Origin of the sequence: Polyangium sp. y55x31, from assembly GCF_029946505.1 — a bacterium.
GTDB lineage: Bacteria > Myxococcota_A > Polyangia > Polyangiales > Polyangiaceae > Polyangium.
The window spans coordinates 288,358-345,648 of record NZ_JARZHG010000006.1 but is presented as its reverse complement, the minus strand read 5'-3'; the positions used below and the strand labels follow the sequence as shown (position 1 = coordinate 345,648).

The following is a 57,291-nucleotide window of genomic DNA, read 5'->3' as shown; positions in this document are numbered from 1 at the left end:
CGGCGGAGACGGCGCTCTTTTATGGTGCATTGCTCGCGGCCGCGATCGGCTCGGGCCTCGGCGAGCCCTGCCAGGCGAGCTTCGTGGAGAACTCGAAGCCCCACGAGGTGCCGTGGATCCTCGACGTTTGTCCGGCCCCACCTGTCGAGCGTCGAAGTGAGCTCACGTCGAGCCCTTCCTGACAATGCTCGATGAATCCGGTGGAAGTTACAGCTTTCGCCGTGATTGACACGCTGGACGCGCCGCTGCGCGTACGCGATCGGCGGCGATACCGCCCCGAAGGGCGGCAACGGGCGCGTTTACTGCTTCGCCGCGGATTGATCGAACGCGACGACGCTCATCGGCTGCGTGTCGTCCCACGCGAGATCCATCTCTCCGCCGGAAGGCGATGGGACGGATTCGAGCGTGGGATCGGCGCGCGCCGGTCGCGGTATCGGCATGTCGGCCGCGGGGGCCGAGGGGAGCGTTCGTGCTGAATCAGGGAAGGGGAACAACGAGGGCATGAGGGGACCTCCAGGGAGAGCGAGGGGTATCCTCGCCCTTGCTTCATCGACCGGAGGTCCCCGGCAGTTGCTTACTTTTTCTGCCCGGCGTCCTTCGCCCGCTTGTCCACGTCGGCGAGCAGCGCCGCAAGCGCGTCCGCGTGCCGCTTCTGCGCGGCCGTGATGCGCTCCTCCATCTTCGGCTCCATCTCGCGGGCCTGCGTGAGCGAGCCGTCGATCTGCGCCTTGCTCTCGGTGGCGCGCGCGATGCGAGCCTCGCTGGCCTTCTGGTCGGCGTCCTTGCCCTTGCCCTGCGAGGCGCGTTCGCGGGCGATGTAATCGTCGAGCGTCTTCTTCACCTGCTCGGCTTCTTCGATGAGCGTGCGCAGGCGGACCTTCTCCTCGACCATCGCAATGTGCACGAGGTAACTCGCGCGGCTCAACTGGTCGGCCTGCTCTTCGAGCGTGGCCGCGTCTTCCTTGCTGAGCTCGGTCCGGTGACGGTCGATGATGGAGTGGGCCTCGTTTCGCTCGCGCAGCCGCTTTTCGAGCTGCTTGCCCACGGAATCGGTGAGCGCCTTGCCGACGGTGCCCGAGAGGTCGACCTCGCAGCCCTTTTGCTTGGCCACGTACGTGGCCGAGCCGGCGACCTTCTTGACGATCTCGTCCTGCTCGGCGAGGAAAAACGCCGCCGCCCCCGCGACCTCGCGGTTGCGCTCGACGTACGCGTGGCTCCGGCCGGCGTCGTTCGCGGTGCGGTAAATGTCGCCGACCACGCTCCAGTCGGGGGCCTTGAGGCCCTTCGAGTACTCGGAAAAACCGGAGGTGAGCGTCCGCGCGTCGTCGTCGTCGCGGCCGAAATCCTTGACGATCTGCTGGACGACGACCGGATAGTCCTGGGCGTATCCGGGCTGCGTCGCCGAGGAGGCGATTTCGGGCTCGGGCTTCGGGGCAGAGCAAGCGACGGCGCTCGCGGCGAGCAAGAAGGCGAGGGAAAACGCTCGAAGTCCGTTCATGGGGCGCAGTAAAGCCCTCGGCCCCGAGGAAGGTCAAGTCAAGAGCAGCTTATTCCGCGTTTCAGGTGGTCAGGGCGACGACCAGATCGAGCATGTAGAAACGATTGCAGCCGTGGTGTCCCGTGCAGCCGAGCTGCCGATCGAGGCGGCGAAAGCCGAGGCGCTCGTAAAGGCGCATCGCCGAATCCATGCCCGTGAGCGTCTCCAGGTAGACGCGGGCGTACCCGCGCTCCCGCGCGGCCCCGAGGACATGCCGGAGCAGGCGTTCGCCCATTCCCTTGCCACGCGCCTCGCGCAAAAAGTACATCTTGCGGAGCTCCGCCGTGTCCGCGTCGCCGCCTTCGAGCGGCCCGATCCCCGCGCCGCCCACGACGCGGCCGTCCATTTCGACGACGAAATACGCCGAGCGAGGCCCGGAATACGCCGCGCTCATGGCCGAGACCTCGGGATCGTGAATGGCAAAGCCGGGCCCGTCCGCGCCAAACTCGGGCATCACGGCGCGGATGATCGCGGCGATCGCAGGATCGTCCTCGGGGCGAATGGGGCGGAAGGAGAGAGCGTCGGTCATGGGCTAGGTTTGGCGGGCCAACCGCGTTTTCAGACGGGCGCGCCGAGGTCGCGGAGGAAGCCGCGCACGACGGCCTTCGCGGCGTGCTTGCGGTACTCGCGGGTCGAGCGGACGTCGTCGATCGGCGCGATGTCCGAGAGGACGGCGGCATCCAGAGCATCGGCCGTGATGGCGGAGAGGGGGCGCGAGAGGACGAGGGCGCGGGTCTGGAGGAGGGTCGCGGTGATCGGCGCGACGGAGGCCATGCCGAGGCCGAGTCGAACGACCCGATCCTCGGAGCGCACGGCGATGCCCGCGAGCGCGACCTTGGAGATGGCCTGCGCCCGACGCGTGCCGACCTTGCGCCAGAGCCAGGGCGAACCCTCGGGCGGGAGCGCGATCTCGACGGCGACGATGACCTCGTCCGGCGCGCGCGTGCTCTGCTTGTAGCCGGTTTGCAGCGCGGAGAAGGGGATCCGGCGCTCGCCGCGGACGCTCTTCACGACGATCGACGCGTCGTAGGCCGCGAGCGCCGCGACGCCGTCCGCCGCGGGCGAGGCCGTGGCGAGGTTGCCGCCGAGCGTGCCGCGGGCCTGGATCTGGATCGCGCCGAGCTCCCGGGCCATCGCCGCGAGCATCGGGGCGCGCTCGATCACCGTGGGATGGCGGCGGATCTCGAGGTACGTCGCGGCCGCGCCGATGCGCAAAAGGCCACGCGTCGCCGTGATGCCGCGGAGCTCGGCCATGCAGGAGACGTCGACGACGAGGGGCCGCGGATCGGCGTCGCCGCGCGGGGGCTTGAGCTCCTGCTCGACGACCCAGTCGGTCCCGCCCGCGAGCAGGACCGTGGCCTCGCCGCGCGCGTGGCGCTCCGCGACGATCCCGCAGAGCGCGTCGAGCGAGGCAGCTCGTTGCATGTCGTGGAGGGGAAGATCCGCGAGGCTCACGCCGCCCCTCCGGCTTCCCGGCGCTCACGCGCCGCCTCGCGAATGCTGTCGACGATGCGCTGATACCCGGTACAGCGGCAGAGGTTGCCCGCGATGGCCTCGCGGATCTCCTCGTCGCTCGGATCGGGCCTTCGCGCGAGGAGCGCCTCGGCCGAGATGAGCATGCCGGGGGTGCAGATGCCGCACTGCGCGCCGCCGTGATCGACGAAGCAACGCGCGAGCGGGCCGAGGTGCGGGGCGGAGAGGCCCTCGACGGTGGTGACGGCGCGGCCTTCACACTGGCCGATCGAGACGAGGCAGGCGTTCACGGGTTCGCCGTCGAGCAGCACCGTGCACGAGCCACACTCGCCCTCGCCGCAGCCCTCCTTGGTCCCCGGCAGACCGAGCGGACCGCGGAGCGCGTCGAGCAGCCGCACGAGCGGCGGCAGGTCGACCTCGCGCGAAAGGCCGTTGAGGGTGAGCGTGATCTTCAAGGGTTATTCCTCCACCTTGCGCTGGATGAACTCGATCTTGTAGCCGTCCGGATCCTCGACGAACGCGATCACGGTGGTGCCGTGCTTCATCGGACCCGCCTCGCGCGTGACCTTGCCGCCGCGCTTCTTGACCTCTTCGCAGGCCTTGTACGCGTCGTCGACCTGGATCGCGATGTGGCCGTAGCCCGTGCCGATCTCGTAGCTCTTCGTGTCCCAGTTGTGCGTGAGCTCGAGGACCGCCGTCTCCGACTCGTCGCCGTAGCCGATGAACGCGAGCGTGAACCGGCCCTCGGGATAGTCGCGCCGGCGGATGAGCTTCATGCCGAGGACGTCGGTGTAAAACGCGAGCGATCGGTCGAGGTCGCCGACGCGGAGCATGGTGTGGAGGATTCGCATGGTCGTGGGTTCTCCGTCGGTTCGCGGGGCCTTGGGTCAGCCCTTGCGGTTGGTCTGGAGCTCGAGCAGCCGCTCCGGCAAGAGGGGAAGATCGCGGGCGAAGAGCCCCGTCGCGTGCTCGACCGCCGCGGCGATCGCCGGCGCGCCGCCGTCCATGGGCAGCTCGCCGACGCCCTTGGCGCCGCCGCCGGGTCCGTACGCGTACGGAGCTTCGACGAGGTCGACGTGCATGGGAGGCGCGTCGAGCGCGGTCGGGATGATGTAGTTCGTCATGCGCGGGTTCTGGATGAGGCCGTTCTTCCAGACGACGTCCTCCCAGAGCGCCCAGCCGATCGCCTGGAGGCTGCCGCCCTCGATCTGGCCCTTGCACATGACGGGGTGGATGGCCTTGCCGACGTCCGTCGCGGACCAGAAGCCCGTGACCGTGACCTCGAGCGTGTCGAGATCGACCTCGACCTCGGCCACGTCGCACGCGTAGCCGTACACCGGGTACGCGTCGCCCTTGTACGTGCTGTCGTCCCAGGTGACCCAGCCGGGATGCTCGTACTGCACGAGCGCGGTGACCTCGCGTTCCTTGGTGAGCAAACGATCGGCGGCCGCGGCGAAGTCGCCGCCGGAGGTCTCCTGCTCGGCGCGGACGCGCGCGGCCACTTCACGCGCGGCGCGCTCGACGATGCCGCCGACGACCATGACGGTGCGCGAGGCGACCGTGGGGCCGGAGTCGGGAACGTACGAGGTCGAAGGAACGGCGAAGTCGATGTCCGCGAGGTGAAGGCCCGTCGCGTCAGCCGCGATCTGGCGGAAGACAGTCTCGGTGCCCTGGCCGATGTCGGTCGAGGCGGTGCGGATGCGAAGGCGGCCGCCGGGCAGGAGATCCACGGCGACGCGGCCCTTCAGGTGCTTCTCGCCCGAGCCGGTGAAGCCCGCGCCGTGCATGAAGACGCTCGCGCCGATGCCACGCGCGACGCGGCCGCGGACGGCCGGGGGTGCTTTGCGTTTGTCGTGGTACCCGCTCGCCGTGAGGGCTTTTTCCAGGCACTCGGCGACGCCGACGGAGCCGCGCAGGGTCTGGCCCGTGGCCGTGGTGTCGCCCTCGCGCAGCATGTTCTGCGCCTTGAGGTCCATCGGGTCGCGGCCGAGCTCCTGCGCGACGCGGTCGAGGTGGCGCTCGATCGCCCAGATGGTCTGGGGCGCGCCGAAGCCGCGGAAGGCGCCGTTCGGCGGGGTGTTCGTGGCGACGGCGACGGCGTCGATGCGCACGTCGTCCCAGCGGTAGACGCCGGCCGCGTGCAAGGCGCCGCGCGAGAGGACGACGGGCGTGAGCGTCATGTACGCGCCGCCGTCCATGAGGATGCGGATGGAGAGCGCGCGGAGCGTGCCGTCGCGATCGCAGCCGGAGACGATCTCGCAGATGGCCGGGTGACGCTTGGTCGTCGCCTCGATGTCCTCCTTGCGGTCGTAGATCATGCGCACGGGCTTGCCGCTCTTCTGCGCGAGGAGCGCGGCGTGGAGGGCGATCACCGAGGGATACTCCTCCTTGCCGCCGAACCCGCCGCCCGTGACGGCCTGCGTGACGTGCACGCGATCGGCCGCGAGGTCGAAGCCGTGGACGAGCGCTTTGTGCACGTAATAAGGGCACTGGAGGGAGCCCGTGACGTGGACGCCTTTCTCGTCCCAGCGGGCGATCACGCCCTGCGGCTCGATGTAGAGCTGCTCCTGGTGGTGCGTCGTGTAGCGGCCGCGGACGACGACCTCCGAGCTCGCGATCGCCGCTTCGATGGCGGCGGCGCTCGCGGCCGGATCGGGGAGATCGGCGCGGCCTTTCGTGATGGAGAAGCGCTTGTGGACGTTGTCCTCGCCCCAGATGACGTCGACCTTGGCGAGCGACTGCTCGGGGTCGAGGATGGGCGTGAGCGGTTCGAGGTCGAGCTTCACGGCGCGCACGGCCTGCGCGAGCTTGCGTTTGTCCGCGCACGCGAGGAGGACGACGGGCTCGTACGCGTGGCGGATCTGATCGGCCGCGAGGATCGGCTGCTCGGCCGTGATGCACTGGACCTCGTTCACCGCGAGGTCCGAGGCGCGCACGACGGTGACGTCGCTCCAGTCGAACGCGGGATCGAGGGTGATGCCGCGGAGGCGCGCGCGCGGGACGGGGCTGCGCACGGTGGCGCCGAAGAGCTCACCGGGCTCGCGGGGCAAGTCGTCGACGTACGCGGCGCGGCCCGTCACCTTGGACGCGCCATCGGTGCGCGGCACGTTGGTGCCGATGAAGGGAGGGCGGGCAGACGAAGCGTTTTGCGCGGCGGTCGTCATCGCGGGCGACACGATACCGCGGATCGTCTCGATGGAGAACGCTCTCAGATCGTATCGGCGAGCTCGACCAGGCGGCGCGGATGGTAGAGGTCACGCAGCGCGCTGGGAGGGCCCTCGTCGAGCGCACCGAGGACACGCGCGCGCCACGCGGCCGGGATCGCATCCTCGCCGAAACGCGCGCCGAGGAGCGCGCCCGTGATCGCGCCGTTCGTGTCGGCGTCGCCGCCTCGGTTGACGACGTCGATCAGCGCGGCCTCGTAGGACGGCGCGTGCAGGAGCTCCCAGAGCGCGAGCCGGAACGCCACGCGGACGAACCCTTGCTGGCGATGCAGGTGAATTTCGGGGCCGTAGAGCTCGGGATCGTCCCGAACGGCGAGCTCGAGATCCCAGCGCAGCTCGTCGCGCGCAGCCTCGACGTCACGTCCGTCGCTCGGGACGATGTCGATGAGCGTGGCGGCGGCCGCCTCGACCTCGGCCCGCACGACCTCGAACAGGTCCGTGGCCGAGGTTCGTCCCGCGCCGGCCGCGGCGATCGCGGCGCAGAGCGCGGCGCAGGTGATGCGGCATCGCGGGTCGTAGTGCGTGATCGCGCTGTCGGCGAGCGCGGCCATGCGGCACGCTTCGGGGGCGTTCGCGAGCGCGACGCCGATGGGCGCGATCCGCATGAGCGAGCCGTTGCCGGCGGTCCTGCGCTCGGAGTGGATCCAGGCGCGGCGCGCGGCTTCGCCGAGGGAGACGCCGCGGGCGATCATGGAGAGCGAAGCGTGCGTGAGGTTGCCGATGTCGAAGGCGTGCTCGATCCACGCGACGTACCGCGCCGCCACGTCGGTCGCGTGAAACCGGCCGTGCTCCTTCAAGCTGAGCGCGAGGCACGTGGCCATCTGCGTGTCGTCGGTGACCTGCCCGGGGGCGACGCGGAACGGTCCGCCGCCCGTGACGTCGGTGTGCGGGCCTTTCGCGAGCTCGGGGAAGGGCGGCGCCTCGCGCGCCTGGAACTCGAGCGTGGTGCCGAGAGCGTCGCCCACCGCGAGCCCGAGCAAGGCGCCGCGCGCCCACGCGCGCCGGGAGGCAGATGCAAGCGGTGTCTCGTCCACGAGGCGTCCTTTCCGAGCTAGTCGCCGAGGAACGTGGGCGGCGCGCGCAGGTACCGCATCGCCTCGGCCGGCGTGTTGATGTCCACGAGCACGTCGGCGTCGTCGACGTCGACGTCACGAAGATCGGCGCCGAGCGCGTGAAGATGATCCCGCAGCGGAGGCGGGTTCGGCTGGCGATACCGATCGAGCGCGCGGCCCTGGAGCGCGACGGGGTGCCCCGCGCGTCCGCCGTGCCGCGGGCGCGTCGCGAGCGGAGGCGCGCCGTCCGCGCCGAGGGCCGCGAGCAAGGCCGCCGTCGTCGTCCCGCGCGCGGGCAAGGTGTCGACGGGGCAAACGAGCACGCGATCGTTCGCGGCGACGCGCTGGACCGCGGTGGCGATGGAGCCCGCGGGCCCGAGCTCGTCGGCCGCATCGGAGACGAGGAGATCGAGGCCCGGACGAACGAACGGGATGAGCGCCTGCACGATGGGCTTGCGCGCGACGACGACGACCCGCGAGGACTCGGAGGAGAGCCGGGCCTCGGCGTGCGCGATCGCGAGCGGCCGCGGCTTCTGCCCGGGCGGACCGGGCCAGAGGAGCAGCGCCTTCGGCCCGCCGAGGCGCATGCCTTTCCCAGCCGCGAGCACGATCGACACGGTGTTCGTCATGCGTCTTCTTCCTTCTCGAGCTCGCCGTGCCCATGGCTCCGCGCGCCGCGGCGGCTGCCGGAGAGGCCCGCGCGCCACGACACGAGCTCGGCCGCGATCGCGACGCCGATCTCCGCCGGAAGGCGCGCGCCCACGTCCACGCCGAGCGGCATGCGAACGCGCGTGATGTCCGCCGCCGAGACGCCCTTCGCCTCGAGCCGCGCGCGGGTCCTCGCCGCCTTCGCGCGGCTGCCGACGCCCCCGACGAACCCGAACCCCGCGCCGATGGCCCACTCGATCGCGGCCTGATCGAGCTGGTGATCGTGCGTCATGACGAGCGCCGCGGCGCGGCCGAGATCCGCGGGGAGCGAGGCGCGGACTTCGGGATCGTCGTGATCGGCCTGGAGGAGGCGCAAGCGAGGCGCGCTCGCGCCGTCCGGGCCGGCGGACGGCCCTGGCAAACGCGCGGGATCGGCCGCGACCTCGCGCGCATCGCAGAGCGTCACGCCGAACCCGAGCGAGGCGAGCAGCGGCGCGAGGTAGACGCCGACGTGCCCGGCGCCGACGACGAGCACCGAGAGGTCGGGGGAGAGGGGCTCGATCAGGATCTCGGCCGAGCCGCCGCAACACATGCCGAGCGAGGGCCCGAGGCGGAAGGTGTCGACGCGCGGGGCAGGCGCGTCCGCGGCGAGCAACGCGGCCATCGCGGCGAGGACCGCGCGCTCGACGGCGCCGCCCCCGACGGTCCCGATCGCCGCGCCGGAGGGGAAGAGCGCGAGCTTCTGCCCGGGCGTGCAAGGCGCGGAGCCCTGCCGGGCGATCACCGTGGCGACGATGACACGCTCGCCTCGCTCGAGCGCATCGAGCGCGGTCCGCAGCACCTCGGGCGGAGGCGCAGTGCGAGGGATGACCGTGGATACGTCGAGCACCGGATGCGCGAGTGTAGCGGCGGAACCGGCCTCGGGAAAGGCATCCCGCGTCCGAGGCAGTGGCGAAAGAGCGCGCGCGCCGTATCCTCGCGCCGTGGACGAACGGCGAGTCGAGGCAGCAGAGAGCGGGCGCAGGGCGAGCGAGGCCAGGACATGACGGCGCGCAGAGCCCCGGATTTCCGGCTGGAAGAGGCGATCCGCGACCCCGGCTTCTCGCCGCGCCGGAGCGACGCGGCCGCGCTGGTCGAGCTCGTCGCGGAGGAAGGGGAGCACACGGACGACGCGGAACGATCGCTTTTGCGCCTCGGCGTGGAGGCGGCTCGCGTCGCCATCGGAGGCGCGCGCACGGCCGAGACGAAACCACGCGCGCGGCTCGTCGCGTTCGTCGGGAAGGTCGCGGCCGAGCATGCCGAGCCCGAGCTTTCGGCGTTCCTGATCGGCGCGCTCGACGACGCGGATCCGCGGGCGCGACGGTTCGCTGCGAACGCGCTCGGCAAGCTGCGTGGCCCCGACGTAGCCGCCGCCCTCGCTGCTGCGCTCGCCAAGGAGAACGACGCTTCCGCGCGGCGCGCGATGGCTGCCGCGCTCGGCAAGACGGGCGGCGACGAAGCTGCCCGCGCGCTCCGCGAGCTCGACACGGGCGGCGACGAGCTGCTCGCGCGCGCCACGGCGAAGGCCTCGCTCATGGCGCAGAGGACCGCCGGCCGCGAGGTCCCCTCGATCTTCGAGGTGCACAAGCCCGCGCCTTCTCCCGTGCCCGTCGCGCTCCACTGCCGCGCGGGCCTCGCGCCGATCCTGCGCGACGAGATCGACGTCCGGCTCAAGCCTCGCCTCGCGCCGGACGGCCGCGAGGACCGTGTCCTCGTCACGCTCGTCGGTCCTCCCGAGCGCCTGTTCGAGGCGAGGACCATGCTCTTCTTCGGCTTCCCGCTCCCACCCGTGCAGCTCGATCCTTCGGGCGACATCGCCGAGGCCCTCGCGCGCTCGCTCACCTCGCCCGAGGCGCTTCGCTTGCTCGAACATTTCACGACCGGCCCGATCCGCTTCCGGATCGCCTGGGCCGGCGGCGGCAAGCGCCGCGCGAGCACGTGGCGCGCGGCCGAGGCGATCGCCGCGGCGAACCCGAAGCTCGTCAACGACCCGACCGAGAGCACCTGGGAGGCGCTCGTGTACGAGCTGTCCGATCGCCATGCGATCGAGGTCGAGCTCTGCCCTCGCGTCGACGATCCGCGCTTCACCTACCGCGAGCGCGACGTGCCCGCGGCCTCGCACCCGACGATCGCCGCCGCGCTCGTGCGGGTCGCGGGCGTCCACGCCGACGACGTCGTCTGGGATCCCTTCGTCGGCTCGGGCACCGAGCTCTGCGAGCGTGTGCTCGCTGGCCCGTATGCGCGCCTGCTCGGCACGGACATGTCCCTCGCCGCGCTCGAAGCGGCCCGCCAGAACCTCGCCGCCGTCGGCATCGAGGACGCCGTGCTCGCGCGTGGAGACGCGCTCTCGTTCGTGCCACGCGGCGCGCCGCCGACGGTCGTCCTGACGAACCCGCCGATGGGACGGCGCGTGCTGCGTGGGATCGATCTGCACGAGTTCTTCGATCGGTTCCTCGCGCACGTCGCGGAGGTCCTCGAGCCGGGCGGCCGGATCGCGTGGATCTCGCCGCTGCCCGCGCAGAGCGCCCGCGCCGCGCGCGAGCTCGGGCTCGAACGAGCGTTCGTGCAGCGCCTCGACATGGGCGGCTTCGACGCGGAGATCCAGCTCCTGATCAACCGGCGACGGAGGAACGAGCGTGACTTCGGCCGCGGCCCGGGCTCCTCGCGCGAGCCCACGCGCGCGCCCGAGCGACGGGGCCGGCCCCGCGCGCCGGGCCGGCGGTGATCACTTCTTCAGGATCGTGAAGTAAATACCGACGCCCGCGAGGAGCAGCACGAGCGCGATGAGCATGCCGAGCAGCAAGCCCTTCGCGGCGCTCGGCGGCGGTGCCGGCTGCGCGGGCTGCATCACGACCGGCGGGGGAGGCGTGACCCGCGGCGAAGGAGCGCTCTCCCGCGGCACGCCGTACGGCGAAGGCGCGCTGTCTCGCGGGATGCCGTAGGGCGAAGGCGCGCTGTCTCGCGGAACGCCGTACGGCGAAGGAGCGCTCTCCCGCGGGGCGGCGAACGGCGACGGCTGCGGCATCGCCGACGCGCGCATCGCTTGCTCGGGAGAGAGCGGCGGGCGCTCGTCGGAGACGCTCGCGAAGAGATCCGGCAACGGTTGCGGCTGCGGTTGCGGCGCGAGGTCCGCGAGGTTCGCGGGCAGCGACGTCGACGAGCTCTCCTCGGGCAGCAGCATCGTCGGCTCGGGCGCGCGCATGTCGGGCGCCGGCACGGGCAGGGGCGCGGGTTCGAGCGCGGGCGGCGGCGGCTCCGGCAACTCGCGCATCACCGTGGCTTCGTCGTCGATGGCGTGGTGCGCCGGCGGCGTGGGTTCGTCGCGGATCACCGAACCTGCGGCCGCCGCGGCGACCTCGGCCGAGATCGTATTCACGGGCGTCGCGCGATCCGCGTCGCCGCCGGCGTCGTTCGTCGTCTGCATCAGCAGCTCGAGCGGCGCCTCGCGCATCACCGTGGCTTCGTCGTCGTCGCCGTCGTCGATGACGGCCTCGCGGGAGATGCCGCCCACCGGCGGCGCGAGGGGTGTCTTCGCGGCTGCGGCCGGCGCTGCGCCCTGCACGGGACGCGCGCCGGCGACGGCAGGTTTCGTCGCTGCACGCGCAGCAGGGCCACCGGGCGCGCGGCCCATCATGCCGAACGCCGGGCCCACTTGCGGACCGACCGGACGCACGCCGGTCGACGCGGGCCCGTTCGAGGAGGCCGGCCCGACGGCTGCGTGGTTCGGCGCGGACGGCGCCGGCTTCCGCATCGGCACCATCGGCACCTTCATGAGCGACGTCTTCGCGTTCTCGTCGTCGTCCTCGAGCAGATCGTGCGCCTTCGGCAGCGGCGCGCCGGGCACCGTCGCGGCTGCGAGCGCGGTGACTGCCGGCATGTTCGGCACCGTCTGCGCCGTCGCCCGCGTGGGCGGCGCCGGGCCGGGCTCGCGCTTCCCCATCGCCGAGCGCACCGCCGTCATGTTGGGCAATGCGCGCATGACCGTGCGCGCCTCGTCGTCGTCCTCTTCGAGCTGATCGTCGACGAGCGCCGGCAGATCCTTCACCGTCGGATCCGGGTGCCACGACTCGAGCGCCTGCCGGAGCGCGGTGATCGTCGAGGCGCGGCGACTCGCATCACGCTCGAACGCGGCATCGAGGATGTGCTGCAGATCGTCGTCGCCGACATCGAACGTCGAGAGCGGCGCGGGCGACGCCGACACGACCTTCTGCCGGATGCCGTCCTCGTCGCTCGCGTGGAAGGGGCTCGTGCCCGTCAGGAGCGTGTAGAGCGTCGCGGCTGCGGCCCATGTGTCGTCGGCGAGGGCCTTGGTCCCTTTGAGGGTCCGCTCCGGCGAGTGGAAGTCGATGCGGCTCGGCGCGGAGGCGCTGGCCACGAGCATCCCGAGCGAGGTGCGCGGCACGGCCGCCGTCTTGACGGCCGCGGGCGACACGCCGCCGTGCGCCTGCCCCCGCGAATGCAGCGCTTCGAGCTTCTTCGTGAGCCGAATGATCCAGCCGACGGCGTCGAGCTCGTTCAACGGGCCGTCACGTGCAATCCGATCCGCAAGCGTTTCCACCGATGTCCTCAGCCTAGTTGCCGGAGCGACCCGCCGTCTACGACGACGCTCGTTCGCTCGTGGGAAAATCTGCTAGGGTCGCCGCATCATGGGCCTGCGTGGTCGCTTTCCTCGATCGACATGGCCCACGTGGCTTTTTCCGCTTGCCCTGTTCGGGTGCCAGCGCGAGCTCGACATGGCCAAGCATTACGACGATCGCAACGCGGCCACAACGATCCGCTACATCGGCGTTCGCGAGGCGACCCGGCAGTACCCCGACTACGGCGTCATCCAAAGCACCATCCTCACGGGTGACGCCGGGAGCGGCGCGAAGAAGGAAGGACGCGCTCGGTGAGCCGCGTGCTCGTGTCCGCGGCCCTCGTGAGCGGCCTTCTCGGCTGCGCCTCGCCGCAACGGCTCGCGACGGAGCTCGTCGCCGCGGCGACCCCGGGGCACCTCCGGCCCGTCGTCGCGTGCTGGGAGGAGGAGTACGAGGCCTCGGGCTTCCAGGGCGAGTACATGGCCACGCTCGACCTCGAAATCGCGGCCTCCGAGGTCATCGAGAGCGCCCGCGTCACTACGCTCGAACCGACGGGCGAGAGCCGGAGCGATCGTGACACCGGACGTTTCCGCGCGTGCCTGGAGAAGGCATTCGTCGGGATCGAGCTGCCGAGCGAGGCGGACGCCGAGGGGCCCGGCTACAGCTCGATTGTCGGGGCCTCGGTGCGCAACTACAAGATCGCGTTCCTCGGCGATCAGGACGAGCGCCGCAAGCGCGCCGGAGGCCGGCAGGCGCATGTGCTCATCGGCCCGCGCGCCGATCGATGCCAGGGCCTCTACGTCTACGATCCGCCGCGCGACACCTCCGCGCTCTTCACCGAGATCGCGCTCGGCAAGGGGCGGGCCGAGAGCGCGCGGGGCAAGGATCGGGACCAGCACGCGCGCGAGCTGCAGAAGACGTACGACCTCCAGCTCGAGCTCGCCGCGCGGCTCCGCGCCGATCTCGCGGACACCTCGCTCCCGCCCGCGAACCGCAAGCGGCTCACGGAGGCGCTCGATACGGCCCGAACGGAGGCGCGAGCGACCGGGGCGGCCATTGGTTGCAAGCCCTTCGCAGACCGACGCTAACCTTCGGAAAAAACTAGCGTCCGCCCGCTTCCAGCCGCATCACAAGGGTGAGGTGGGACCCATGGCGGTGACGAGGGCAGATCTCGAACGGTGCCTCGACCTCGTGAAAAGCTCGGTCGTCGAGCCGCGCGTGGGCCTGTTCGGCCCCACGAGTCGGACCTGGCACATCGCGCGCGAGGGTGTCGTCTTCCTCGCAGGCGGCGCGGCCGCGCTCCAGCAGCTCGCGCATCCCTTCGTCGCGTACGGCGTCTCCGAGCACTCGGTCACGCGCGAGGACACCTTCGGCCGCTTCCTGCGCACCTTCGAGAACGTCTACGCGATGATCTTCGGCCCGCTCGAACGCGCCCTCCGCTCGGCGCGGGCCGTGCACACGATCCACGAGCGCGTGACCGGCGTGATCACCGCGCCGGCCGGCTCCTGGCCCGCGGGCACGCACTACCGGGCGAACGACGAGGGCGCGCTGCGCTGGGTCTTCACGACCTTGATCATCAACGCGGTGCGCGCCTACGAGCTCGTCATCGATCCGCTCGAAGAGCACGAGAAGGACGAGTATTACGCGGAATCGCGGCGCTTCGCGCTCCTCTTCGGGCTCGAAGAGGAGGACCTGCCGGACTCCTACGCCGCGTTCGAGCGCTCCTTCGACGACACGATTCGCTCGGGCTCGATCGCCGTCACCACGCCCGCGCGCGAGCTTGCGGACTACCTCCTCGCGCCGCCGCACCCCGCGCTCGGCCTCGCGTGGCGCTGGTACACGACGATGACCGCGTCGCTCTTGCCCGAAGCGCTGCGTGAAGGATTCGGCCTGCCGTTCGGGTCTCGTGAGCAAGCACGCGTCGACGCCTCGATCCTCGCGATCCGCCGCGCCTACCCTCGTATCCCCGCCCGCCTCCGCCACGTCCCGGCATTCGCCGCCGCCGAGCGTCGCCTCGCGTCCGGCGACGCCTACGTCCGCGAGCCCGACACCGGCCGACCTTTCCTGCTCAAACTTCTTCTACGCATGAGCCGCGCTGCCGTCCTTTAGCCGCGCGCCGGCCGCCGTCGCTCCTTGAACCAGCTCCGCACCTTGCGCATGCGCGAGAGCTGCTTCCACGGCGCCCGCATCTTGCACGTCGACGCCTCGTCCGTGCCTTCCTTCGCGCCCCAGCGCACCTCGGGACAGTCGTTCGGGTTGTATCCGACCTCCAGGAGCTCGGACCGCGCGACCACGTCCGCGAGCGAGAGCGAGAACGACGACCCATCACTACGCACGTACGAAAAACGCCGTGTTTCGAGCTCCTGCGCGAGCGTCGTGTCGAGCTCGGCGCGCACCTCGGCCGCCGTTTTTCCCGGCGGCATCGCGTACCGCTCCGGCCTCCGCTCGACGCGCGCGGGCAGCGCGCGGGCCACGTCGATCGCCACGAGCAGCCTCAGATCCCGCGACGGCGTGGAGAAATCCTCCCACGGCCCCACCGTCTCGAAGATGCTCGCGCCGTCGGGCATCTCCACCGACTTGCCGCCGCCTTGCCGGTATTTCCGCCCGTTCTCCACGGACACGACGCGCCCCTTCACCTGCTCTTCCAGCGCGTCGATCGTCTCGACCAGCGCGCGCTTCGGATCGAGCGGCAGCGGCGAGAGCACGTCGTCCACGCGATCGTAAAACCCCTCCACGCCGTGCTCGTACTGCTCCATCGCGTGATCCCCGTGCTCGGGGTGCGCGGCGATCTCCTGGTTCGACAGCGGCCGCAGCACCCCGCGCTCGATCACGAGCGGCCGGAACCGCTTGAAGCCGGGGCTCCCGAGTGAAGGATCGAGCGCGAAGAGAAAGTTCCCGCGCCAGTACCTTCGCCGCGCCACCGTCCCGTCTGGCTGCCCGTCCACTGCGAGCAGCATCCCCGCGCGCTCGCTCGTCTGCGGCACCCGCTTCACCACGACGAGCACGTGCCCGTACGGATCCGCGTAGATCGTCCCCGGCCGCAGCGCTCGTTCATCGAGACGAACCGGATAAAAATCCGTCTCGTCGTCGTCGCCCGCGGTCCGTCCCGTCCCCGAGTGCACCGTGTCCGCGAGCGTCGTGCGCACGAACTCCGCGAAGCCCGCCATCGGATCGGTGCGCGCGTGCCGCGGCCATTCGAGGTTCGATCGTGGCCGCTTGCAGAACGGCGCCCGCCCGCCTCCGCCGCGCGTGCACGACGAGTACGCGAACGGGAGCTCCATTTTGAACGCAAAATAAGCCCTGAGCGCGTAGGGCAGATCCGCGCAGTCCGGATCGAGCACCGGCGCGTCCGGCCCTGCGTCGTCCTCGCCGCGGCCGAGGTGATCGTGCAGCAAGTTCCGCTTCGGATCGCGGAGCGCCTCGTGCAGCGCCGGGAACGTGAGCGGCTCGCCGAGCGGCGCGTCGAAGAGCGCCTCGATCCACGCCGCATACAGGTTTTCCGTCGCCGTCCCCCACGCCCCGGAGACGGGCCACATCCCGCGCGCGGCCCGCAGCGGCTCGTCCGCGTCGTCGATCGTCACGTCCTTGCACGCGCGCGCCGCCTGCGCCTCCGCGAGCACCACGCGCAGCGTCCCTGCCTCGGGCGCGGGCACGGTCGCGGTCCAGAAGTACGGCCCTGCGCCGCGCCGCTCGTCCGCGCGAACCACCGTTTTTCCGCTTCCGTCCTGCACGACCAGCGCCCCCGCGCTCGCTTCGTCGGCGACCGCGATGACCTTGAGCGGCTTTCCGGGGCGCGGGTTGCGCGGCGAGACGAAGAGCGCGAACGCGGGCGAGTCCGTGCACGACTCGATGACCGGCGGCGGATCGTTCGTCGGGACGAACGCCGCGGCGGAGGCTTTCGGCAGCGCCGTCACGGCGAGCCCGCGGGCTGCCGTGAGCGGCGAAGCGCGCCCACTGGGCTCCCCACAACCGGCGAGCGCCGCGAGAACGACGAAGGCCCAAAGCCGCAACATGGCCCACACTTACCGCGGCGGATAGCCGGGACGCAATATTCTAGAAGCTGTACTTGGCGCGGGTGAACACGGTCGACCCGCCCGTCTCCGGGGAGCCGAACTTCGTGTAGGGCTTGCCGAGCTGGAGCAGGGCGCCCGCCGCGAGCTCCAGGCCATTGCCGAAGTTGTAATCGAGCTCCGGGAAGACGACCATCGAGAACCCTTCCGCGCTGAGCGGCGAGATCGTCCGACGCACACGTTTCCCCTGCTCGTCGTCCCACGTCTCCTCCACGAGCGGCGTCGCGTCGAGGATCGTGAACAGCCGGAACATGCCCGCCTGGTTCGCAAACTTGAAATCGGCCCCGAGCACCACGTAATCGCCGAGCCGCGGCCGCAGGATCTCCCGCGAGCACGTCTCGCCGTTCTTCGAGAGCGCGCAGGCGAGCACGTTCGACCCGTCGATCACGCCGCTCTGCCGGACCACGTACCCTTCCTTGATCCAATCGCCCGCGCCGTATTCGTCCACGAGCCCGTGCACCCACATGGCGTTCACGTACACGTGCTCGCCGAACGTATAATCGAGGCCGAGCACCCATTTCAAGAACGGCGTATCGTCCACCACGAGCGGCTGCCGCCCGCCGGCCGCGCCGGGCTGCCCGTCGCCGTCGTAATCGTATTCGCCGGTGGCCTGCGGGATCCCGAGCGCGAGCTCGTCGTTCGTCAGCCGGATCGACTGGCTCTGCGGCACCACGAGCGCGCCTTCGAAGCGATACCCGATCCCGTTGATCTCCTCCGAAATCCACGAGAACGGGTTCACCTCGCCCGTGGCGTTCAGCCCGTAGACGTGCATCCGCGGGTACTCGAGCGTCACGTCGGTGAGCAGCATCCCTTCGATGCAATCGTTCGGATCGCTCGGGTTACAGCGCCTTCCGAGGGCCTGCCGCGTGTGGTTGCTGCGCGGCTGCGGGAAATCCGTGCGGCCGTTGTAATACGAGAGCGCGATGTCGTGCTCCTTGATCGTGCCCGCGATCCGGTAGGCGACCTGCATGTTGTCGAACGTCGGCTCGGGCATCACGGGCGTCACGTTGCCGATGATCGTCGGATGCCCGAACAGCGTCTGCGCCGCGGCCTGCTCGGCGACCACGCGCTGACGCAGCGAATCCGAGACGAACGGCAATCGGTCGAGCTGCGCCACCGCGAGCGAGCCGGAGAGCGGCAGCATCGCGGGCTTGAAGATCGGCACGAGCACGCCGGAGATCGACCAGTCCTCGTTGATCCAGTAATCGGCCTTCACCATGAAATTGGCGATTTGCCGGCCGAAGAGCAGCGGATCACGCAGATCGTCGGAGTTCAAATTGTTCGTCGGGTTGAACTGATCACCGACGCCCCAGGAGACGACCTGCTGGCCGATGCGCAGGTCGAGCCCCTTCACGAAAATGCCCTCGGCCTCCATGTAGACCGCGCGCGCTTCGAGGCGGTACGGGTCGGCCTTCTCGATGCGCGAGAGGTCGCCGATGGCCGTCATTCGCTCGGGATACCCGCTCCACACGAAATCGACCGCCGCGACGCCGTGGAACCGGCCGTAATTCGCCTCGAGCTTCAGGCCGAGCGTATTCCAGTTGCGCTCGACGCCCGCCGGCAGCTCCTGCCGCGAATACCAGTCGCCCACGCCCACGGGCTGCATGCGGAAGCGCAGATCGCTCTGGATGCGGCCGCTCCAATCGAGCTCGAGCTCGTCGGCGTGGGCGCTCGTCGCTGTGCCGAGCAGGAGGGCGAGGGCGCAGCCGATCGCGCTGCCCCGACGAACGTGGCGGTACATGCTTCTTTCGACCTCGGGTCCTGGAAATGCGTCGCGCCGCCCGTCCCGTGGTGGGAGGAGGCGGCGCGCGTATCTACTCTATCTGGGGCGGGGTGAAATCTACTTTTCGAGGCTGCGCTTCGAGAAGAGGTCGTCGCTCATCTCCTCGTTCACCTTCCACGCCTTGCGGATCATCTTCGTCCAGTGGCCGCCCTTCGTATGGTCGACCATCTTGAGCTCCTTCGGGCTGCAAATATTACCCTGGCACTCGTAGTCGACGCGCGTCTCGGTCTTCACGTGGTTGCCGGCCGCGTTGAAGTACTTGAGCTCCGTCGGCAGGTTCTTGTCCTTCGCGACCTTGAACTCGATCTTGCCGTGGGGGACCGTTTGTCCCGACTTCGCCGTGGCCACGAGCTTCATCTCGGCGGCTGCGTCGGAGGCGACCTGCGCGTCGTAGAGCGGCGCGTAACTCTGATTCGCGAGGTCGTCCTGGCTGAAGGCCAGGCCCATGAAGCCCTGGTCGGTCACGTGGCTCGCGATGCGGCGGATCTTCCCGAACGCCGGCAGGTACACGTACATCTGTGTGGGCGAGAGGATGAGGACCTTGGTCCCCTTCATGTCGGCCGGCGCCGTGAACTCCGTGAGGCGCTTCTCGCCCTTCATCCAGACCTTGAGCGCCATCTTCTTCTCGGGCTTGCCCGGCTCCTGGTTGACGACCTCGTACTCGTAGTACTGGGTCTTGGCGCGGTTCATCGCCTCGTCCATCCCCTTCAAAGCCTTGTCGCCCGGGGGATCAGCGCTCGCGTGGCCGGCCCAGAGCAGGGCGGCGGCGAGAAGCGGGGCGGAGGCAGGAAGCCAGCTACGGAAGATTCTGCTCATCTCGAACCTCGTTACGTTCAGGGGCTCGTGCTCGTGTCGAGAACTGCGTCCGACGCCTCGGACGAGGGAACGGCGGAAGGTATTCTAGATCCATCGCCGTAGTAGCGCGTCTTGCGTGCGAAAAGAGGGATCACCAGCATGGTCGCGAGGGCGGCCGTGACCATCGCCGCCGCCGTCAGGCCCCCGACGTTCTGCAGCGGACGCGCATCGCCGAGGGTCAGCACGAAGAAGCCCGCCGCGACCATCAGCGCGTTCACCCAGATCGCGGGGCCCGTCTGCCGCGCGGCCGTCGTGGCCGCCTCCGTCAGCGGGGATTTGTCGGGGGCGCTCCACGCGACCATCAGGTGCACCGCATAGTCCACCCCGGCCCCGATGATCAAGCTCGCCAGCATCGACGTGCCGATGTCGAGCCGCACGCCGAGGAGGCCCATCCCGCCGTAGATCACGGCCATCGTCAGCATGATCGGCAGGATGCCGAGCAGGCCGCTCCAGAACGATCGGAAGAGCGCCGCCATGATGACGAGCACGCAGCCGAGCGCGAAAAACAGGCTCTTCCACTGGTTCGACTCGACGCTCCGCGACAGGCCCGCGTGCATCACGGGCAGGCCCGTCACCGAGACCCCGAGCTTCTGCGGCGCCTCGCCCGCGGCCGGCGGGAGCGCGACCGACGGGACGTCGAGATCCATCAGCGCCGTCGCGATCGCCGCATGGAAACGCTCGCCCTTCGGCCCCTCGGGCGGCGTGATCTTCGTCGCGGCGACGAGCTCCTTCGCCCGCGCCATCGCCTCGCTCCGGCGCCAGATCTCTTCGAGGGGACGATCGACCGTATCGGCGAGATCGGTCACGAGCGAATCACTCGTGGGTTTGCCCATCGCCTCTGCGATCGCCTCCGTGAGCTTCGCCGCCTCCGGGCGCGGACCGAGCGCCGTGAGCGCGCGCGCGACCTTCTCGATCACCTCGGGGCCTTCGAGCTCCACGCTGCACTCCTCCGAGCCGAGGAACCGCGTGAGCGCCGCCTTCGTGGCTTCGGACGCGTCGGGCGCCTTCCCGGCTCCGAGCAACTCGCCGATCCTCGACGCCTCGGGCACGGAAACCTCGTATTGCCGGCCGATGGCCGCGATGCGGCTCGTCACGAATGCCCGCGTCCGCGCCGCGACCTCGTCTTTCCGGGACCCTTTGGCCTCGGCCACCACGAACTGCGCGGCGATCGCCGTGCTCGTGACCGCGCGGATCTGCTCGATCAGCGGCTCGGTCTCGGCGGCGAGGTTCGTGTCGAGCTTGATCTGCAAGAGCGCCCTTTGCCGATCGTCCGTGACGAGCTGCGTGACGGCCTTTTTCCCTTCGAGGAATCCGTAGAGCAGCTTCACCTTCGCGGCCGTGTCCGGGATGCGCCGGTCGCCTTCCATCGCCTCGTTGAGCTGCGCGACCACGGCGCCCACGTGGTTCACCGAGCTCACGTGGGGCAGGAGCGCGATGCGATCGGAGAGGACCCGGATCTCGCGCAGCACGATCGGGTCGGTCATGTCGCCCTCGACCTGGATCTGCACGAACGAAGAGCCGCCGAATTGGTCGCGCAGAAACGTCTCGGCCTGATCGGGCGGGCTGTTCTTCGAGAAGAACGCCGCATTGTCCATGCGGCTGTCGACCTTGCCGACGTAGATGCCGCTCGCGACGGTCACGGCCGCGAGCGCCGCGCCGAGGGCCATGCGGTGCCGCTGCGGCAGCGTCGTGAGCCACACGTGGAAACGCGCGGGGCCCTGCGCCTCGGCCGGCTTTCCCTTGAGCCGCACGAGGTAAATCACCGCGGGCACGAACGTGAGCGAGAGGATGAGCGTGATCAGGATGCCGAGCGCCGTGAAAATGCCGAACGTGCGCAGCGGCGCGATGTCCATCACGAGGAAGGACAGAAGGCCCACCACCGTCGTCAGGCCGCTGGCGACGACGGGCGGACCGACCTCGCAGAGCGTCCGGACGATCGACGTCGCCGGGTCTTTTTGCTCGTGGGCGACGGGGTAATAGCGGCTGAGAATGTGCACGGCATACGCGCTGCCGAGGGCGAACAGAATGACCGGAAGCGATCCGAGCACGACGTTCACGGACACGCCGAGCGCGCCCATGAGCCCGAGGGACATGACGATACCGAGCCCCGTCGAGAGCAGCGCGAGGCCGGCGCCGACGAAGTCGCGGAACGAGAGCACCGTGATGAGCACGATGACGAGCACCGCCCACGGCGCGAGCTTGCGCATGTCCTCCTGCGTGACGTCGTAGATGTACGTCGAAATGAACGGCGCCCCGCCCCAGTATTTCGCCTCGCGCGGAAATGCCTCCTCCACCGCGGTGCGGACCTTCTGCGCCACGACCTTCGGCTCCGCCCCGTAACCCGCGAAGCAATAGAGGAGCGTGGACTTTCCGTCCTCCGAGATCAGGTTGCCCACCACGTGATCCCGCGAAAACACCTTCTCGCGCAGCGCCGCGCGCTCCTCGGGCGTCTCGGGGATCTTGCCGATGAGGTAATCGTTCGTGATGCCGCCCTTCTGCGGATCCGCCACGAAATCGTCCATGTTCGTGAGCGTCATCGCGTAGCCGATGCCGTCCGTCTCGTTCAGCCGCTTCGTCAGGCCCTGCAGGCGCGTCAGAAACTCGGGCGCGAGCGCGTCGTCCGTGCTGATTCCGACGAGCGCGATGTCGAGGCTGCCAAAGCGCTTGCTGACGTCGTAGAAGACGCCGACCTCCGGGTTTTCCCGAGGCAGGAACGAAAGCACGTCGTCGTCGCGATCGACCCGCGACGCAAAAAAGAGGCTCGCGAGCGAGAGCAATACGACCGCGAGGACGATGGTCCACGCCGTCGCTCGACGAACGAGTAAATGTGCGAAGGCTTGCATTGAGAGGGACTTCCTGGCTTCGGGGCGGCCGCGGAGCAAACCCAAGCCAAAGGGGGATGTCAAGCGCGGGAAGCGCCCAGGACGTGCCTACCGCGGGCCTGACACGCGGTTGATGCAATGCAGCGTTATCGCGCTGCTATCGCAATGCAAGTGTCAGCGAGATGCCGGTACGGCCGGCGGGGCCACGGGCGCGGGCGGCGCCGGCGGGCGCCCCCCGGACAAACCGATCCACGCGAGCACACCCACGAGCGTGAGGACGCCGATCGCGAGGATCACGAAGCCGATCCATCGCCGCTCGGGCGCCGCCGGCTGCATGGGCGGATGAGGCATGACGGCCTGATTCTGTCCTGTCATGGCCTGCCAGCTCTGCGGCGGCGGCGCCTGCGGATTCGGCGCGCCCCACGTCGCCATTTGTGCCTCGGGCAAACGCTGCAAGGGCGCCGTCCCCTGCGGGACCGGCATGCCGAGCGGCGCGGGCTGCGGCGATACGCCGGGCCAACTGCCCTGCGGGGCGCTCCTCGGCGGCTCGGGCTGCGAAGGCGGCGCGCCCCGCGGATACGACGGCGGCGGCCCCGGCGCCTCCTTCATCGGCGCCGGCGCGCCCGGCAGCGGATTTCCCGTGAACGCCGCGAGCGGGATCGTCTTCGCCACCTTGTGGCTCGGCGGCGGCGACGCCGACGGCGGCCCCGACATCCCCGGCCGATACACCATCGTCACCGCGAGCCCGCCCTCGTCGCCGTCCTCCGAGGACGTGTGAGGACCCGCGTTTCGTAGCCTCTCGGTGAGCGTCTCGAGCCGCGCCACGATCTCCGCGGCCGAGGCGATCCGCGCCCGTTTGTCGCGGACGATGCAACCGGCGATGATCTCGTCGAGGGTCGGATCGATCCCGGGCATGACGTCGCGGAGCCGCGGGATCGGGGCCGTGAGCACGGCGTGGATCAGATCCGGGCCGCGGCCGGCGAACGGCCGCTGTCCTGCGAAGAGCTCGAACATGAGCACGCCGTACGACCAGATGTCCGAGCGTGGATCGAGGTCGGGCGCGCCCGCGATCTGCTCGGGGCTCATGTATGCGGGGGAGCCGAGCAGGCCTCCGGGCGCGGTGAGCATCTCCTCGGCGCCCATCGGCTTGCAGAGGCCGAAATCGAGCACCTTCACGAGCTCCTCCGTGGCGCCCGGCTCGCGGTGCAGGAAGACGTTCGCGGGCTTGAGATCACGATGGATGATCCCCTGCGCGTGCGCGGCGGCGAGCGCGCGGCCGACGTCCCGCGCGATGGGCAAGGCGCGCGCGAGATCCATGCGACCGTCGCGCTTCACGTAGCCGTAGAGCGTGTCGCCCGAGAGGAGCTGCATGACGAGGAAGGGATCTTCCTCCGCGGTCTCCCCGACGTCGTAGACCTCGACCACGTTCCGGTGCGCGATCTGCCCGGCCGCGCGGGCCTCGCGCAGGAGGCGGCGGCGGAGGTTGTCCGTCGCGTTCACGATGAGCTTCACCGCGACGTGGCGGGAGGTCATCTCGTGCACGGCCTCCCAGACGACGCCCATCGCGCCCTGGCCGAGCCTACGAGCGAGGCGGTATTTGCCGCCGACCAGGTCACCGGCCTTCATGCGAGGGGGCCATCGTACCACCGCGGCGACGTCCGCCGCGAGGAATCCGTCTTCGCCACTTCGGGATCCACTCGTCTAGAGTAGGCGGCCATGCCGTCACTCATCTCTCGCGTGGGCCCGTGGGCCCTCCTCGTGTCGTTCGTCCTCGCCGCCGGCTGCCGCGACGAGCCGTCTCCCACGCCGGAGGGCCGTGCGTCCCAGGTGCCCGCGAACGAAAAGCCCGCCCCGACGACCGTGTCCTCCGCGAGCCCGAGGGCCACGGCAGCCCCGAAGCCCACGCTCGCCGCCCCGCCTCCCGCGAGCGCCGCGGCCGCGCCCTCGACGAGCGCCTCCGCGGCCGTCGTCGAGCCCCCGGCCTTGCCGCCCGATCCGCCGTTCGACTGCGACGTCGTCCTCACGCCCGAGGACATCAAGGCCGCGTGCGGCGTCGTGGTCGAGGCCGATCCGAAACAACCGACCGAGGATATCGGCGCCGAGCGCACCTGCAGCCGTCGTTGGAACAGCAAAGATGCGGGCACGCTGAGCTTGCTCGTCGTCCGCCACGGGAGCGACGCCGAGGCCAAGGACCGCTTCAAGGACATCGAGGGCGAGGTGAGCGGAATCGAGGCGATTTCGGGACTCGGCGACGTCGCGCGCCGCTACGTGAAGAAGGGCGCGGGCGGGCACCCGATCTTCAACGTCGAGGTCGTGAAGGGTCGCTTCGACGTGCAGGTCTGGAGCCCGAAAATCACGCTCGGCGACACGACGGTCGGCCCGGTGTGTGATCACGCGGGGCTCGAGAAGCTGCTCGCCAAGGCGGTCACGCGCCTGCCTTGATCGAAGTCAGCCGCCCTTGCTCTGGATCGGCTGGACGATCCCGTCCGCGCCGATGCGGATCGCCTTGATGCCGCTCACCGCATGGAGGAGCAAGATGGCCGCGTCTCCGCGCGGAAAGAGCCGCATCGCGTGCAGCTTTCCGGCTCCGTTCACGTCCTGGCTCGCCTCGTCGTAGACCACGATGTCGGGCGCGCTCAGGATCGACGCGGGCGTGGCGATCCGCGCGCGCACGCCCGCGTCCGGCGTCCGCCACACGACGAGGAGACGCTCGCCGAAGGACGCCGCGAGCACGGGGCTCTCGTCGTTCGTGGGCGGCGCTGGGCGCGACATCGGATCCCGGCCGCGGAAAAACTCGTCGAGCGCAAGGACGACCGGCTTGCACTTGTCGTTCGCGCACCACGCGCGCCGCACCTCGTGACGCGTGGTATCGCCGACCCCGCTCCGCAGGACGAGCGTCGTCTGCGCCGCGTGTTCGTCGCACGTGACGATCTCGGAGACCACGACCGCGCCCGTGGGACGCGGCAGCTCGTCGGCGCGCACGAGCGGCGATCCGCCGCGGGCATCCCGCCGCGTCATCCACACCGTTCCGCCGTTCCGTGCGAGGAGCACGAGGCCGTTCGGCGCGCGGCATGCGGCGAGGTGGACGGCGTCGTACGGGAGCGCGCCGGCGTCCTCGATCGGGCCCGGCGGACCCTTGACGGCGCCGAGCCTGCGCAGGAGCAGGTGCGGTTTGCCTGCGCGCGGCTCGATCCACGCGAGCGCGTCGCCGAGGACGAACACGCTCGAGAAACGCACGCGTGGCGGCGGATCGATCCGCACGCGATCGAGCCGCCGCGTGCCTTCGTTTCGATCGAGCCAGAGCGCATGCTCCTCGCCTCGCTCGCCGAGCTCCATCTCGACGACGCCCACGACCTCCTTCGCCGCCGAAAAACCGCCGACCACGTGGTACGGCTCGCCGAACGCTTGCCCCGTATCCGCCCGGTAAAACGTCGAACGTGCCGAGCTCCGATCCGCGATCAGCGCCGGTCCCTCGTCGTCGGCCGCGGGCCAGAGGTGTGGCCTCGGCAAGCGGGCGCGCGGCGCGAGTGGTGTGCACGTGGCCGCGCCGAGGCCCTCCGGGAACACGCACGCCGTGGGCGGCCCGCCTCGATCGCCGCGGAACACGAGGCGCAAGGTTCGTCCGGGAACGGCGTCCGCCGAGTGATCGCCGAACGCGATCCGCTCGGCGAGGTTCGGCGCGTCGAGATCCGCGGGGGATGCAGGCGCGGGCGGCAGCGGCACCTCCACCGGCCCGCCGTCCGGATCGCCGAGGCTCCAGAGCGACGGCAGCGGGAGATCCGAGCGCGTATACATGTCCCGCGCCTTTTCGATCACCCGCGCCGCGAGATCGGGCGGCGGCGCGAGCGCGGCGCGTCCCCTGCGCCGCTCGGCATCCGCGAGCGCCTCGGCGTGCGCCGCGCATCGCCCCGGCCATCCCGGGCCCGTCGTCGAGAGTCGCTCCGGCTCGGGGAGCGAAACGGCCGTGAGCAGGATCCTCCGCAGCCGCTCGTCCGGCGTCTCCTTCGCTGCGGGCGGCTCGCCGAAGAGGCAACGGAAGAGCGCGGCGCCCGAGCGTTTCGCGTCCCGGGACGCCGTGACGCGCGGCACGCCGTACCTGATCCCAGCCGCGGCCGCCGCGAGTCCGAGCACGCCGAGCGCAGCGAACACGATCCTCCGCCGCCGGTTCGTCCCGCCTTCGGGTTTTGCTTCGGCTTTGGCTTGGGTGGCTTCGCCCTCGGGTTTGTCTTCGCTCACGGCTCTCGGCCCGCCCGCGGCAGGGGGCCTTCCAGGGGCGGAGAATAGCCGCGAAACAGGACGGGATGCGAGTTCTCGTGCGCCGCGCGTGGTGGGGCCGGGCCAAAGAGGCCGCCGCCTGCGCGGGGGGCCGATGATTTCAATGGCAGTGGCGCCTTCATTGCCGATGCGCGTTCGCCATCATTGTTATGAGCCCAGCGGGGCGGCTCGCTGGCCACCGTCACGTCGGGTCGCGGAGAGAGCGCGCCGTCGAGCCGTTCTCGGGGGTCCGTCTTGACGCCCGCCCTTTTTTGGCACTAATGCTGGGGGGCAACTCCCCCACGAAATCCCCGCACCGAGAGGTCGAGCATGAACGACCCCCGCATGGATCCGTACGAGGCCGTCGCCTATGGCCGCTTCACCGCGGCGCAGATCAACACGCTCCTGCTCGGGCTCGATCTGGAGCTCGACGGGACCCTCCGGCTCATGGCCAGCCGCGTGGCCACGACGAGCGAGGCACTCGAAGCAGCCCTCCTCCGCGCGGGTGTCCCCGAGCTCTTCCTGCACCGCGCCCCCGAAGGCTCGCCCGATCCGGTGCAAGCCGCGCGCGAGACGCTGCGCAGTCTGGTCCACTCTGCCGAGCCCCTCCGCGAGGGCTACATGATCACCTCGCGTCTGCTGCAAGGAGAATCGCTCAGCACGGCCGTGCGCCGCACGCCGATGAAGCTCCTCGCGCGGCTCGAGCACGCGCGCGAGGCGATCGAGAAGATGAAGGAGACGCTGCCCGAGCACACGTCATGGCTGGCCCGCGTGGAGCAGGCGCGGGCCGCGCTCGAGGCGTTCGACGGCGAGGTGCACGCGGGCAGGGCGGAGCGGCGATCGATGACGGCGGATGTCGCCTCGTCGTGGAACGCGTGGCAGCGGGCGTACGCGTCGGCCAAACACGTCGTGCTCGGGGTGCTAGCGGGGGTCGACAAGGTGGCGTTGATCCGGGAGGTATTCGACGACCTCGCGGATGAGAGTCCGTCGCGGCTCAGTCAGCTTCCGGCGGTGCCCTCGACGTATTGACGGGGGCGGAGGCGCGCGCGGCGCGGTCGATGCGCAGACGCTCGATCGAATGGACCACGTCATCACCACCCTGAGCCGCCTCGTCTACCGCCGCGCATCCTGAACCAACAGGGCGGGCCGGCCTTCCTTCAGGCCGCCCCGCCCGTTCCGCCAGGATCACGGCCCCCATTTTGAAGAACCTCGCCCCGTTCCCTTGGGATCGCGGGTTTTCCCAGGACGAACCAATTGCGCGCCCCTCTGACGCACACGCTTGCGTTTGCGTTTGCGTTTGCGTTTACGCGTGCGCGCGCGCCTCCGCTTCCGCTCCCTCCTGGCTCCCGGAGCGCCAGGCGAGCCCTCGCCAGCCGGACAGATGCTCCTTCCCGCGATTGCGAACACCGGAGGGCTTGCCTCCCGGACCGCAGTCGAGATAACTGGGAACCCATCCACCATGCGTGCCCTTCTGCGTGCTCTGCCTCTCTTGTTTCTCGTGTCCTGTGGCCACTCCGCGACAAAAGCTCGCTTGCAACGCGTGCAGACGGCGAAGGCGGAGGCCCGCATCCCCGGCGCGCGCCAGGCACAGGAATACGCCTCCGCGGTCCACGAGGCGTACAAGGCCGGTGACTACCGCAAGCGAGCCAAGCTCGGCGTGGCCCACGCCAGTGACGCGATCACCGTGATCGATCGCGCGATTCCGACGGCCGGGGTCGACGCGCCGACGCTCGTCGCGTGGCGCGCGACGATGCTCCTCGACGCCGGCAAGCGGCAGGACGCCTACGCCGAGTACAACCGGTCGTTCGAGATGGGACCCAACGAGATCGCGGGCAAGGCGCTGGTCGAAGCGTACGGTCAGCAGAACCGGCCGGACCTCGTCGGCCCGGTGTGCGCGAAGACGGTCCCGGTGTTGCACAACGACGACGACAAGCTCGCGATGATCGCGATGTGCCGGAAGAACATGAACGCGCTGTCGCCCGAGGGCGAGATGGCGTGGATGAGCCCCGAGCTGGTCACCTGGTATCAGGACGAGAATGCGCGCCGCCTCGGTGCCCAGGTCGAAGCGAACAACGCGCGCATCGAGCGCCAGAAGCAAGAGCAGCACGTCGTGCGCGACATGGAGCAGTGCGCGGCGAACTGCAAGCGTGAAGGGCTGTACTGCCAGAACCGCTGTCGCCACGACAACGCGTGCGAGAATCGTTGCGTCGAGATCAATCACGCCTGCCTCGATCGCTGCGAATCGGAAGCCCACGACAAGCTCGGCCGGTAAGCCCCCGCGGAAGGACCCACGCGCGGCGCCATCGAGATCCCGGGCGTCAACGGGCTCGCCGCCAGCGTCCGCCGGCCGCGTCACGGCGTGTACGGCGGGACCTTGTTGATCTGCACCACCTCTTTGACCGGCGGGACTTTGTTACGGAGATGATCGAATCTCACGTTGAGCGACTGGGCGGCAAGGAAAAGGAACCAGGGGGGCTCACGATGCGCCCGGGAACCGAGCGTCCCATGACGGTGACCGGGGCGGCGGGAGCAGGCGGAAGCAGCGGGAGCGGCACACAATCGGATTTCGCTTGCCGCTCCCACTCCCACTCCCGCTGTTGAAGACAAACATACTGCGCTCTCGAATGAGCAGCCCTACCGCGGCAACTCACGGTGGCAACTCACGATTTGCTGGAGGTGCCTCTTGGAGAACGGCGGAAGGACGCGAAGGTTCTGGTGGGCTGCGGCGGGTGCAAAGCGGAGGCGGGGCGCGCTCGGCGTCTTCTGCGCTTTGGCCGGGTCGCTGCTCCTCGTGGGCAGCGGTTGCGGGCCCGAGGTCGAGATCGAGCGTCGACCCGTGAGGCACGCGGGCGGCCACTTTCAGGGGCTCGTCGTCGGATCGGAGCCCGACGGCGCGTTCGTCGTGGCGCAACACGAGCTCGCGCCGGAGGATGACGAGGTGGTCGTGGTCTCGCTCGCGGACGACGAACAGCGCACCTGCTCGCTGGGCAGGGCATTCTTTTACCACACGCCCGGGTATACCCGCGCGCCCGCCGGCGACGGCAACCCTCGCCCGGCACGGATCCTGACGCTCGAGGGAGTCGGGGCCGAAAGCGGGGACCTGCGCATCTTCGACACGTCCTGCGTCGAGCTCATGCGTGTGCCCTCGGTCGAAGCGCCGGTGGAGGCGATCGACTCGTGGAACCTGGAGGCTTATGGCGCGCGGACGACGTCCGGCGAGGTCGTGAAGATCGATCCCTGGGCCGGATCGGTGCAGACGATCGCCGCGAATGCGAGCTTCTGGAAATTCAAGGGGGACAAGTTCTGGTTGGTCGAGGGCGGGAGCCTGGTCGTGCGTGATCTCGATGGGAAAATTTTGCAAACCGCCGGCGAGGGCGTCACGGAGGTCGCTGTCTCGCTTTGGGGAGAGGAGGCGGCTTATGTGGATACGAAGGGTCTTTGGGTGATGAAGCCTGGGGACCCCGGGCCCATTGCCGTCCCCACGACGGCCGCGCCGTGCAAACCTGTCTACGCCTTCGAGAACAGCCCGCAGAGGCTCACCTATCGGGACGATTGCGCGGCCGGCGTGCTCGGGGTTCTGGATCGGGCGACGGGGGAGAGACGCGTCTTCTCCACCGCGGTCACGTACGTGTTTGCCTTCCACGACAATTCGAAGTCGCCGTGGGTTTTTTTCGAGCGCGAGGAGCCTGGGAAGGAGCGCGAGTTCTGGGCCGTCCCGGAGGCCGGCGAGCCCGTGTTCGTCGGGACGAATCCGAAGCCCGGCTGGGTCGTTGGGCCGACCAAGGACATTGTGATCAATCTCGACTACGACGGCGCGACCAGCACGCTAGGAAAATGGTCGCCGGAGGGCGGTTTTTCTCCGCTCCTCGAGGGCTTCTGGGAGCCATGGGAAGGAGTGACCGATGGCCATTTCCCCATGATCACGGACCCGCAGGAGGAGCTCGGGACGCTCGTCGTGCTCGACTCGGTGACGCTGGCCGAAGCGCTCCGGGTCCCGGGCATCCGCCGCGAGAAGCGGAGGCATTTCCAGAAGATGCGCGTCCTCCAAGAGGTCGAGTTGCACGTCCTCGACTACGTTCACGATTGGGACCACACGCTCGGCGCAGGTACCCTCACGACCTGGATCCCAGAGACCGGAGAGCAGATCGACATCGATACGGGCGTCAGCGAATCCAGCCCCGTCGTATGGCCCGAGCACGGAATCGTCTACGCCGTGCGCACGCCCGAACGCGCGGGCCTCTGGACAGCCTATCCCTATCCGGACCTCTAGCCTGCCGCCGCCCCTTTCTCGAGGGATTCGGAGCTGGCGCGGCAAATGCGCAGGGCCATGCATGGCGTCGCGTTGAACCTGGCGGACGCAAGACCTGCGCGCCTCGGCGCAAACTCCGCGTCCCGAGCCGTCACGTTCGTATGTCGGTATCGCCGAGGCTCATGACAATGGGCTACATTCCGGTTTGTCTCGAATTGGCGCGCGTGTTGCTGGAGGAGCAGCCATGGAGCAGGTAGGCGCAGGTGCCGGCGGGGCGCAAACGCGTACGCGTGGAGAGGTCGCGAAGGGCTTCGAGCAAGTGCGCGTCGAATTCGAGCGCAACTTCGCGGAGCGTGGTGAGATCGGCGCGGCTGTGTCGGCATATTGGCGCGGCAAGAAGGTGGTCGATCTGTGGGGCGGCCACCGCACGTGGGACGGCGATGCACCGTGGGAGGAGGACACGATGGTCGTCGTGTACTCCACCACGAAGGGCATCTCCGCGATGACCCTCGCGGTCGCGAACGCGCGCGGGCTCGTCGACTATGACGCGCCGATCGCTCGCTATTGGCCCGAGTTCGCGCAGTACGGCAAGGAAGGGATCACGGTCCGGCAGCTCCTCGGCCATGAGGCTGGGCTCGTGCGGCTGGACGAGGAAATGTCGATCCACCGACTGCGCGACCTCGATGGAATGGCGCGTGTGCTCGCCCGGCAGAAGCCGGCATGGGCACCCGGCACGCGGCACGGCTATCACGCGATGACGCTCGGGCTCTACATGCAGGAGCTCATTCGGCGCGTCGACCCCGCGCACCGGACGCTGGGCCGCTTCTTCCGTGAAGAGGTCGCCGCACCGCTCGGCCTCGATCTCTTCATCGGGCTGCCGCCCGAAATCCCGACGCGACGGCTCGCAACCACCATGCCTCTCTCCCTGGGCCGCGCGCTTCGCGCTCTGCCGACCGCGCCGCGCCCGCTGCTCCTTCGGATGCTCTGGCCGTGGTCACTGATGCACAAGTCGATGGTCTTCAACGATGTCGACTGGAACGACCGACGCTGCCTCGAGTTGGAGGCGCCCGCAGGCAACGGTGTCGGGACCGCACGCGCGATCGCGCGGCTCTACTCGGTATTCGCCGAGGGGGGAGCCGAGCTCGCCGTCGGCCGAGAGACCATGGCGAACATCACGGCGAAGCCGACGTTGCACCGCGCGAAAGACGTGGTGCTGGGCGTGCCGAGCTCCTACTCGCTCGGCTTCCTCCGGCCGGGACCGGACGCAATGTTCGGCTCGAGTCCGCGCGCGTTCGGCGCACCGGGCGCAGGCGGCTCGTTCGGATTCGCGGATCCGGACGCACGGCTCGGCTACGCCTACGTCATGAACAAGACGGACTTCTACCTGTTCGACGATCCGCGGGAAAAGGCGCTCCGCGACGCCATTTATCGCGCGATTGCGACGCTCGACTGAGGTAATTCACGTCGCGCCGCCGAGTACGCCCCCTTCTCCAAAAGCGGCACACTTTCGCTTGCCCAAAAAGGGGTTGGCCCGTCATGTCGGCTCGTCAGGGATCTCGGGCGAACCGGGCCAGGTGATGCCGACCTTTTGAAGCCTGCGTTGAGCGCCGCGCACGCGCTTCGGGTCGGGCGTGGGGACAAGGAGCGTATCGAGCTCGGCGGGCGTGAACTCCGTGGGGCCTTTCAGCCTCCGATCGACCACCGCGTCGATGACCGCGTGGGCGGGGGCGTCTTCTGGGCGGTCGTGGTACGTCACGATCTTCCCGGGGCGTGGACGATACGATTCACACGACAGCGGCAAGAGCCGCCCGTTGTGCAAGACGAGGCGTCCGAAGTGACGGGTCACCCGCTCGATCATGGTGTTTCGCCTAGACTCCGTGGGCCTGGGCGTCAACGCGGCTCGCCGCCTGGGTCCGCCGACCGCGTCACGGCGTGTATGCCTGCGCGTTGTTGAGCTGCAACACCTCTTTGATCGGCGGGACCTTGTTCTTGAGATGTTGGTTGAGCCTCGTCGAGATGACGGCCGCGTTCTTGTACGCGTTCGTGCCCCACGGGCAACTGCGCAGGTCTTTCTTGGGCACCACGTGGTGCACCTGCGCGCGATCAGGGTCATTTTCGGGCGTGCCTTTCGGATTTTTGAGGACGAGCTTCTCCGTGCACGTCGTCGGCTTGCAGTTCTCATCCTTGCAAGGCCACGTGAAGCCCAAAGCAGTCGAACGTGCCGGCCTCGGACATGTAACAAGCGGAGCCGAACGCGGCGATGTACTTGCTCCGCAGCGCGACGTCCGTGCTCGGGTTTCCCACGAGCGGGATGCGATAACGCATGCACGGCTCGGGCATGGGCTCCGCGCATTCAGTCGACGTGTCGGTCGGGGTTTCGGATGGAGTAGGGCACGAATCGACAGGCCCCGGATCGAGGGGCGACCCGCACGCCCCCATCATCCCTGCCGCACCGAAGCCCAACCCCAGCACGCCCAGCATTGCCGAGCGGCGTCTCGTCATTGCTTGCATGGAATATCGAGTCGCACGTTGAGCGACTGGACGGCAAGGGCAAACGGGCCAGGGGGCTCACGGTGCGCCCGGGAATCGAGCGTCCCATGACGGTGACCGGGGCGGCGGGAGCCGGCTGGACGGCCGCGGCCCAGCACACCCCTAGAAGCAACAAGCCTCACCAAGTCTCCCCTCCGCGACTCCCGCGACGACGCCGCCTCCCCAAAAATCCGCCTCTCGACACCCGCAAAGCCGTCCTCTTCGAAGCGATCCCCCCGATCGACCCCCGCGACGCCGCCGATGCGGCAACGAACCTCCCGATCGACCCCCGCGAAGCCGCCGTTTTATGAACGGAACCACGGATCGGGCCCCGCGAAGCCGCCGTTTTGGTTGCGGAGCGCCTTCGCGACCGTCGCGATCGTCCCTCCCTTTAGACCCGTCGGGCGGGCCGGTCCTCGGCTGAGACGCCTCCGAGAGCTCTCGACCCTCACGACAGCATCCCTTTTCGCTTCATCAATTGGGCGACGGTCGCGACGAACCCGAGCGGATCGATCGGCTTCGTCACGTGCGCGTCATAGCCGGCCTCGAGCGATCGGGCCTTGTCCTCGGGGCGCGCGAATGCCGTCACCGCGACGGCGGGCAGATTGCCGAGCCCGGCGGCGCGACGCGCGCGTACCTCTCGAATGAGGGCGAATCCATCCATTCCGGGCATCCCGAGATCGCTCACCATCACGTCCGGTTCGTTCTCGGGGTTCGCCAGCATTTCGAGGGCCTCGAAGGCCGAGGCCGCCGTGAGGACCTTCGCCCGGCGATCCTCCAGCAATCGCTCGACGAGCTCCCGCGCGTCCGGCTCGTCGTCCACCACGAGGACACGAATGCCCTCCAGGCTCGTCGTATCGGCGACCGGCGGGCGCGAGACGCTCGGCCAGGGGTGCGACAGCCCCTCGTGCTCGGGGCCTGGGGCGAAGGCGCGCATCGTCGGGAGGTCGACCACGAACGTCGCCCCTTTCCCGATCCCTTCGCTCTCCGCGTGCACGCTGCCGCCGTGGAGCTCGACCAGGTGTTTCACGATCGAGAGCCCGAGGCCGAGGCCGCCGTAGCGGCGCGACGTGGACGAGTCGGCTTGACGGAAACGATCGAAGAGCAGCGGGAGAAACTCGGGCGCGATTCCCTGTCCCGTATCCGACACCGTGAGCCGGAAATGCCCATTCGTCCGGGAGAGCGTGATGTCCACGTGGCCATTCGAGGGCGTGAACTTGATCGCGTTCGCGACCAGGTTCCACACGACCTGCTGCAGGCGATCCGGGTCGCCCATCACCGTCGTGTCCGTCGGCTCGTACGTCGCGCGGATCTCGATGCCCTTCACCTCGGCGGCGTGACGAACGGATTCGATCGCGGAATCGATCACGTTCGGCAGATCGATCCACTGCACGTTGAGGCGCAGCTTCCCGGAGACGATGCGGCTCACGTCGAGCAGATCCGAGATGAGCTGCAGTTGCAGGCGCGCGTTCCGCTCGATGACGGACAGACCTTTTTCGAGGTTCCCGGGCGCCTGCTGGGAGACGCGGAGCAGCTCGATCCAGCCGAGGATGGGGGTGAGCGGCGTCCGGAGCTCGTGCGACATCGTGGCCAAGAACTCGTCTTTCATTCGGTTCGCCCGCTCGGCCTCGCTCCGCGCGGCCCGCTCGCTCCCGAGGAGTGATTCGCGCTCCGCCTCCGCCGCCTCCCGCTCCGTGATGTCGCGGATCACGCCCGCGAAAAACCTCCGCTCGCCCACGAAGAACTCGCTGACGGCGAGCTCGATGGGGAACTCCGCGCCGTCCTTTCGCCGCCCGCGCACCTTGCGCCCGATTCCGATGATCTTTCGCACCCCCGTGCGCAGATAGTTCGCGAGGTACGTGTCGTGCTCGGTTTTGTAAGGCTCGGGCATCACCATCTTGACGTTGTGGCCGATGAGCTCGTCCGCGCCGTAGCCGAACATCCGCTCGGCGGCGGGGTTCATCGTCTCGATCGTGCCGCGTTCATCGATGGTGATGATCCCGTCGACGGCGGTGTCGACGATGGCCCGGAGGCGCGCCGCGGCGTCACGCGCCGCCTCGACGGCCTCTTTTCGTTCGGTCACGTCGCGCGTCAGGTTCGAGAATCCGCGGAGGGCGCCGCTCTCGTCCCGCAGGGCCGTCAAGACGACGTTCGCCCAGAATCGCGTGCCGTCCTTGCGAACGTGAATCCCCTCGTCCTCGAAGCGCCCGGTTCTCGCCGCCAGGATGAGCGCTCGCTCCGGTTTGCCCTGTTCGATGTCCTCGGCGGGGTAAAACCGGGAGAAATGCTGACCGATGACCTCCGCGGCCGTATACCCCTTGATGCGCTCGGCGCCGGCGTTCCAGCTCTCCACGCGGCCCTCGGGGTCGAGCATGTAAATCGCGTAATCGCGCACGCCCTCGACCAGCAGGCGATACCGCTCCTCGCCCTCGCGCAGCGCCCGCTCGACCTGCCGCTGCCGCATCGAGGCCGCCAGGATGTTCGCGATCGATTCGAGGAAGGTGATGTCGTCGCGGGTGAAGAGCCGCTTTCGCCGCGAGTGCGCGCCGAGCACGCCGTAAGGCCCGCCTTGCCCGCCGGTGATCGTCACGCTCATCCCGCTGACGACGCCGTGATCGAAGAGGAGCGGCGGCCCGCGAAAACGATGCTCGGTTTGCAGGTCCTCGACGAGCACGGGCCCCTTCGATTGCAGCGTGTATCCGGCCTGCGAGTCGAGGTCGGCCCCCACCGTCGCGTGCCCGACGAGGTGCGTCGCCCATCCCACGCCGGCGCGGAGGAGGAGCCGTTGCCCGCCGGGCAACAATTCGAGGACCTTGCAGAGCTCGATTTGCAGCGTCTCGGCGACGAGCTCGACCGCGCGATCCATGACGCGCTGGACGTCCTGCTCGAGGAGCGCCATGTGCCCGAGCGTGGCCACGGCCGCCTGCTGGCGCGCCCGCGCGCGCGCTTGCTCCTCGGCCCGCTTCATCCCGGTGACCTCGAGGACGACCGCGCCGACGGAGGCGACCGTTCCATCGGGCGCCTGGACCGGGAAATGCGCCGTCAGCCAATGCCTGCGCTCGCCGGGCCGCGCCGGGGTCTCCCCGCTGACTTCCAGGCCCGCGACGGGCTTGCCCGTCCGGAAGACGTCCTGCAATGCAGAGGTGACGGTGACGTGGGGCAGGATCTCGTGAATGGGGCGGCCGAGGTGGGCCTCGACGGGCAGGCCATTGCTCGCGGCGAGCCACTCGTTGATGCGGAGGAACCGACCCTGCCGGTCGAAGAAGGCAAAGCCCACCGGCGCATGCAAAAACAAAGATTCGAGCTCTGCCGTGCGCTCGTTGATGCACCGCTCGAGGGCCGCATTCCGCCGGCGGCTCACCGCGAGCGCTTGGTGCATGCATCCGCCCAGCGTGCAGAAGGCGAGGATACCCACGAGGAACAGGGTGGCGGCGAGACCTCCGAGCGGCCATAGGAGGACCACGCCGGCGATCACAGCCACGGCGATCGTCGTCACTGCGATCGCCATTCCGTACCGGGACAGAGATGCCCGAGCGGAAATGTTCGATTTCATCGATGATCCGTGTTTCCGATCCGTCATGGTGGCGTGCGACCAGCAGCACCCTGGCCCCGCCGCTCCCTGTCCTCATCGGACAGATGAATCGAATGTACGGTATCGGACGATGACAAGCACGCGGGCGAGCTATCGCGGGCACGTGGCTGGGGCCGGTGGGACGGCGTCAATGCAAGGGAGCAGGCACCCCGCCGAGCGGCAATCGCGCCACCGCCTCGTAATGGGCGCCCGCCGCGGAGAGCTCGCTCTCGTAAAGCACGAGCTCCCGCACGTTCACCTCGCCGAACGATTCTCCGGCGAGCAATCGCGCCGCCGCCCAGAGCCCCGCGTCCACGCCGCCGAACCCGGCGCGGGCCAGGGTGAGGTGCGGCGAGAAGACGCGCTCCTCCGGCACGTACCCGACCTCCGTGAGCGCCTCGGAGAGCTCTTTTTGCACGAGCCCGAGCGCCGGCACGTCGCCCTCGACCCCGATCCACAGGACCCGCGGCTTTCGCCCGCCGAAGCACCCGGCGCCCTCGAATCGCAGCGTGAGCGGCGCGTGCCGGACCGCGACGCCCTCCGCCTTCGCCACGACCGCGGGCACGAGGGATTCCGCCACCGCGCCGAGGAATACGAGCGTCAGGTGGATGCCCTCCGTGCGCACCCATCGCGCCCGCGGGGCATGCGCGCGCGCCCGGCCGACGGCCTCGGCGATGCGCGCGTGGCATTCTTCGCCGGGGTCGACGGCGAGGAAAAGGCGCCTCGTCCCGAGGGCCACGTCATTCCCCCATGGCCTTGACCACGAGGCGTTTTCTGCGCTGGCCGTCGAACTCGGCATAGAAGATCTGCTGCCAGGGGCCGAGGTCGAGCTTTCCTTTCGTGATGGGGACGATCACCTGGTGGTGGACGAGGATCGACTTGAGGTGCGCGTCGCCGTTGTCCTCGCCGGTCCGGTGGTGCTTGTAATCGGGGCCGGCCGGGGCGAGCGTTTGCAGCCACGACCAGATGTCTTCCCAGAGCCCGGGCTCGTGGTCGTTCACGAAGACGCCTGCCGTGATGTGCATCGCGCTGACGAGGACCATGCCCTCGGCGATGCCGCTGCCGGAGACGATGGTCTCGACGCGATCGGTGATGTTGACGAGCTCGCGCCGTTGCTTGGTCTCGAACCAGAGGTATTCGGTGACGGATCGCATGTGCGGCGATCGTCGTCGCGCGGAGGGCGGGGAGCGTCAAGGGGGTTCGGGGGCGTAGCTCGGCTCGTCCGAGCGTAGCCCCCGAGCGTTGAACGAGGCGTTTTTCGTGATCACTTCACGAACTTCGACAGCAGCCGGATGTACGCCACCTGGTAGCCGTTCGAGTTCTCGGTGACGGACCACGAGTTCAGCGGCCAGCTCGTGTTGAAGTCCTTGTACGATTTCTGCGCCGGCTGTCCCTTCGGCGGCGTGATCGTCTCCGACGAGCATACGGCGTTGTTCTGGGCGCTGCCGCAGTTGTTCGGGCAGCAGCCGTCCCAGTCGTAGCTCGGGTTCGGGCCGCCCGTCAAAAAGCCCGGGGCCGGCCCGTACGTCGAGGCGCCCACGCGATCCCATTGCGCATTGCCGTTCTCGAACCACGTGTGGTAAAATTCGTTCACGCTGTTCTCGGCGCCGGCGTCGGCCATGTTCGAGAGGTAGACGAGCCCGAGCGGGTTCGTCCCGTGGATGTAATGGATGTACCGCGCTGCGGCTCGCTCCGCGGCTGCGTTTTTCGCCGGGTCGAGCCCGTAGACGATGATGTCCTGGTACATGTTGCCCTGGTGCGACTTCGTCCCGTTGCTCCCCCAGACGTAGTCCTTCAGGTACGCGCGGTACGGGTCCGTCTCGCCATTGATCGCCCCGAAATTTTCGGTCCCGGCCATCGCGGCGTTGTAGGTGTTCTTGATGGTGGTCACGACGTTCTGCGTGGCGCCCGGCACCTTCGTGTAATAAAGGAGCGCGTCCTGCTGCTCGGCCTCGAACGGGTACGCGAAGTTCCATTGCAAGAGGTGGATCGCCTGGTAATTCTGGTCGAAGAACTGGCGGTAGCTCGCCTTGTTCGTCGCGTGGAAGAGATACGCGGCGGCCTCGACCTTCTTGGAGAGGCGCCCATAATCGTCCGTCTCCTGCTGGCCCGCGCCGAGGCCCTGCGATCCGTTCGCGCCGTCGTTGTTGTAGAACGTCACGTTCGGGTTCGCGTTCGCCCAGGACCAGGCGTTTTCGGCGCGCGCAAGGAGGTCGTCGGCATACGCCATGAAGGCCCCGCCGAGCGAGCGGAACACGATCGAGCCATAGGCGAACGCCGCGGCGGCGCTCAGCGTGGCCGAGGTGCTCGCCGTGCCGTACCGGCTCGGGCCCGTCGACGCGGAGGGCGGGCTCGCGTGCCCGACGCCCACGATGCTCAGCACCGAGCCGTTCGCGTTTTGCATCTTGATGAGCCAGTCCATGCCGAATTTCGCCTCGTCCACGACGTCGGGGACGCCGTTGCCGGACTCGGGGATCCCGTAATCGTCGGTGAACGCGGCCTTCGACTCGTCGTAGGCCATGAGCAGGCTCGTCACGTACCGCGCGTGCCAGTTCGTGTACTTGTTGTAATCACCCGCGTCGTACCAGCCGCCGGAGAGATCCCGCTCCGTCGCGGCGTCGTTCGGCGCATTGTAACGCCGGGCGTTCTTGTCCTGCCCGGGGCCCACGTGGCTCGCGCCGTCCGCCCAGCCCGCGCCCGCGTGCTGGGCGCTCTTCGCGACCCCGGCGCGCTGATAGAAGAACGAGCGCACCGCGGCCTTGAGGACATCGCGGTACACGTTCGTCGCGATGCGGAACTCGTGCGAGCGCAGGTCCTTGCCCGTGTCGTGCACGTAATAGGTGCCGGGCGTCTGCACGGACGAGAAATCGAAATGCCAGGCCCGATCGCCCGACGACGGGTCGACCATGCCATTTTTCCACGCCGCCGGGGCGGCCGTGAGGACCTGCGCGCCCGTCTGCGCGTTCACGAGCGCGTACGTGCCCCCGGGCGAGAAGGATTCGGCCGCATCGAATCCATTCTCGGGATCCCGGATCACCGCAACTTTCTGCCCATTCGGTAAATAGCCGAATTGATCGACGACGATGTACGGGGTCACGGGCGGCTTGACCGGGTTCATGCCACCCCCGGCGCCGCCGCCTCCGCCCGAACCGCCCATTCCACCGGCGCCGCCGGAGCCACCCGCGCCGCCCATTCCACCGACGCCGCCGGAACCACCCGCGCCGCCCATTCCACCGGCGCCGCCGGAGCCGCCGGAGCCGCCAATGCCGCCGGAGCCGCCAATGCCACCGGAGCCACCCGTGCCGCCGGTCGCGCCCGTGCCGCCGGTGCCGCCGGTGCCGCCGGTCGCGCCCGCGCCACCGCCGCCCGTATTGTCCGTGGAATTCGAAGTCTCGCCGCTGTCGCAAGCGGCGAGCACGGCGAGGGAGAGCGCGGGAATCGAAGCCAAGAGCAAACGTCTCATGGAAGACCTCCGCGCGCGATGGTACCTCAGAATGGCGGCTCGGGAAGCTCGAACTCGGCGAGCGCGCTGCGGTCCTCGACCTCGCGTTTCTTGTTGCGCAGATACACCGCCTCGCGCCAGCCGTGATCGAGCACGGTCCAGGCCGCGAGGCTCGCCTTCGTGATCACGTCGATCCGCTTGCCGAAGCGCGCGACGACCTCCCAGTCGATCTCCACGCCGAGCCCCGGCTCGTCCGGAATCCGGATCCGGCCCTCGTCATCCCGCGCGAATCCATGACGAAGGAACCGCGCCCATTGCGGCATCTGCCAGTGCAGGTCGTGCGGCAGCTCGAGGAGGCCGCGCTCCTCCTGCGGGAGCAGGCCGAAAAGATGAAGGTTCACCGCAAAGCCGAGGCCGTTCGTCCAGGTATGCGGCGTGTATCGGAGCGGCCGCGCCTCCGGCCCGCGCGCGGCGTTGCGATTTCGGATCTCGCGCACGAGCCAGCGGACGACGCTCACGCCGCCCGCATACGTGCCGCCCGAGAGCACCGCGTCGGGCTGGTAGACGTCGAGGCTCCCGGCGTCGAGCATCGATCGGAATTCGCGCCACGAGGGCGTGATCTCGCCGCCCGCGATCGGGACCTTCGAGCGTTTGCGGAGCCGCGCGAGGCCCTCGTGATCGGCCCGGTGGAGCGGCTCTTCGAGCCAGGAAACCCGATACGGCTCGATCCCTTCGCTGAAGCGCGCTGCAAAGTCCTCGTCCCAGCGCGGGCTCGTTTCGACGAGCTCCACGGGCCAGCCGAGATTGGCGTCGACCATGAGCTCCATCGAATCCCCCGCGGCCTCCCGGGCGGCCGCGACGACGTCGACCATCTTCGTGAGGTCGTCGCTTTTCACGCGGATCTTGACGCCCGCGAAGCCCTCGTTCCGGCGCTCGGTGACGAGCGCGGCGACGACGCGCGGATCGTGGTCGTGGTTCGATCCGAGCGAGGCATATGGCACCGCGAAGCCGCCCGTGCCGCCGAGGATCTTCCACAATGGCTCGCGCCGGTATTTGCCGACGAGATCCCAGAACGCGGCGTCGATCCACCCATTCCGCATGCCGAGGACCGAGAACTCCTCGATGCGCTGGTTCACGAGGCGCATGTCGAGCGGGTTCAATCCGAGCAGGTAGGCGCCGAGCAAGGCGCCGAGCGACTCGCGTTCGCGGCCCATCGCGGGGATCGCCGCGACGCCGTCGAGCCCCGCGTCGGTCACGAGGCGCAGGAGGTACAAGCGCAGGTCGATCTGGTGGTAGCCGGGGATCCAGTTCGGCTCGAAGACGACCCGATCGTCGAAGAACCCCGGCCGGTCACCCGAGAGCGGGATCTTGACGTAGTAAAGCTCGATCCGCTCGATCTTCATGGTGGGCTCCTGCCTTTCCGGACAACGGCGGCTGCCCCTGGTTTCTGACACTTCTTCTTGGCGGCAAGAGGGGCGTTGGGCAAGATCCGCGCGCTCGATCTCGTGCCCCGGAGGATGTTCTTGCGCGCGCCCATCGCTCTTCGCCTCGTGCTCCCTTTCGTGCTCCTCGCCTGCGGCAACGTCCCGCCGCCCGAGCCCATGCCCGCGCCCCTGCCGAAGCCCGAGGCCGCTCTGCCCGGGGCAGAGGCGGCGGCCGCGCCGCGGGTCGATCCTTCACGTGCGCTCGAAGGCCGCGCGCTCGAGAACGTCGTCGCATTCACGCAGCTCTACAATTACGTGCGTTTCTTTCATCCGAGCGACGAGGCCGCGCGGGCCGATTGGAACGCGATCGCCGTGGACGGCGCGAGGCGCGTCGAAGGGGCCACGTCGGCGGAGGAGCTCGCGCAGATCCTCGGGGAGATCTTCGGCCCCGTGGCGCCGACGCTCCGCGTGTTCCCGACGGGCCTCCGGCAAGACCTGCCCGAGGCGATTCTGCCGCCGAAGGACGGCTCGAAGCCGAAGATCGTCGCGTGGCAGCACGAGGGGATCGAGCTCGGGATGTTGCCGAACAACGTCTACAAGAGCCAGCGCGTGAACGACATGGAGGCGTCGCCGCTCGAACCGGGCGGGATCGACACGAGCCTGCCGATCGAGAAATGCGCCGGCAAGAAGGTCGTGGTCTCGGCGTTCGCGCGGGTGGAGAGCCCCGGAGAGCAGGGGGGCGCGCAGATCGGCATCGGCGTGAAGGGGGCGCAGAAGAAGTACGACTGGACCACGAGCACGCCGGCGAGGCCGCGGGAATGGACGAAGATCACCCACACCGTGGATGTGCCTGCCGATGCGAAGGGCGTCGATATCGGATTCGAGATCGACGGCGCGGGCAAGGCGTTCTTCGACGACGTGGTCGTGGAGGTCCAGGAAGGGGGCAAGACGACGGCGCTGAAGATCAAAAACCCCGGGTTCGAGAAGGTCGAGAAGGACGAGATCACTGCGTGGAACGTGCCGAGCCCGGAGCAGGCGAAGGCGCTCGGCATCGGCGCGGCCACGACGACGGAGGCGCCGAAATCGGGGAAACGCGCGGTGGTCGTGACGGCCACGCCGAAGCCTCCGCCCAAGCTCGCGCTTCCGAGCGAGGTTTACGAGGCCGAGCTCGGCGGCGGCGTGTCGTGCAAGTTGCCGCTCACGCTTTATGCGGACGATCGCGGGACCTTGCCGCATGGAACCGCAGCGCCGGCCGAGCCGCCCCCGAGCGGTGTTTCCGCGACCTTCGCGTATTCGCTGAAGGACCGCGAGACACGCCTCGCCGGCATCACGATGGCGTGGGGCATCATGCAGCATTTTTATCCCTACTTCGACGTCGTCGGGACGGACTGGACCGCCGTGTTGCGAAAGAGTTTGTCCAAGGCGGCGACCGCCATCGACGAGCAGGGCGCGGTGCTGGCCCTGGAGCTCCTCGTCACCCAGCTCCACGACGGCCACGGCAACGTGGTGCGAATGGTGAGGACGCCCGAGGGGCAGCCCGTGCCCGAGATGGCGACCCGCGGCTACTTGCCGATGAATTTCACCTGGGCCGAAGGGCAGCTCGTGGTGACGAACGTGCACCCGAGCGCGGGCGCGGAGGTTCGTCCCGGCGATACCGTCATCGCGATCGGCGACAAACCCATCGACGCCTGGATGGCGGCCATCGAGCCGCGCATCCCGGCCGCGACGCCCGGGTGGAGGAAACGCGTCGCGACGAGCCACCTGCGCATGGGGACGAAGGGCGAGCCCGTGAAGGTGACGCTGAAGCACGAGGGCGGTAATCCCGTGACGGTCGAGCTCGCGTATTCGCTCGGCATGATGGAGAAATTGCCCCAGGAGAAGCGGCCGGAGCCGGTCGCCGAGGTCGCGCTCGGGATCTCGTACGTCGATCTCGACCGGGTGACGCCGGAGCAATTCGAGGCGGCGTTGCCCAGGCTGGCGAAGGCGAAGGGCGTGATCTTCGATCTACGCGGTTATCCCAAGGTCGAGCCCGGGGTGCTCGGGCACCTCACGTCGAAGCCCCTCGCGAGCCCCGACTGGAAGATGCCGCGGATCGTCCGGCCAAACCGCGAGGGGCTCACGTTCGAGGTGGTGAAGTGGATCGTCGAGCCGAAGGCGCCGCGCATCCAGGGCAAAATCGTGTTCCTGACGGACGAGCGGGCGATCAGCCAGGCCGAGACGTGGATGAGCATGGTCGACCATTACAAGCTCGGCAAGATCGTGGGCGCGACGACGGCGGGCACGAACGGGAACGTGAACCCATTCCCCGTGCCGGGCGGGGTCGTGATCACCTGGACGGGCCTGCGGGTCGAGCGCTTCGACGGCTCGCGTTTCCACGGCGTCGGCGTGCCGCCGAACATCCCCGCGACGCGGACGGTGAAGGGCATCCGCGAGGGGCGCGACGAGGTGCTGGAGGTGGGGATCGGGGTCGTGACGGGGAAGGTGAAATGACGATTCAGGGGTGGAGACGCTCGCAGCGCCACCCTTCGCCTTCGCGGACGTAGACGAATCGATCGTGGAGGCGGCTGTCCTTGCCAAACCAGAACTCGATCCGGTCGGGAATCACGCGATACCCGCTCCAGTGCGGCGGCCGCGGGACGGGGCCGCCCTCGAAGCGCGCCGTCAACTCGGCGACGCGGGCTTCGAGCTCCTCGCGAGAGTGGAGCGGACGGCTTTGATCGGAGGCCCAGGCGCCGATCTGGCTGCCGCGCACGCGTGAGGCGAAGTAGGCGTCCGCTTCCTCGGTGGAGACGAGCTCGACCTTGCCCTCGACGCGGATCTGCTCGGCGGCCTTCGGCCAATGAATGCAGAGCGCGGCCCAAGGGTTTTTCGCGAGCGCCCGGCCTTTGCGGCTCTCCAGGTTCGTGTAGAACGTGAAGCCGCGCTCGTCCACGTCCTTCAAGAGCACCATACGCGCGGAGGGACGGCCGTTCTCGTCGACGGTGGCGAGCGTCATGGCCGTGGGGTCGTGGTCCTCGCGGTCCTGGGCTCGGGCGAACGCCTCGCGGAACGCGGCAATGGGGTCCGATGCGGGATGGCTCATCGCGGCGCAGCATAGGGGCCGGGTGCGTCCTGGAAAAGGGCGAAACGTCGCCGGGGGCTTGGGGGCGCAGCTCGCTTGCCGAGCGGAGCCCCCAATCGTGGACCAAGACCTGACAGGTGCGTCCCCGAGAACGATGTGTTCGGGCGGGGAGGGCGTCATGATGTGGAAGGACCGGGAAGAGGCAGGCGAGCTGCTCGGGCAGCATCTGCAGGGCATCGGGGGGCTCGAAGGCGCGGTGGTGCTCGGCATTCCGCGCGGCGGCGTGGTCGTGGCGGCGGAAGTGGCCGATGCGCTCGGGGGCGAGCTCGGCGTGATCGTGGCGCGCAAGCTGCGCGCTCCGCACCAGCCCGAGCTCGCGATTGGCGCGGTCGCCTCCGACGGCTCGGTCTGGGTCGAGCCGCGCGCGCTGCGGGTGCTCGGCGTGGATCCGGAGTACCTCGAAGTCGAACGAATGTTTCAATCGGACGAGGCGCGGCGGCGCGAGGCGCTCTTCGGCGGGCACCGGCCCTCGCTCGCCGGGCGGCCGGTCATCGTGGTGGACGACGGCATCGCGACGGGCGCGACGGCGATGGCGGCGCTCCGGGCGGCGCGCGCGGCGGGCGCGACGACGGTCGTCTTGGCGGCGCCGGTGGCCTCGCCGGAGCGGGCGGACATGCTGCGCGGGGAGGCGGATCTCGTGGTTTGTCTGATCGAGGATCCGAACCTTTATGCGGTGGGCCAGTATTACGAGGATTTCCGGGCCATCGAGGACGACGAGGTCATGAGCCTGCTCGAGAGCCACGGCAGGAAGCCCTCGACGGAAAGGCGGACGTCGACGCGGGGCATGGCGCGTCGGCCGCGCGGCGCGTGAGGGCCCGCCTCGCCGCTCTGGTGGGGGTGCGGAAAGGAGATGTTCAGGAAAAGAACGATTCGAAAGGTTGGGACCGACATGGCCCTTACCGTCGTATCATTGCCGCGTCCGTTTTCCTTGTCGGGAGGGTCCGCAATCCGGGTGCTCGGCCACACCCGAACGTTGTCCGGCGGCCCTGCATCCTTGGCGCGCGAAACGCCCTTGACGCGGCGCTTCCCAGAACGGCGGGGCTGGGGTAGGGTGCGGGCCTTCCGTGGAGGTCCGTCGATGAGGTTCGTCGCGCTCGCCGTGGTCACGCTCGCCGTGGCGTGGCCCGTCGTGAGCTACGCCGAAGCCTGAGGCGCTTGAAGCAATCCGAACCTGCCGGTCGGCGGGTCCGAAGTGCGAGCATTCGAGCCCGGGCGGCTCGAAGTGCGCCTGGGTGCGTCCGGGCTCGCCGGTTCGGCGGGGCATCTCGCGGAGTGCCCCGACCTCGGGCCCGCGTGCGCCGAGACGCCGCCGCCCGTGCCGTACCACCACCACGTGGCGCTCTGGATGACGGACGTGACGGCGGACGTGTCGTACCAGATCACGCCGTGGCTCGCGGCCGAGGCGCGTTTGCTGCTGCGCGTCGTGGATACGTATCCCACGTACACGGAGCTCGACGGCACGCCGAAGCTCGTGCCGGATGACATTCACCATCACGATCGGACGATCGTGGGGCCCGGGGATCCGTGGCTCATCGCGCGGTTTTCGGGCAGCATTGGCAAGCTCTCGTCGGCGGCGCGGCTCGGCGTGTCGTTTCCGCTCGGGCGAACGGAGCCGGATCCGTACCGGCTCGGCGCGGCGGGGGAATGGCACGAGCATACGCAGCTCGGGACCGGGACGTTCGTGCCGATCGTGGGCGTCGGGCTCACGTATACGCTGGATCCCGTGGAGATTTCGGCCTCGGCGCTGGGTTTGTTCAGCGTGTACGAGAATGGCCAGGGCTTTCGGGCGCCGACCCGCATTTTCGGCGGCGCGCGCGTGGGCGTGCCGTTGCTCGATGGCAAGGTCACGCCGTATGCGACGGTGGATCTCGCCCACGAGAGCGCGGAAATCTGGAATGGCGCGTATGCGCTCGAAGGATTCAATGCGCGCACCGACCTGCTCGTCGGCGTGGGCGCGACGTGGGCGATCACGCCCGCGTGGAAGCTTGAAGGCAGTGTGCGGGCGCGGGTCCTGCGGCTCACGAATGCCGCGGCGTTCAATTATCCGGGCATGGCGCAGATCTCGATCTCACGTGCCTGGGATCTCGGCGTCGAGGACGAGGACGAGCACGGGCACGCTCACTGAGCGGGCATTCCTTCGTGGAGCTTCGGGTCGCCCCCGCGTTTTTCGCCCTTCGCGCCGCGCGCTCGCCGTGCTTCGCTCCGTTCGAGGAGGCCGCAAGACCCATGAAAGCCACGTCGCTCGTGCTCGTCGCCCTTTTCGCGCTTGCCCTCGCCGGTTGCGAGGACAAGGCCAAACCCTCGGCGGATCCTTCCGCGGCGAAGCCCGCGGAGAGCGCCAAGCCTGCTGCGAGCGCCAAGCCGGCCTCGACGGGGGAGAGCGGCGGCTGGTAGGAATCCAAGCGCGGCGATGAAACGGGTGGGACGCGGATCACGCCGTGCCGCGCGTCTCGGGCTCTTGCTGCTCGCGCTCGGCGCAGGGTGCAAGCGAGAGGATCCGCCCGCCGAGGCGACGAGCGCCGCCGAGCCGGATCCGCTGCCGGCGCTGCGTGCGTTCGAGGCGGAGAGGAGGGCCGCGACCGATTTCGCGGCCCTGCCGCCGAGCGACGCCGCGTTCGGCGCCGATCCGTACGCGATCGCCGCGCTGCCGGGGGGTGAACGGTTCGTCGCGTTGCTCCGCGGGCGGGACGCGATCGTGGTGCTCGACGCGTCGATGCGCGAGCTAGCGCGTTTGCCCGCGCCCGCTTCGCCGAGCGGGCTCGTGGTGACGCCCGATGGCCGCAGCGTGTTCGTCGTGGGTGAGCGCGACGCCGGCGTCAGGTGGTTCGAGATCCAGGATACCGCGCCGTATCTCGCGCGAAAGGACGACGACCTGGCCACGAGTACGCGGGGGTTGCGGGACGTCGCCGCGGGGCCCGAGGGGGCGGTGTACGCGGTCGAAGAGGACAAGGGGCGGCTCTTCACGCTCTGGCCCAACGTCCCGAACACGGTAGGAGAGGTCGCGACGATTGGCGGCGGGCCGATCCACGTCGAGCGCGTGGGCTCGTTCGTCGTGATCGATGCGCTCTTCGCGCATGCGCTCGTGATCCGGCCCGTGGACGAGGCAGGGCGCGTCCTGGAAGCGGGCGAAGCGCGCATCGTCCACGATGGCCCGATCTGGGGTTTTTCCGCGGTGCCCGACGGCGACGGGCTCCTCGTGCTCGCGGGCGGCGTCGAGGATCGACCGCTCGATCGGCGGGGCGGATTCTTCGGCTACATCGACTCGTTCGTCCTCCTGTACCGTGTCGAGCGTGGCGCGGCGCGGCTGCTCTCCGCGGTGAACGTGGCCGAGCTCGGCGTGGTGACGCCGAAGGCGCTCGACCTCGCGAAGGAGAAGGACGGCACGCTCAGGGCGCTCGTCACGGGGTACGGCGGCGAGGCATCGGCGCGGCTCGTGTTCGACGCGAGCGGGAAAACGCTCGCGATCCCGGCAAAAACGAGCCCCACGGTGCCGGGCATCCGCGACCTCGTGATGCTCCCCGGCGGCGGGTTCGTCGGGGCGAACCCCTTGCTCGATGCGTTCGTGATCGTGCGTCCAGACGAACCGCGCGAGACGATCGTGCCGGTCGTGGATCGGGATGGCCCTGCGCCGCCGAGCGCGGAGGCGCGCCTCGGCGAGGCGCTCTTCTTCACGACGCTGATGGCCCCGGAGAACGGCACGGAGGACGCGCACAGCCGCTTCACCTGCGAGACGTGCCATTTCGAGGGGTACGTCGACGGGCGCATCCACCACACGGGCCGCGGCGAGGTGCGTGTCGTCACGAAGCCTCTCGTCGGCCTCTTCAACAACCGGCCGCATTTTTCGCGCGCGCTCGATCCGGATCTGTCCTCGGTCGCGCACGCCGAGTTCCGCGTCGCAGGCGCGGGGAGCGGGCATTCGCCCTGGTTTTCGCTCGATGCCCGGACGCACCCGGCGCTCGCCGCGCTGGGTCGATCGGAGGCCGACGTCATCGAGCCGCTCGCGCTTCGCCGTGCACTCATGACGTTCCTCATGAACTTCTCGCACCGGCAAAACCCGACGACCGCGGGGCAAACCTCGTTCTCCGCGCTCGAACGCGAGGGCGCGAAGCTCTTCGAGGCGCGTTGCGAAGGCTGCCACGAGGCGCGGCTCTCGGCCGACGAGAAGGGCAGCCGCGTGCCCTTCGAGCGCTGGGAGAGCCTGATTTTCACGCCCGCGGGGCCGATCGTTTGGGGCTCGAACGAATACCAGAAGACGGGCGTCATGCCGTACGTGCACGAGCGCGGCGCGCGCGTGCCGTCCTTGCGCAGGCTCGGCAAGAAGCGCCCGTACCTGACGAGCGGCACGGCGAAGGATCTCGCGGATCTGCTGGCGCGGGCGCGCTGGTCCTCGGAAGGTGGGTTCTTCCACGACGGCGCGCCCGAGGGCGCATCCGCGCTCGATGCACGCGAACGCGAGGCGCTGCGGGCGTTTCTGGAGCTGCTCTAGGCCGCGCCTTCGCCGAGCGGCAACGTGAACCAGAAACGCGCACCCACGCCGGGCTCGCTCTCGACGTGAATCGTGCCGCCGTGCGCGCGCACGAGGCCGTCGGCGATGAAGAGGCCGAGCCCGGTGCCGGAGGCCTTGTTCGTCTCGGCGTGGAAGTACCGATCGAAGACGTGCGGCAGGTGATCGCTGCGGATGCCCGGGCCGCTGTCGGCGACCTCGATGCGCGCGCACGAGCCTTCCTGCGCGAGGCGCAAGGTCACGAGGCCTCCCTCGGGCGTGAACTTGATCGCGTTGCCGACGAGGTTCCACAGGATCTGCAGCACGCGCTCGCGATCGATCTCTGCGAAGAGCGCCTCGTCCGGCAGCAACTCCTCGATCTGGATCCCCTTCGGCGTCGCGAGCGGCTTGAAATGCTCGATCGCCTCGCGCACGACCGCGCGCACGTCCTCGCGCCCGACCGAGAGCGCGAGCCCACCCGTCTCGATCCGCGAGGCGTCGAGCAGGTCGCGGATCATGCGATCCATGCGGTCCGCCGAGCGCAGGATGAGCGCGGTCTTGTTCAGGATCCGCGCGTCGTCCCCTGCGTCCCGCCCGAGCTGCGCGGCGCCCAGCTTGATGGCGACGAGCGGGTTTCGGAGATCGTGCGACACGATTGCGAGCAGGTCCTCGCGCGCCCGCACGGCCGCCTGCGAGGCGCGGTAGAGCCGGTCGTTTTCTTCCCGCGCGCGGCGCTCGACGTCGTAGAGGCGCGCGCGTTCGAGGGCCTGCGCGCAGTGCTCCGCCACCGACTCCAGAAAGCGCTGCTCCGCCTCGTCGAGCCGCCGCGTCCCCGCGAGCGAGAGCCCCATCGCCCCGAGCACGCGACCCTGCGCGATGAGCGGGAGCGCCGCGAAAGCGAGGCTCTTTTGATCACGCTCCACCTGGCCGAGGTGCGGGTAGCGCGCGAGGTAGTCCTCGACGGTCGGGAGAAAGACCGGCTGGCGGTCTCGCACGGCGTCCGCGAGCGGCACGCGGGTCTCGAGCGGGATCAACTGGAACGGGTCGACGACGCTCCCCGCATAACCCGCGGCCCGCGCCACCACGAGCGCCCCGCGCTCCTCGTCGAGCAGGAACACCGAGCCTGCATGCGCGCCCATCTCGGTTCGCGCCTGGTCCACGACCACCTCGGCCACCTGCGCGGCCGTGAGCGCGAACGAGAGCCGTCGCGTGATCGCGTGCAGCCGCTTCGTCCGATCCATCGCCGCGCGGGCTGCCCGCGCCGCCTCGCGCTCGTCCCGCGTCGCTCGATCCGTCACCACGGCGAGCGCGATCCTCCGCGCGAGCTCCTCGGCGACCTTCACGTCCGTGCCCACGACCCGCCGGTCCTTGCAGCTCGTCGCGAGCGTGATCGCCCCGAGCGCTCGCCCCTGCCACACGATCGGCACGAGCATCCCCGCCGTGATGGTGACCGCGCGCAGGATCGCGAGCGCCTCGTCGTCGTCGATCGTCGCGGCGAGCATCGCGTCGGACGCCTCGGGCATGACGTGCGCCACGCCGCTGCGCATCACGCGCGCGAGCGGGCTCTTCGTCGAGTCGAGCGCCGGGCTTTTTTGCATGCACGGCTGCCGGAGGAGCGCGGCCTTCGCCGGGTCCTCGTGATCCACCGCGGCGAGCCGCGCGCCGCCCGCTTCGAGCAGGTGAACCAGGCAAAACCCTCGGATCCAGCGCGCCGCGCGCTCGGCCACGGCGGCGAGCCGAGGCCCGAGCTCCGTCCCGCTTCCGAGCGCTTGCCCCGCGTCGAGCAAGAGACCGAGTGACTCCTCCACGCGGCCTCGCTCCTCGGCGGCGGCGACACGCGCGAGGGCGAGCGCGAGCGGTGCTTCGAGCACGGCCATCGCCCCGAGCTCCGGCGCATCCGGGACGCGCGCCTTCCGATCGTAGAGCTCGAGCACCCCGATGACCTCGCCGCCGAGGCGGAGCGGGAACGCCACCGCTGTCCGGAGCCCGGCGGGCTCTGCGCTTGCGAGGCGCAGAAACAGCGGTTCGGCGGCGAGGTCGGGCACGAACATCGTCGCGCCGCGCGCCCAGGTGAACCCGGGCAAACCCTCGCCGTACCCGAACGTGCGCCGCGACGACTCCGCCTCGAATGCGGGCGCGACGGGCCCCTCCGGATCCTGCCACGCCCCGGCGCAGCGCAGCACGAAGGCCTCGCGATCGAGGCGCCACGCGACGGCCACCTCGAAGCCCGATGTGCTCACGGCCTCATGCAGGATCGAGCGGATCGCGTCGTCGGGCGCCTCTTCGGAGAGGGCGCGCAGGGCTGCGATGGGCAGCTCGCGTGGCTCGACATCGACAATCAGCATGCAGAGGAAGGGATGGCATCGACGAAGCAGCGGGCCTTGCGAAGACGCGGCGCCCCTCGACTACCCGGGATCTTTTCCTAAGCTGGCCTTCTCCACGTCGCAACCCGTTTCACCCGCCAACCGGCTGACGCGATCCCTGATGCTTTGATCTCCAACCGATGAGCTCCGCTCGGCTGCTCGTCGTCAAGGCACCTTGGGGTGCAGGACGGCGATCGCGTCGAGATCGAAGCCTGCGTTCGGCGCCGCGCCGATGCCCTGGAGATCCCGGATGCGGACGAACCGTGCCTCGCTCACCCCGAGCTCCGCGAGGTCGAACGTGTCACCGCCGGAGACGCTGGGATCGAGGGAGGAGACGCCCAGATCGCCGTTCGCGAACACCGGCGAATACCCGGCGCATCCCGCGGGCGGCTTCGCTTCTTCCGCGCAAGGGAACACGTGCCAGGTCTCCCCGTCGGCGCTCACCGAGACCTCGGCGAGCTCCGCGTACACGTTGTTCGGATCGTCCGACACGTAGAACGGATTCTCGAACACCACGAAGTCCGGGCCTTCTCCGTCGACGATCGCATTGCCCCCGAAGCCGAGCACGATCGCGCCGCCTCGGCCGAGCGAGAGCACGTCGAGCCCGCCCGACGTCGAGCCGTTTCCGAGCGGCTCGCCGTAGATGACCTCGGGGAACCGATCCGCCCCGAAGCCCGCGTCATCGCCGGGCTCGAACGCGACCACGCAGGACGCCATTCGGGTCGGCGCGGCGTCCGCGGAGCAGCCGTACGGCTCGTCCGTGGTGCCCGTCGAGCTCGCGGGCTCCTCACTCCCACACCCCACGCCGGCGAGGCCCAGCGCGCCCAGGAAGACAGCCACGACGCGATGCACGGCCCCTCGATACCAGGCCGCAGAGGCCGTGCAAAGGGGACCGTCGCCGCGGCCCGAGATCCATACTAGAAAACGATCGTGCTTCGTCGCGCGCCTTTCCCCCGACCCTCCGCCGCCGCCGTCGACAAGGCGCGGCGCCTGCTCGATCACGCCCTCGGGCCCTCGAAGGTGATCACCTCGCCCGACGCCTGCGAGGCTTACGCGGGCGACGAGTCCGATCAGGAGCCCGTGATCCCCGACGCGGTCGTCGTCGCCGAGACGTCGGACGACATTCTTCGCGCGCTCGCGGCCGCGAGCGAAGCCGAGGTCCCGATCGTCCCGCGCGGCGCGGGCAGCGGCAAATCGGGCGGCGCGGTGCCCGTCGGCGGCGGCATCGTCGTCACCACGCTCGGCATGCGAAGCATCAAGGAGATCGATCGCGAGGAGCTCGTCGCGGTCGTCGAGCCGGGCGTCATCCTCGGCGACTTCCACGCCGCCGTCGAGGCCGAGGGCCTTTTTTATCCGCCCGATCCGAACTCGCTCAAGATGTGCGCCCTCGGCGGCAACCTCGCCGAGAACGCGGGCGGCCCGCGCGCCTTCAAGTACGGCGTCACGCGCGAGTACGTGCTCGGCCTCGAAGCGCTGCTCGTCGATGGAACGCGCCTCCGCACCGGCCGCCGCACGGTCAAGGGCGTCACGGGCTACGACGTCACGAGCCTTCTCGTCGGCAGCGAGGGCACGCTCGCCGTCTTCACGGAGGCCACGCTCCAGCTCATCCCGAAGCCCCCGAGCGTCGCCACGCTCCTCGGCCTCTTCGACACCGCGCTCGCCTCCGGCCGCGCCGTCTCCGCCATCATCGCGGCCGGCCTCGTCCCGCGTTGCCTCGAGCTCCTCGACGCCGGCGCGCTCTCTGCCGTCCGCGCCCGCGGCGTCCCTGTCGATGAACGCGCCGGCGCGCTCCTCCTCATCGAGGTCGACGGCGATCCCGCCTCGTGCGAGGCCGCGATGGAGCGCATAGGCGAAGCTTGTGTCGCCGAGGGCGCGCTCGACGTCCTCGTCGCGCAGGACGCCGCGCAACGCGAGCGCCTCTGGGAAGCGCGCCGCGCCCTCTCTCCGGCGACCCGCGCGATGGCCCGCTACAAGATCTCCGAGGACGTCGTCGTCCCTCGCACGCGCCTGCCCGACCTCCTCCGCGAGATCGACGGCATCAGCGAGGAGACCTCGATCCGCATGCTCTCCTACGGCCACGCGGGCGACGGCAACCTCCACGTGAACTTCCTCTGGGACGATCCCGACGCCGGCCCGCGCGTCGAACGTGGACTCGATCGCCTCTTCCGCGCGGTCGTTTCCATGCGCGGCACGCTCACGGGCGAGCATGGAATCGGCACCTCCAAGGCCGAGTACCTCCCGCTCGAACAGGGCCCGGAGCTCATCGAGCTGCAGCGCCGCTTGAAGGCCGTCTTCGATCCGAAGAACCTCCTGAACCCCCACAAGATCTTCCCCCGCCGCGGGCACGGGGTCTGCTAGAACGCCCCGCGTGCGTGTCCTCGGCATCGATCCTGGCAGCCGTCACCTCGGGTGGGGCGTGCTCGAGCGCGTCGGCACGCGGGTCGAGCATGTCGCCCACGGCGTCATCGACGTCGACCTCGACGGAACCTTCGCCGACCGCCTCGTCGACATCGACGACCGCCTCGGCGAGGTGATCGCGCAGCACGCGCCCTCGCACGGCGCGGTCGAAAGCATCTTCTTCTCAAAGGACGCGCAGAGCGCGGCCAAGCTCGGCCATGCGCGCGGCGTCGTCCTGCTCCGGCTCGCCCGCGCGTCCGTCCAGACGTTCGAGTACCCGCCTGCGCTCGTGAAGCGCACCGTCGCGGGCAAGGGCGCGGCGGACAAGCGGCAGGTGGCCATGGTCGTGACGGCCATCCTCCGGCTCGGCACGCCGCCCCGGTCGGACGCCGCCGACGCCTTGGCCATCGCGCTCACGCACTGCAACGTCGTTGGTTTCCAGACGGCCCTTGCTGCCTCCGCGCCCGCCCGCCCGGCGAGGCGCCGCGCGAACGTCCCGTGATCTTGCATCGCCTCGGGGCGCCCTGCGTCCAACCCCGCGGCACCCTCGGTCCGGCCAACTACGCGGAACAGGAAGAAAATGATGCGTAAGGTAAGGTTTCTCTCGATCCCCTCCCTCCTCGCGGCATGCGCCGTGGTCCCTGCTCTGCTGCTCTGCTCGACCGACGGCTACAGCCAGGCCGCCGCGCCCGCGGCTCCTGCTGCGGCGCCTGCGAAGGGCCCTTCGGCCGAGGAGATCGGCCGCCGCGTCCAGCAGTTCTACGACTCCACGAAGACCTTCAAGGCCACGTTCGCGCAGACCTATACGATCAAGGTCCAGAACGTGAAGAAGGAGTCGAAGGGCACGGTCACCTTCGAGAAACCCGGCAAGATGAGCTGGGTGTACGACGCGCCGAACGGCAACCGCGTCGTGTCCGACGGCAAGGTGATCCGCGTCTACGAGAAAGAAAACGAGCAGATGTTCGAGACGCCGGTCAAAAACTCGCAATACCCGGCGGCGCTCGCGTTCCTCATGGGCACGGGGCAGCTCGTGAAGGATTTCAACCTCAAGCTCCTCGACGCCGCGCAGATGAAGTTCGAGGGCGGATACGTGCTCGAGGGCACGCCGAAAGACGCGACGCCCGCCTACCAGAAGGTTCTCCTTTACGTCGACGCGCAGACGAACCAGGTGCGCCGCGTGCTCATCCTCGACGCGCAGGGCAACAAAAACCGCTTCGACTTCAGCGCCCCCGTCGTCAACCAGCCCGTCCCCAAGGGCGAGTTCGACTTCACGCCGCCGCCTGGTACGCGTGTCGTCAAGCCTTGAGTGAGTCCACCGGAAACGATGCAACCGGACGGAAAGTCTGGTACATCGACAGTTGCTTGGAGGTGCGATGAACGCGCATAGCTGGATGGGTCGCGGGATGCTTTCGGTCGCCTTTGCGCTGCTCTTCGCGGCGTGTGGCGGCCCGCTCGAATACATGGCCAAGGGCACGCCGCGCGCGCCCGACGCCGACGCGAAGATCGTGGCCGAGGTCAACAGCAGCACGGTTCTGACCACCGTGAGCATCGAGGCGGAGCACCTCGCCCCGCCCGATCGGCTCATGCCGGGCGCCACGGCGTACGTCGTGTGGGCCCGCAAGGACTCGAGCAGCCAGTGGCAGCGCATCGGGTCGCTCGCGTACAACACGGACAAGCGCACGGGCTCTTTGCCCGCGGCGACCGTGCCGCTCACGAGCTTCGAGCTCATCGTGAGCGCCGAGCAACAGAACGCTCCGACCTCGCCTTCGCCGCACGTCGTGATCCAGCAGAAGGTCGCCGACTGACCTCGCGCTCGCGGCGGCACAGACGGTAGGATGAGCGAACGCCCGGCCCTCGCGTCGGGCGTTTCGCCATGAACAACCCCTACGGACCGCCGCCCGGGCCCTACGGCCACGCTCCTTACCCGCAGCAGCAGCGACCAGCGCACTCCGGCCAGCCGCCGTACACGCCGCAGGGCTACGGCCCGCCGCAGCTCCCCGTGACCGTGGCGCCCGACCCGGACAAGCGCCGCCGCGCCGCGGGGCTCGCGATCTGGATCCTCGGGATGATCGCCGGCGTCGTGCTGAACTTCCTCTTCACGCTGGCGGAGATTTTCCTGTCGAAGGCGCCGGGGCGCATGATGTCGGCGGTCCTGACGGGCTCGCTCTTCGCGTTCCTGCCGCTCGGCTTCTACCTGTTCGTGCCCATGGTGCTCGATCGGTACGATCCCGAGCCGTGGTGGTGCCTCGCGATGGCGTTCCTCTGGGGCGCGGTCGTGGCGACGGGCTTCGCCGGGATGATCAACACGGGCGTGCACATTGCGTTCGCGGGCCTGTTCGGGCCCGCCGTCGGCAATTTCGTGACGACCGTCGTGAGCGCGCCGCTCTCGGAAGAGTTCTTCAAAGGGCTCGCCATCCTGGGCTTTTTCTATTTCCTGAGGCGCGAGTTCGACGGCGTCGTCGACGGCATCATCTACGCGACGTTCTGCGCGCTCGGGTTCGCGGCGGTCGAGAACGTGAGTTATTACGCCCGCGCGGACATGGCCGATCAGCTCGGCACGACGTTCTTCATCCGCGGCGTCCTCGCGCCGTGGGGGCATCCGCTCTACACGTCGATGACCGGCATCGGGTTCGGCATCGCGCGTGAGTCGAGCAGGACGTGGGTGCGGTGGCTCGCGCCGATCGGCGGGTTTTTCGCGGGCGTCTTCCTGCACGCGCTCTGGAACTTCGTGCCCACGGTCATCCCCGACGCGTTCGTCGTCATGCTGCTCTTCTGGTTGCTCTTCGTGGCGATGTTCTTCTGCATCATCATCGCCCTCGTCGTCCGCAAGGGCCGCACGATCCGCCAATACCTCCGCGACGAGGTGCTGATCGGCAACCTGACGAACGAGGAGCTCGAGCTCGTCTGCTCGCCCGTCGGCCGCATCCAGTGCACGTTCTCGTGGCGCGGCGCCGAGGGGCGCGCGTTCATCCGCGCGGCGTCTCGGCTCGCGCTCAGCAAGTGGCACACCGCGCGCGCCATGAAGGGGCAGAAGCGCACCATCAGCGCCGATTTCATCGCCCCGCTCCGCCGCGAGGTCGCTACCTTGCGCGCCGCGCTCCTCGCCAAAGCTCCCCGCTGAAAAGCCCTCGACACCTGGCATTCACGAATTCGTCACGCGCGGACCGGCCCTCGCCGTTTCGACACGTCGCATTCACGAATTCGTCACGCGCGCCGCATTTTCCCGCCAACCTGCAACACGGGCTTCATCGGGTCGTAACAGGAAGGGGATAAACACGGGTGCGATGGCACGCATCCTGGTCGTCGAGGACGAGCCCGCGATCCTCAAGGTGCTCGATTACAATTTTCGGCAGGCGGGGCACGAGGTGCTGCTCGCGG

General features: G+C 69.4%; 49 protein-coding genes (2 of these 49 cut by a window edge). 21 read left to right on the top strand and 28 right to left on the bottom strand.

The window, feature by feature from the left end:
- Positions 1 to 182: the final stretch of a PAS domain-containing protein gene (locus tag QHF84_RS14985; RefSeq protein WP_281313968.1), read on the top strand. 796 nt of this gene lie to the left of the window's left edge; 182 of the gene's 978 nt are visible here — the last part of the coding sequence; its start codon lies off the left edge, out of view; it ends in the stop codon at positions 180 to 182.
- A 117-nt stretch (positions 183 to 299) separates the two neighbouring features.
- Here the strand turns inward: QHF84_RS14985 and QHF84_RS14980 are convergent, their stop codons facing one another.
- The 10 genes from QHF84_RS14980 to QHF84_RS14935 all read right to left on the bottom strand — a co-directional run bounded on the left by QHF84_RS14980 (position 300) and on the right by QHF84_RS14935 (position 8,823).
- On the bottom strand, positions 300 to 440 hold the full coding sequence (locus QHF84_RS14980) for a hypothetical protein (RefSeq protein ID WP_281313967.1): 141 nt from the start codon (positions 438 to 440) through the stop codon (positions 300 to 302).
- A 134-nt stretch (positions 441 to 574) separates the two neighbouring features.
- Positions 575 to 1,498: a hypothetical protein gene (locus QHF84_RS14975; RefSeq protein WP_281313966.1), complete on the bottom strand. Its 924-nt coding sequence runs from the start codon at positions 1,496 to 1,498 to the stop codon at positions 575 to 577.
- 61 nt (positions 1,499 to 1,559) lie between these two features.
- A complete protein-coding gene (locus QHF84_RS14970; RefSeq protein WP_281313965.1) occupies positions 1,560 to 2,066 on the bottom strand; it encodes a GNAT family N-acetyltransferase in 507 nt (168 codons plus the stop codon).
- A 29-nt stretch (positions 2,067 to 2,095) separates the two neighbouring features.
- Positions 2,096 to 2,962 carry an FAD binding domain-containing protein gene (locus QHF84_RS14965; protein ID WP_281313964.1) on the bottom strand — a complete coding sequence of 289 codons (867 nt, stop codon included), beginning with the start codon at positions 2,960 to 2,962 and terminating at the stop codon, positions 2,096 to 2,098.
- A gap of 26 nt (positions 2,963 to 2,988) precedes the next feature.
- Positions 2,989 to 3,465, bottom strand: coding sequence for a (2Fe-2S)-binding protein (locus tag QHF84_RS14960; RefSeq protein ID WP_281313963.1), 477 nt, complete (start codon positions 3,463 to 3,465; stop codon positions 2,989 to 2,991).
- A gap of 3 nt (positions 3,466 to 3,468) precedes the next feature.
- Complete coding sequence (gene gloA / locus QHF84_RS14955; protein WP_281313962.1) at positions 3,469 to 3,861, bottom strand: lactoylglutathione lyase; 393 nt, start codon at positions 3,859 to 3,861, stop codon at positions 3,469 to 3,471.
- Positions 3,862 to 3,897: 36 nt separating this feature from the next.
- Positions 3,898 to 6,174, bottom strand: coding sequence for a xanthine dehydrogenase family protein molybdopterin-binding subunit (locus tag QHF84_RS14950; RefSeq protein ID WP_281313961.1), 2,277 nt, complete (start codon positions 6,172 to 6,174; stop codon positions 3,898 to 3,900).
- 44 nt (positions 6,175 to 6,218) lie between these two features.
- Positions 6,219 to 7,268, bottom strand: a complete 1,050-nt coding sequence (locus QHF84_RS14945) for an ADP-ribosylglycohydrolase family protein (RefSeq protein WP_281313960.1) — start codon at positions 7,266 to 7,268, stop codon at positions 6,219 to 6,221.
- Between the two features lie 17 nt (positions 7,269 to 7,285).
- Positions 7,286 to 7,915, bottom strand: coding sequence for a nucleotidyltransferase family protein (locus QHF84_RS14940; RefSeq protein ID WP_281313959.1), 630 nt, complete (start codon positions 7,913 to 7,915; stop codon positions 7,286 to 7,288).
- Positions 7,912 to 8,823, bottom strand: coding sequence for an XdhC family protein (locus QHF84_RS14935; RefSeq protein WP_281313958.1), 912 nt, complete (start codon positions 8,821 to 8,823; stop codon positions 7,912 to 7,914). Before QHF84_RS14935 ends, QHF84_RS14940 begins: the two co-directional genes overlap by 4 nt.
- A gap of 153 nt (positions 8,824 to 8,976) precedes the next feature.
- Between QHF84_RS14935 and QHF84_RS14930 the strand changes: the two genes are divergently transcribed.
- Positions 8,977 to 10,698 (top strand): HEAT repeat domain-containing protein, encoded by a 1,722-nt coding sequence (locus QHF84_RS14930; protein WP_281313957.1) that lies wholly within the window; start codon positions 8,977 to 8,979, stop codon positions 10,696 to 10,698.
- Here the strand turns inward: QHF84_RS14930 and QHF84_RS14925 are convergent, their stop codons facing one another.
- Entirely contained in the window at positions 10,699 to 12,531 is a 1,833-nt protein-coding gene (locus QHF84_RS14925; protein ID WP_281313956.1) for a hypothetical protein, read from the bottom strand.
- Positions 12,532 to 12,619: 88 nt separating this feature from the next.
- Between QHF84_RS14925 and QHF84_RS14920 the strand changes: the two genes are divergently transcribed.
- The 3 genes from QHF84_RS14920 (at position 12,620) to QHF84_RS14910 (ending at position 14,659) form a co-directional block, all read left to right on the top strand.
- Entirely contained in the window at positions 12,620 to 12,865 is a 246-nt protein-coding gene (locus QHF84_RS14920; RefSeq protein ID WP_281313955.1) for a hypothetical protein, read from the top strand.
- Positions 12,862 to 13,638, top strand: a complete 777-nt coding sequence (locus QHF84_RS14915) for a hypothetical protein (RefSeq protein WP_281313954.1) — start codon at positions 12,862 to 12,864, stop codon at positions 13,636 to 13,638. The genes QHF84_RS14920 and QHF84_RS14915 overlap by 4 nt, the downstream gene beginning before the upstream one ends.
- A gap of 61 nt (positions 13,639 to 13,699) precedes the next feature.
- The gene (locus tag QHF84_RS14910; protein WP_281313953.1) at positions 13,700 to 14,659 is read left to right on the top strand and encodes an oxygenase MpaB family protein; all 960 of its coding nucleotides are present in this window, start codon (positions 13,700 to 13,702) and stop codon (positions 14,657 to 14,659) included.
- On the opposite strand, the gene QHF84_RS14905 is transcribed toward QHF84_RS14910, so the two are convergent.
- From QHF84_RS14905 to QHF84_RS14885, 5 genes are all read right to left on the bottom strand, one after another.
- Positions 14,656 to 16,563 carry a hypothetical protein gene (locus QHF84_RS14905; protein WP_281313952.1) on the bottom strand — a complete coding sequence of 636 codons (1,908 nt, stop codon included), beginning with the start codon at positions 16,561 to 16,563 and terminating at the stop codon, positions 14,656 to 14,658. The two genes, QHF84_RS14910 and QHF84_RS14905, sit on opposite strands and share 4 nt — an antisense overlap.
- A gap of 40 nt (positions 16,564 to 16,603) precedes the next feature.
- Positions 16,604 to 18,361, bottom strand: a complete 1,758-nt coding sequence (locus tag QHF84_RS14900) for a hypothetical protein (RefSeq protein WP_281313951.1) — start codon at positions 18,359 to 18,361, stop codon at positions 16,604 to 16,606.
- A 99-nt stretch (positions 18,362 to 18,460) separates the two neighbouring features.
- Positions 18,461 to 19,219, bottom strand: coding sequence for an outer membrane lipoprotein-sorting protein (locus QHF84_RS14895; RefSeq protein ID WP_281313950.1), 759 nt, complete (start codon positions 19,217 to 19,219; stop codon positions 18,461 to 18,463).
- Positions 19,220 to 19,236: 17 nt separating this feature from the next.
- A complete protein-coding gene (locus QHF84_RS14890; protein ID WP_281313949.1) occupies positions 19,237 to 22,101 on the bottom strand; it encodes an MMPL family transporter in 2,865 nt (954 codons plus the stop codon).
- 153 nt (positions 22,102 to 22,254) lie between these two features.
- Positions 22,255 to 23,706 carry a serine/threonine-protein kinase gene (locus QHF84_RS14885; protein ID WP_281313948.1) on the bottom strand — a complete coding sequence of 484 codons (1,452 nt, stop codon included), beginning with the start codon at positions 23,704 to 23,706 and terminating at the stop codon, positions 22,255 to 22,257.
- Positions 23,707 to 23,796: 90 nt separating this feature from the next.
- Between QHF84_RS14885 and QHF84_RS14880 the strand changes: the two genes are divergently transcribed.
- Positions 23,797 to 24,522 carry a hypothetical protein gene (locus QHF84_RS14880; RefSeq protein WP_281313947.1) on the top strand — a complete coding sequence of 242 codons (726 nt, stop codon included), beginning with the start codon at positions 23,797 to 23,799 and terminating at the stop codon, positions 24,520 to 24,522.
- Positions 24,523 to 24,528: 6 nt separating this feature from the next.
- Here the strand turns inward: QHF84_RS14880 and QHF84_RS14875 are convergent, their stop codons facing one another.
- The gene (locus QHF84_RS14875) at positions 24,529 to 26,316 is read right to left on the bottom strand and encodes a hypothetical protein (RefSeq protein WP_281313946.1); all 1,788 of its coding nucleotides are present in this window, start codon (positions 26,314 to 26,316) and stop codon (positions 24,529 to 24,531) included.
- A 348-nt stretch (positions 26,317 to 26,664) separates the two neighbouring features.
- Between QHF84_RS14875 and QHF84_RS14870 the strand changes: the two genes are divergently transcribed.
- The 4 genes from QHF84_RS14870 (at position 26,665) to QHF84_RS14855 (ending at position 32,036) form a co-directional block, all read left to right on the top strand.
- Complete coding sequence (locus QHF84_RS14870) at positions 26,665 to 27,363, top strand: hypothetical protein (RefSeq protein ID WP_281313945.1); 699 nt, start codon at positions 26,665 to 26,667, stop codon at positions 27,361 to 27,363.
- A 280-nt stretch (positions 27,364 to 27,643) separates the two neighbouring features.
- Positions 27,644 to 28,606 (top strand): hypothetical protein, encoded by a 963-nt coding sequence (locus QHF84_RS14865; protein WP_281313944.1) that lies wholly within the window; start codon positions 27,644 to 27,646, stop codon positions 28,604 to 28,606.
- Positions 28,607 to 29,017: 411 nt separating this feature from the next.
- Positions 29,018 to 30,604, top strand: a complete 1,587-nt coding sequence (locus QHF84_RS14860; protein ID WP_281313943.1) for a hypothetical protein — start codon at positions 29,018 to 29,020, stop codon at positions 30,602 to 30,604.
- A 223-nt stretch (positions 30,605 to 30,827) separates the two neighbouring features.
- Positions 30,828 to 32,036 carry a serine hydrolase domain-containing protein gene (locus QHF84_RS14855; RefSeq protein ID WP_281313942.1) on the top strand — a complete coding sequence of 403 codons (1,209 nt, stop codon included), beginning with the start codon at positions 30,828 to 30,830 and terminating at the stop codon, positions 32,034 to 32,036.
- Between the two features lie 81 nt (positions 32,037 to 32,117).
- On the opposite strand, the gene QHF84_RS14850 is transcribed toward QHF84_RS14855, so the two are convergent.
- The 8 genes from QHF84_RS14850 to QHF84_RS14815 all read right to left on the bottom strand — a co-directional run bounded on the left by QHF84_RS14850 (position 32,118) and on the right by QHF84_RS14815 (position 41,528).
- Positions 32,118 to 32,441, bottom strand: coding sequence for a hypothetical protein (locus QHF84_RS14850; RefSeq protein WP_281313941.1), 324 nt, complete (start codon positions 32,439 to 32,441; stop codon positions 32,118 to 32,120).
- 67 nt (positions 32,442 to 32,508) lie between these two features.
- Complete coding sequence (locus tag QHF84_RS14845; RefSeq protein ID WP_281313940.1) at positions 32,509 to 32,664, bottom strand: hypothetical protein; 156 nt, start codon at positions 32,662 to 32,664, stop codon at positions 32,509 to 32,511.
- Between the two features lie 97 nt (positions 32,665 to 32,761).
- Positions 32,762 to 32,923, bottom strand: a complete 162-nt coding sequence (locus QHF84_RS14840) for a hypothetical protein (RefSeq protein ID WP_281313939.1) — start codon at positions 32,921 to 32,923, stop codon at positions 32,762 to 32,764.
- A gap of 637 nt (positions 32,924 to 33,560) precedes the next feature.
- Complete coding sequence (locus QHF84_RS14835; protein ID WP_281313938.1) at positions 33,561 to 36,665, bottom strand: PAS domain S-box protein; 3,105 nt, start codon at positions 36,663 to 36,665, stop codon at positions 33,561 to 33,563.
- 166 nt (positions 36,666 to 36,831) lie between these two features.
- On the bottom strand, positions 36,832 to 37,422 hold the full coding sequence (thpR, locus tag QHF84_RS14830; RefSeq protein ID WP_281313937.1) for an RNA 2',3'-cyclic phosphodiesterase: 591 nt from the start codon (positions 37,420 to 37,422) through the stop codon (positions 36,832 to 36,834).
- 1 nt (position 37,423) lies between these two features.
- Positions 37,424 to 37,837 carry a secondary thiamine-phosphate synthase enzyme YjbQ gene (locus QHF84_RS14825; protein WP_271925842.1) on the bottom strand — a complete coding sequence of 138 codons (414 nt, stop codon included), beginning with the start codon at positions 37,835 to 37,837 and terminating at the stop codon, positions 37,424 to 37,426.
- A 110-nt stretch (positions 37,838 to 37,947) separates the two neighbouring features.
- Entirely contained in the window at positions 37,948 to 40,146 is a 2,199-nt protein-coding gene (locus tag QHF84_RS14820) for a glycoside hydrolase family 9 protein (protein WP_281313936.1), read from the bottom strand.
- Positions 40,147 to 40,172: 26 nt separating this feature from the next.
- The gene (locus tag QHF84_RS14815) at positions 40,173 to 41,528 is read right to left on the bottom strand and encodes a mandelate racemase/muconate lactonizing enzyme family protein (RefSeq protein WP_281313935.1); all 1,356 of its coding nucleotides are present in this window, start codon (positions 41,526 to 41,528) and stop codon (positions 40,173 to 40,175) included.
- A 75-nt stretch (positions 41,529 to 41,603) separates the two neighbouring features.
- Between QHF84_RS14815 and QHF84_RS14810 the strand changes: the two genes are divergently transcribed.
- Complete coding sequence (locus tag QHF84_RS14810) at positions 41,604 to 44,039, top strand: S41 family peptidase (protein ID WP_281313934.1); 2,436 nt, start codon at positions 41,604 to 41,606, stop codon at positions 44,037 to 44,039.
- 4 nt (positions 44,040 to 44,043) lie between these two features.
- On the opposite strand, the gene pdxH is transcribed toward QHF84_RS14810, so the two are convergent.
- Positions 44,044 to 44,631, bottom strand: coding sequence for a pyridoxamine 5'-phosphate oxidase (pdxH, locus tag QHF84_RS14805; RefSeq protein ID WP_281313933.1), 588 nt, complete (start codon positions 44,629 to 44,631; stop codon positions 44,044 to 44,046).
- A gap of 157 nt (positions 44,632 to 44,788) precedes the next feature.
- On the opposite strand from pdxH, the gene QHF84_RS14800 reads away from it, so the two are divergent.
- The 4 genes from QHF84_RS14800 (at position 44,789) to QHF84_RS14785 (ending at position 49,156) form a co-directional block, all read left to right on the top strand.
- Positions 44,789 to 45,481: a phosphoribosyltransferase family protein gene (locus QHF84_RS14800; RefSeq protein ID WP_281313932.1), complete on the top strand. Its 693-nt coding sequence runs from the start codon at positions 44,789 to 44,791 to the stop codon at positions 45,479 to 45,481.
- A 381-nt stretch (positions 45,482 to 45,862) separates the two neighbouring features.
- On the top strand, positions 45,863 to 46,795 hold the full coding sequence (locus QHF84_RS14795) for a hypothetical protein (RefSeq protein ID WP_281313931.1): 933 nt from the start codon (positions 45,863 to 45,865) through the stop codon (positions 46,793 to 46,795).
- Between the two features lie 101 nt (positions 46,796 to 46,896).
- Positions 46,897 to 47,064: a hypothetical protein gene (locus QHF84_RS14790; protein WP_281313930.1), complete on the top strand. Its 168-nt coding sequence runs from the start codon at positions 46,897 to 46,899 to the stop codon at positions 47,062 to 47,064.
- A 16-nt stretch (positions 47,065 to 47,080) separates the two neighbouring features.
- Positions 47,081 to 49,156, top strand: coding sequence for a c-type cytochrome (locus QHF84_RS14785; RefSeq protein WP_281313929.1), 2,076 nt, complete (start codon positions 47,081 to 47,083; stop codon positions 49,154 to 49,156).
- Here the strand turns inward: QHF84_RS14785 and QHF84_RS14780 are convergent.
- Together QHF84_RS14780 and QHF84_RS14775 are read right to left on the bottom strand one after the other, a co-directional pair.
- A complete protein-coding gene (locus tag QHF84_RS14780) occupies positions 49,153 to 51,498 on the bottom strand; it encodes a GAF domain-containing protein (protein WP_281313928.1) in 2,346 nt (781 codons plus the stop codon). The two genes, QHF84_RS14785 and QHF84_RS14780, sit on opposite strands and share 4 nt — an antisense overlap.
- A gap of 183 nt (positions 51,499 to 51,681) precedes the next feature.
- Positions 51,682 to 52,368, bottom strand: coding sequence for a hypothetical protein (locus QHF84_RS14775; protein ID WP_281313927.1), 687 nt, complete (start codon positions 52,366 to 52,368; stop codon positions 51,682 to 51,684).
- A gap of 78 nt (positions 52,369 to 52,446) precedes the next feature.
- Here QHF84_RS14775 and QHF84_RS14770 point away from each other — a divergent pair, with 78 nt between their 5' ends.
- The 6 genes from QHF84_RS14770 to QHF84_RS14745 all read left to right on the top strand — a co-directional run.
- Positions 52,447 to 53,874, top strand: a complete 1,428-nt coding sequence (locus QHF84_RS14770) for an FAD-linked oxidase C-terminal domain-containing protein (RefSeq protein WP_281313926.1) — start codon at positions 52,447 to 52,449, stop codon at positions 53,872 to 53,874.
- Positions 53,875 to 53,884: 10 nt separating this feature from the next.
- Complete coding sequence (gene ruvC / locus QHF84_RS14765; RefSeq protein ID WP_281313925.1) at positions 53,885 to 54,415, top strand: crossover junction endodeoxyribonuclease RuvC; 531 nt, start codon at positions 53,885 to 53,887, stop codon at positions 54,413 to 54,415.
- 78 nt (positions 54,416 to 54,493) lie between these two features.
- On the top strand, positions 54,494 to 55,219 hold the full coding sequence (locus QHF84_RS14760; protein ID WP_281313924.1) for an outer membrane lipoprotein carrier protein LolA: 726 nt from the start codon (positions 54,494 to 54,496) through the stop codon (positions 55,217 to 55,219).
- A 97-nt stretch (positions 55,220 to 55,316) separates the two neighbouring features.
- Entirely contained in the window at positions 55,317 to 55,718 is a 402-nt protein-coding gene (locus tag QHF84_RS14755) for a hypothetical protein (RefSeq protein ID WP_281313923.1), read from the top strand.
- A 68-nt stretch (positions 55,719 to 55,786) separates the two neighbouring features.
- On the top strand, positions 55,787 to 57,034 hold the full coding sequence (locus QHF84_RS14750; protein WP_281313922.1) for a PrsW family glutamic-type intramembrane protease: 1,248 nt from the start codon (positions 55,787 to 55,789) through the stop codon (positions 57,032 to 57,034).
- Between the two features lie 163 nt (positions 57,035 to 57,197).
- Positions 57,198 to 57,291 carry the start of a response regulator gene (locus tag QHF84_RS14745; RefSeq protein ID WP_281313921.1) on the top strand. Its footprint extends 614 nt past the window's final position, so the window shows 94 of its 708 coding nt (coding positions 1-94); the start codon lies at positions 57,198 to 57,200; the stop codon falls past the right edge of the window.

What these genes read in the sequence shown, in the direction of transcription:
- QHF84_RS14980 (WP_281313967.1), bottom strand. Translation starts at nt 440, where the DNA reads ATGCCGATACCGCGACCGGCGCGCGCCGATCCCACGCTCGAATCCGTC.
- QHF84_RS14975 (WP_281313966.1), bottom strand. Translation starts at nt 1,498, where the DNA reads ATGAACGGACTTCGAGCGTTTTCCCTCGCCTTCTTGCTCGCCGCGAGC.
- QHF84_RS14970 (WP_281313965.1), bottom strand. Translation starts at nt 2,066, where the DNA reads ATGACCGACGCTCTCTCCTTCCGCCCCATTCGCCCCGAGGACGATCCT.
- QHF84_RS14965 (WP_281313964.1), bottom strand. Translation starts at nt 2,962, where the DNA reads ATGCAACGAGCTGCCTCGCTCGACGCGCTCTGCGGGATCGTCGCGGAG.
- gloA (WP_281313962.1), bottom strand. Translation starts at nt 3,861, where the DNA reads ATGCGAATCCTCCACACCATGCTCCGCGTCGGCGACCTCGACCGATCG.
- QHF84_RS14950 (WP_281313961.1), bottom strand. Translation starts at nt 6,174, where the DNA reads ATGACGACCGCCGCGCAAAACGCTTCGTCTGCCCGCCCTCCCTTCATC.
- QHF84_RS14940 (WP_281313959.1), bottom strand. Translation starts at nt 7,915, where the DNA reads ATGACGAACACCGTGTCGATCGTGCTCGCGGCTGGGAAAGGCATGCGC.
- QHF84_RS14930 (WP_281313957.1), top strand. Translation starts at nt 8,977, where the DNA reads ATGACGGCGCGCAGAGCCCCGGATTTCCGGCTGGAAGAGGCGATCCGC.
- QHF84_RS14920 (WP_281313955.1), top strand. Translation starts at nt 12,620, where the DNA reads ATGGGCCTGCGTGGTCGCTTTCCTCGATCGACATGGCCCACGTGGCTT.
- QHF84_RS14910 (WP_281313953.1), top strand. Translation starts at nt 13,700, where the DNA reads ATGGCGGTGACGAGGGCAGATCTCGAACGGTGCCTCGACCTCGTGAAA.
- QHF84_RS14905 (WP_281313952.1), bottom strand. Translation starts at nt 16,563, where the DNA reads ATGTTGCGGCTTTGGGCCTTCGTCGTTCTCGCGGCGCTCGCCGGTTGT.
- QHF84_RS14900 (WP_281313951.1), bottom strand. Translation starts at nt 18,361, where the DNA reads ATGTACCGCCACGTTCGTCGGGGCAGCGCGATCGGCTGCGCCCTCGCC.
- QHF84_RS14895 (WP_281313950.1), bottom strand. Translation starts at nt 19,219, where the DNA reads ATGAGCAGAATCTTCCGTAGCTGGCTTCCTGCCTCCGCCCCGCTTCTC.
- QHF84_RS14890 (WP_281313949.1), bottom strand. Translation starts at nt 22,101, where the DNA reads ATGCAAGCCTTCGCACATTTACTCGTTCGTCGAGCGACGGCGTGGACC.
- QHF84_RS14885 (WP_281313948.1), bottom strand. Translation starts at nt 23,706, where the DNA reads ATGAAGGCCGGTGACCTGGTCGGCGGCAAATACCGCCTCGCTCGTAGG.
- QHF84_RS14880 (WP_281313947.1), top strand. Translation starts at nt 23,797, where the DNA reads ATGCCGTCACTCATCTCTCGCGTGGGCCCGTGGGCCCTCCTCGTGTCG.
- QHF84_RS14870 (WP_281313945.1), top strand. Translation starts at nt 26,665, where the DNA reads ATGAACGACCCCCGCATGGATCCGTACGAGGCCGTCGCCTATGGCCGC.
- QHF84_RS14855 (WP_281313942.1), top strand. Translation starts at nt 30,828, where the DNA reads ATGGAGCAGGTAGGCGCAGGTGCCGGCGGGGCGCAAACGCGTACGCGT.
- QHF84_RS14850 (WP_281313941.1), bottom strand. Translation starts at nt 32,441, where the DNA reads ATGATCGAGCGGGTGACCCGTCACTTCGGACGCCTCGTCTTGCACAAC.
- QHF84_RS14840 (WP_281313939.1), bottom strand. Translation starts at nt 32,923, where the DNA reads ATGCCCGAGCCGTGCATGCGTTATCGCATCCCGCTCGTGGGAAACCCG.
- QHF84_RS14835 (WP_281313938.1), bottom strand. Translation starts at nt 36,665, where the DNA reads ATGAAATCGAACATTTCCGCTCGGGCATCTCTGTCCCGGTACGGAATG.
- QHF84_RS14825 (WP_271925842.1), bottom strand. Translation starts at nt 37,837, where the DNA reads ATGCGATCCGTCACCGAATACCTCTGGTTCGAGACCAAGCAACGGCGC.
- QHF84_RS14820 (WP_281313936.1), bottom strand. Translation starts at nt 40,146, where the DNA reads ATGAGACGTTTGCTCTTGGCTTCGATTCCCGCGCTCTCCCTCGCCGTG.
- QHF84_RS14815 (WP_281313935.1), bottom strand. Translation starts at nt 41,528, where the DNA reads ATGAAGATCGAGCGGATCGAGCTTTACTACGTCAAGATCCCGCTCTCG.
- pdxH (WP_281313933.1), bottom strand. Translation starts at nt 44,631, where the DNA reads ATGAGCCATCCCGCATCGGACCCCATTGCCGCGTTCCGCGAGGCGTTC.
- QHF84_RS14800 (WP_281313932.1), top strand. Translation starts at nt 44,789, where the DNA reads ATGATGTGGAAGGACCGGGAAGAGGCAGGCGAGCTGCTCGGGCAGCAT.
- QHF84_RS14790 (WP_281313930.1), top strand. Translation starts at nt 46,897, where the DNA reads ATGAAAGCCACGTCGCTCGTGCTCGTCGCCCTTTTCGCGCTTGCCCTC.
- QHF84_RS14785 (WP_281313929.1), top strand. Translation starts at nt 47,081, where the DNA reads ATGAAACGGGTGGGACGCGGATCACGCCGTGCCGCGCGTCTCGGGCTC.
- QHF84_RS14780 (WP_281313928.1), bottom strand. Translation starts at nt 51,498, where the DNA reads ATGCTGATTGTCGATGTCGAGCCACGCGAGCTGCCCATCGCAGCCCTG.
- QHF84_RS14760 (WP_281313924.1), top strand. Translation starts at nt 54,494, where the DNA reads ATGATGCGTAAGGTAAGGTTTCTCTCGATCCCCTCCCTCCTCGCGGCA.
- QHF84_RS14755 (WP_281313923.1), top strand. Translation starts at nt 55,317, where the DNA reads ATGCTTTCGGTCGCCTTTGCGCTGCTCTTCGCGGCGTGTGGCGGCCCG.
- QHF84_RS14750 (WP_281313922.1), top strand. Translation starts at nt 55,787, where the DNA reads ATGAACAACCCCTACGGACCGCCGCCCGGGCCCTACGGCCACGCTCCT.